The following is a 57671-nucleotide window of genomic DNA, read 5'->3' as shown; positions in this document are numbered from 1 at the left end:
GCGGTACGCCCTGGGCCTGAGTCTGCTCGGGTACGCCGTGCACATCACCATCGGCATGTCGCTGACCGGCATGGCCGCCGGCCCGCTCGGCGGATGGTGGGGACAACGGTCCGGCCTGCGCGCCCCGCTCGTCGCCGCCATGGCCGTCCTGACCCTGTCGATGGCGTTGCTGGCCGGCTTCCACGGCACCTGGATCGCGGTGATGCTCGTGATGAGCCTCTACGGCGTCGGTATGGGCCTGTACTACGCGGCCGCCAACAACCTCATCGTCGAGGCCGTGCCGAAGGAGTCGTCGGGTATCGGGGCCGGGATGCTCGCCGTCGCGCAGTCGTTCGGCGCGGCCCTGGGCACCGCCGTCGCGACGGCGGTGCTGTCCGCGCACGCCTTCCGCATGACGTCGCCCTCCCCCACCGGGCAGGGCACGGTCGCCACCGAGATACCCCAGGTGTACACCGACTCCGGATGGACCACCGCCCTGTGGGTGTTGGCCGCGGCGGCGCTCGTCGGCACCGTGCTGGCCGTGGTCATGCGCACGGGTCGCACCCCCGCCACCGGGGGCGCGGAAGCCGAGGTTCACTGATCGAGGATCCGCCCACGCCACGACGGCCCGGCTCCGACGACCATACGGCCGCAGTTCGCCGAAACGCCGACGCAGGCACGCCCGCGTCGGCGTTTCGGCGATTCCGCCGGGTCGACCGGTGAATTTCGAGAGACCAGTACACAAATTTGTGACCTCGGACGGTCCGATGTTCGGCGGCGGCTCTGGACAGTTGTCACCCGGGTGGGCATCATTTGCTCGCTGGACAGAGTGTCTATTCAACAACCTCCTTGGTCAGCCGGCGGGATGTATCCCGGCCTCGGCCGACCGCGATCGAGGCACAACACTCCCGGAGGCCCCGCATGCCCACGCCCACCGTCGAAGCCGCGTATCCGCGCCCTCGCGCCGCGGCTCTGCCCCTGCCGCGAACCGCTCGACCCGAGATCCGGCGGCAGTTGGAACAGGCCGACCCGCGCATCGTGTTGATGTCGTTGATCCACCTCACCCGCGACGCACCGCTCCTGGAGGAACTCGCCCCGGCCCTCGCGCCGACGGCACCCAAGACCCAGCGGGCGGACCTTGCCGCCCGCGCCCGCGACCTGCTCACCGAGGCGCTGACCCGCCCCGCCCCGCCGGAGGCCGATCGGCCGCTGCCCGACGAGTTGTTCCAACGCATGGCCTCCGTCTGCGTCGGCGAGGCGGTCGACTTCGAGTTCCTGCCGCTGCTGCGCGAACAGGGCGGTTTCAGCGCTCGCGAGGCCGTACCCGTCCAGGTCCGCGCGAGCCCGCCGAACGGCTTTCACGCGGTGATAATCGGCGCGGGGCTCAGCGGCATGTGCGCGGCCATCAAGCTCGCCGAGGCCGGCTACAGCTACCGCGTCTACGACCGCAACGCGGACGTCGGCGGAACGTGGCTGGCCAACCGCTATCCGGGGATCGGGGTGGACACCCCCAGCCACTTCTACTCCTTCTCCTTCGAGATCAACCCCGACTGGCCGGAGTACTACTCGAACGGCCAGGTGGTGTGGGACTACCTGCGCACCTGCGCCGACGCGTACGGCCTGCGCGAGAACACCAGCTTCGACACCGAGGTCACCGGCGCCCGCTACGACGAGACCACCCGCCGCTGGACCGTCACCAGCCGCGGACCGGACGGTGTCGAACACACGGAGCGGGCCGACGCCGTCATCAGCGCCATCGGGTTCTTCCAGGCCCCGATGCACCCCGACATCCCCGGCCTGGACAAGTTCGCGGGTCCGGTGATCCACACCGCCGCCTGGGACCCCGACGTCGACCTCGCCGGCAAGCGCGTCGCCCTGATCGGCACCGGCGCCAGCGCCATGCAGCTCGGCCCCGCCGTCGTGGACCAAGTCCGTGAACTGACCGTCTTCCAGCGTCAGCCCTCGTGGATCATGCCGCGCCGCGCGGACAGCCTCGTCGTCCCCGACGGCGCCCGCTGGGCCATGCGGCACGTGCCGTTCTACGCCGAGTGGTTCCGCACCCTCACCTACTGGATCACCGCCGACGGCAACTACCCCCGCGTGGTCGTGGACCCCGACTGGACCATGACCGAATCGGTGTCCCAGGCCAACGAGGACGCCCGCCAGTGGCTCCTCTCCTACGCCCGTGAGGAACTCGACGGCCGGCCCGACCTCCTCGCGAAGGCCGTCCCGGCCTATCCGCCGTTCGGCAAGCGGATCCTGCGCGACTGCGACTGGTACCGCATGCTGCGCCGCGACCACGTCCGCCTGGAGACCTCCGCGATCACCCACGCCACCGCCGAGGGCCTGGCCACCGCCGACGGCGAGGTCGTCGAGGCCGACGTCGTCGTCCTGGCCACCGGGTACCACCTCCTGCCCATGCTCGACGGCATCGACATCACCGGCCGCGACAACGTCGCCCTGCGCGACGTCTGGGGCGAGGAGGACCCGCGCGCCCTGCGCGGGGTCACCGTGCCCGGGTTCCCGAACTTCTTCGTCATCGGCGGCCCCAACTCCGCCCCGAACCACGGCGCCGGCGTCAACATCATCAGCGAGACACAGGTCAACTACATCCTCGGCTGCCTGGGCCTCATGCACGCCCGCGGCGCAACCGCCATCGAACCCACCGAACAGGCCCACGACGCCTACAACGAAACCGTCGACCGGGCCCTGGACGGTCTCGTCTGGAGCCACTCCTCCGTCCGCGGCTACTACCGCAACAGTTCCGGCCGCGTGGTCGTCTCCAATCCCTGGCGCCTGGTCGACTACTGGTGGATGACCCGCGCGCCACAGGAGAACGAATACCTCCTCACCTGACCCCGCCCGGCCCGCCCGATGCGTCCCTCCCCCTCCCGGGGCGGACGCAGTCCGGTCTCCCACCGTCACCTCGCGGCGGCGGCGAACCGCGAGGTGACGACGCGGCCTCCGAAACCACAAGAATCCCGACCCGACGTCGGCGGCCGGCTTACGGATTGACCGGGTCGATCACCTTCACCAGTCGCGCTGTTGCCTGCCCCGCGCGGTGGCGCGCGTTCGTCCGCATCTCCCCCGAGGTAGGTCATGACTTTCGATCCGAACGACTATCCCCTGCTTCCCCCCGAGTTGGCGGCCGCCATGGTCGGCGTTCCCATGATGCCGCCCATCACCGCGAACAGCGTCCGCGCCGTCCGCGAGCACGCGAGGGCCGCATCCGCGCGCCGGCCCGGGTCCGAGGTCCATCGGGTCGAGGACCGCACCCTGCCCGGCCCGGGCGGGACGATCCCCGTGCGCGTCTACGCGCCCTCCCCCGCGGCGTCGTTGCCCGTGCTCGTGTTCGGCCACGGCGGCGGATGGTCCGTGTGCGACCTCGACACCCACGACGCGCTGTGCCGGGAGATCGCCAACCGGGCCGGCGTGCTCGTCGTCTCCGTCGACTACCGTCTGGCTCCGGAGAACCCGTACCCCGCCGGGCTGGAGGATTTCTACACGGCGGCGTCGTGGGTCGTCGAGCATGCGGCCGACATCGGCGCGGACCCGGCACGCGTGGCCGTGGGCGGCGACAGCGCCGGCGCGAACCTGGCCACCGTCACCTGCCTGATGGCCCGTGACCGCGGCGGCCCGACATTCCGCTGCCAGATGCTTGCCTACCCCGGACTGGACGCGGTGTCGCAGCGCCCCAGTTGGACCGAGATGGCCCACGCGCCCATGGTGAGCGCGGCGACCGGCCGTTCGATGTGGGCCGCGTACACGGCCGGGCACGACCCGCGCGACCCGTACCTGTCTCCCGTGCACGCGAGCGACCTGTCCGGCCTGCCCCCGGCGATCATCGTCGCACCCGGCTACGACCACGGACGCGACGACTTCGCGGCCTACGCCGTCGCCTTGACGAAAGCCGGCGTCGAGGTGGAGTTCCGCCCCTACCCCGGCATGTTGCACGGCTTCCTGTCGTACTTCGCCGCCGTCCCGGCCTGCTCGCGGGCACTCGACGAGGTGTGCGCGGCCCTGCACAAGGCGCTGACCACCGATTGACGTCGACCCGTCCCCGGTCGCGCGAAACCGCGTGGTTTCGTGCGACCGGGGCGACCTGGGGGACCCGGGCGACCCGGGCGACCCGGGCGACCCGGGCGATCGGAGCGGTCGCGACGGTCACGTCGCGGGGGGCAGGTGCCATTGGAGTTCGATGTGTTGCCCGAGGCTGACCAGGCCGCATGCCACGACGTCGGTGCGGACGAAGGCCTGGACCATCGTGTCGGTCGCGGCGCCGGGATCACCGGGGCGAAACACCGCCACCACCTCGACGCGGCCCGCGAGTTCGCCGCCCTCGCGACCGGCCGCCTCGATACCCGCCAGGCCCGCCTCCAGCGCCTCCTCGGACGGCAGCCGCAGCCCGAAGTGGTACGTGTACTGGGGATGCGCCCGCATGTGCGTGCTCCAGGCCGACCGTGCTCGGGCGAGCGGCCCGTCGGCGGCCTCGGTGTCCAGTTGCTGTTCGAAGGCCCACTGCTGGGGGGTCACCTCGGACGCGTACAGGACGTTGCTCCGGTAGTCGGTCACCCCGGGTTCGACGAAGGCGCTGAAGAAGTGACCTCCCCGGTCCAGGACACGACACCCCAGCAGTTCGAGCAGCCGCCGGGCGTGCGTGCGCTCGCCGGGACGGTGCAGCAGTTCCACGTGGGTGATTCGCCGCGAGACGGGATCGTCCTCGGGTGCGGCCATACCGAAACTCCTCGTCCGAAGGGGGGCCGACCCGGTCGAGACCTGATGCAGCCATTCACATCATGGCTATCATGGTTATGATGAGCTTCACAAGCTGACGATCCCGCTCGCCGTCTGATTTCGCGTATACGTTACACATAAATTGACGGGCGTCCGTCGTCTCGGGTCTTCATCCCAAGGAGCCTTCATGCACTACGCAACCATCGGTCGGACCGGCCTCAAGGTGTCCACCCTCGGGCTCGGCTGCAACAACTTCGGCATGCGCATCGACCAGGCGGCGGCCTCACGCGTCGTCGACGCCGCCCTGGACCGCGGCATCACGCTGTTCGACACCGCCGACATCTACGCGGGCGGACGCTCCGAGGAGATCCTCGGAAAAGCCCTCGGCACCCGCCGCGACGACGTGGTGCTCGCCACGAAGTTCGGCGGGGCGGTCGCCCCCGGCCCGTACGGTGGCGGGTCGTCCCGGCGACACGTGATCCGCGCCTGCGAGGGCAGCCTGCGCCGGTTGGGCACCGACCACATCGACCTGTACTACCAGCACTACCCCGACCCGCAGACGCCGATCGAGGAGACCCTGACGGCTCTGGACGACCTGGTGCGCGCCGGCAAGATCCGTTACGCCGCCGCCTCCAACCTCGCCGCCTGGCAACTGGCCGACGCCGTGCACACCTCGCGCGCCCGCGGCACGGTCGGCTTCGCCGCGGTCCAGTTGGAGTGGAACCTGCTCTCGCGTGCCGCGGAACACGAATCGGTACCCGCGGCCGCGCACTTCGGGGTCGGGGTCATCCCGTACTTTCCCCTGGCCTCGGGGCTGCTCACCGGCAAGTACCGGCAGGACGAGGACTTTCCCGAGGGATCGCGGTTGGCGACCCTGCCCTACTTCGCCTCCATGGCCACCGACGCCAACTTCGCCGTCGTCGAGCGACTGCGGGCGCTGGCGAACACCGGGCGCACCATGACCGGCCTGGCCCTGTCCTGGCTCGCCGCCCAGCCGACCGTCGCCTCGGTGCTGGTCGGCGCCACCTCGGCCGAGCAGGTCGCCGCCAACGTCGCCGCGCTGGAGGATCTGCCCACCGAACTGCTCGCGGACATCACGAAGGCAGCCGGCGGACACCCGGGGTAGGTCGGGAGCCGGACCCACGAACGAGCCAGGCGCTCGGCGTCGGTCACCCGCGCGCGGTCGGAGGATCGACGTCCGCGCGGGGATCGTTGTGCTCGGCCTCGAGGGTGTTGCGCCAGATGGTGGTCAGCGTGTCGAGGATGGCGGAGCGTTCCCGGCTCCAGCGGCCCGCCATCCACGAGGGCATGAACGTCTCCAACTGCGTGATCAGCAGGTAGGCGCGCCGCTTGGCCTCCGGCTTGGAGAAGTGTGCCCAGCGCTCGGGCGGCCGGGTGAGCAGGGCGACGAACTCCTTGACGTGCTCCTGGTGCTGGTCGCGCAATGCGTGCGGCAGTTGCTCGGCGAAGATCCGCAGCGCCTGCCGGTTCTCCTCGCCCCGCGTGACGTAAGTGCCCAACCACGCCCGGATGCTCGCGTGCGACCAGTCGGGCAGTTCGCCGAACGCGGCGAACATCGCGGCCGTGTCCGCCCAGATGCGGTCGGCCAGCTCGGCGACGATGTCGCCCTTCCCGGTGAAGTGCAGGTAGAACGTGGCCCGGGCGGCTCCCGCCTCGGCAACGATGTCGTCGACGGTCGTGGCCTCGTAGCCCTTCGCCTCGAACAGACCGGCCGCGGCCGCGATCAGTCGCTGCCGTGTGTACCGCTTCTGCTGGGCACGAAGGTCCGGGGCCGAGGGGCGGCCCGCGGAATCGGAGGATCGGCGCGCGGGGACGGGCATGTCGCCAGCCTACCGATCCGACGAAGACGTCCGACATCGGTGACCCGGGAACGATCGGGTGGGCCGAGCAGTCCCTCTCCGCGGAGCCGGAACTCGCGGGCTGAGCACGGCGCCCGCAGCTTTTGACCCAGCCACCGGGCCCGGCGGCTCGACGGGATGACGGCGTCGAGGTCGGCGAAGACCGCGACGCGAGAGGACCATCCGTCTACGCCGACGAAGCGCTGCTGAATATCGGGTTTGTCGGCGCCTTGCGGACCCGCTTCGCCGTGGGGCCCATCCCGGAGGTGTCCTCGGCGAGGGACTCGACCGCCGCGATGGTGATGTCGATGACAACGTCGTAAAGGCGGTCGAAAGCACCGGGCAGCGCGTCGACCACCGGGCCCACCTCGGCCTTCTCCGCCGGATCCGCCTCGTCGAGCGCCTCCCGCAGGACGGCGGACATCTCGGCCGCGGGGACGCGCGAGGCGGCCAAGGTCGCCTGGCCCATGATGGTCGTGCCGATGAGAGCGATGGCCATGGCCAGATCCTCATCGCCCAGTTTCAACGGCCGCAGCATCTCGGTCAGCAGTGCGAAGGACGGCAGCCAACTCGGTTGACGGGTGGAGGCGATGTACGGCAGCAACTGTGGATAGGGCCGCAGGTGGTCCATGCTCAGCAGCATCCAGCCGCGCAACTGCTCCTGCCAGGTCGCGCCCGTCGGCTTGTCGAACCGCATGTCGGACGCCACCCGGTCGGCCACCGCGTGGAGCAGGTCGTCGCGGTCGGGGAAGTACCGGTACAGCGCCATCGGCGCCGAGTCGGCGGCTTCCGCCACCCGCTTGATCGTCAGCGGCGTGCCCGGATTCTCGTAGACCAGTGCCACGGCGGCATCGACGATCTTCTCGCGGGACAGTCGCGGCGGACGGCCACGACCGCGCGTGGCCGCGGCCTTTGCCGGCTGAGTCATCGATGTCCCTTTCACCGCGCATTTCACCGGTGCCGAGCGTACGCTCCGCAAGCTACGCGCGGCCCGGCCGTGTACGCCGAACGCACCGGCGCGAACCCGTGTGCCGATTACACGCACTGGCCACCACCAATTAGCGTACGGCATTACCGATGCCGCTCGGGAACCACCCGAAGCGACCCGCGAACCGGACTCCGAGGCCGCCGTGACTCCGGGCTCCCCCGAAGCATCCGGGACGCGCCGGCCCGGTGCGCGCGTACACCGTCGAGGGCGGGCCGAAAGCGATGCCCGGGCGCCATGTCGTCGCCGAATCAAAATAACGTACTCACTACACTAAATGCCTGCGGCAAGCAACGACGACCACCTCCGCTACGCTCCGGCGCTCGAGGCGGTCGACGTCGCCGTCCACTGACCCGCTCCAGGGCGCCGGACCGTCGATCGGACGAACGCGCGGGGAGTGCCGAGCCCGCGCGCCACTTCGGTCATTCTTCGCGGGCTGCCGACCTCGCAGCCCCCAACTCCTTGGTAGGCACCGTGCTCCGCTTCTCCCCCGGGTGTCGCTTCACTCACTTCCGCCGCCGTCGTCGGCGGGCTCTCGCCGTCGCGGCGGCGACCGTGCTGGTGGCAACCGCCTGCGGGTCACCGGGGCAGCCAAGCCCCGACCCGTGGTCGACGCCCGGACCAGGCGGGGTGCTGCGTGTGGCGGTGCCGACGGATCCACCATCCTTGGACCCGTTCACCACTCCCTCCTACGCGGTCGCCTACGGACACCTGCTCGCCGCGATCTACGACCCCCTGGTGTGGGCGGACCCCGCCACCGGCACCATCCGGCCGCACATCGCCGAGTCGCTCAGCCCCTCCCTCGACGCACGCACCTGGACCCTCGTCATCCGCCCCGGAGTGACCTTCTCCGACGGCCTGCCGTTCGATGCCGCCGCGGTCAAGGCGAACTGGCGGGTTCACGCCGATCCCACCATCGGGTCCGCCGGCGCGATCGCCGCCACCGGCCTCAAACTCACCGTCGCCGACCCTCTCCGCCTCACCATCGAACTCCCCGGCCCCAACGCGCACTTCGACCGTGCGGTCGCGAACAACCTCGCCTACATCGCCTCTCCGCGCACCCTGACCGACCTGGTGTCCCTGCGCACCAAACCCGTCGGCGCGGGCCCCTTCGTCCTCGCCGAACGCGTTCCCGGCCGGCGGTTGACGCTGCGCAGGAACCCCCACTATTGGCAGCCCGGCCGCCCCTACCTCGACCAGGTCGAGGTCACCGTCCCCTCGGCGGGGAAAACCCCGGCCGAAGCGATAGCGGCCAAGAACTTCGACCTGACCACCGTCAGCGACCCGGCGCAGGCGACGGAGGCGACAACCAAGAAGCTCGGCGTCGTCCCCCTACAACTCGGCGGCGGCCGCATGCTCGTCTTCAACACCCGCAGGCCGCCGTTCAACGACCTGGCCGCCCGCAAGGCCGTCGTGAACAGCCTCAGCGCGGGCGACATCGACCGCCGCTTCTTCCAGGGCGTCGGCACCCCCGCACAGGGGATCTTCGACACCACCTCACAACTCGCCAACGGCCGGCTCACGGCGCGCGACGACGACCCCGAAGCCGCCCGCGCGGGTTTCGACAAACTCACCAGCGGCGGGACCCGACCCTTCCGCTTCACCTTCGTCGCCGTGGGCGGCGGGAACCCCGACTCCCAAGCCTCCTACATCCAGCGGCAGGTCGAGCGCTTCCCCGGCGTCCACCTGCAGATCGACGACGTCGATACCGCCACCCTCATCCGCCGGAACGTCTCCGGGGACTTCGACATGGCCGTGACCGGTCTGTGGATGAGCGACCCCGAACCGGTGTTGTACGACTTCCTGCGCCCCGGCAGCCTCACCAACATCAGCGGGTACTCCAACGCCGCGGTCACCGAGGCGATGAACGCGGGCCGGCTTGCGATCAACCCCGCCACGCGCCGCGACGCCTACACGCGCGTCCAGGTCCGACTCAATGAAGACCTCCCCTTCTGGGTCTACCAAGAGGCCGCCAACACCGTCGTCTTCGCACCCTCCATCACCGGAATCCAGCCTCACAGCGACGGCCTCGTCCTCTTCGACCGCATAGGCCTGCGACGCTGATCTCCGCCGCCCGCGAAGGCACCGTCGACGCAGCAGGTGGGGGCAGGAGCCGCCACGTGCGGCGTGACCCGGTCTGCCGCGATCGCAGTAGGCGCAAACGACTGCGTTCGGGCGACGACGAGCGGGACCCGCGCCGGGCATCGTGGTGGCCGGCGCCGACCTTTGGTTGGTCGACGGGCAGCCGAGACTCCCCGGCACGCCCGCCGCATCAGGGCTCGCGCGTACCCCGTCACCCGCAAGATTCCCCGGAGGCTCCATGTCCCCGCTCGCCCGTTGGTGCCACAAGCACCGACTGCTCGTCGTTCTCGTGTGGGCGGGGGTACTTTTCGCCCTCGGGGTTTCGGCGCTGTCCGCCGGGGCCCGGTTCGGCAACGACTCCAAGATGCCGAACACCGAGTCGGCGACGGCAATCGAGCTGATGCGGGCACACGCGCCGGCCGCGGCGGGTGCGAGCGGGATCGTGGTCTGGCAGACCGTCGACGGCTCCGACGCGACCGCGCCCGGCGTGCGCGAACACATGAGCGCCGTGCTCGACACCATCGCCCACGCGCCCGGCGTGGTGGCCGTGGAGAGTCCCTACACGGCCGGGGGCACCGGTCAGGTCAGCGAAGACCGGGACACGGCCTACGCCACGGTGAAATTCGCCGGGGACGGCGACGGCCTCGACAAGGCGGACGTCCACAGGGTCGAGCAGATCGCCGGCGACGCCCGCACCGACAACGTGCGGGTGGAACTCGGCGGCAAGACCTTCACCGAGGCCCCGAAGGCGTCGAAGTCGAGCGAGATCATCGGCGTCGCGCTCGCCGCGATGGTGCTGTTCCTGGTGTTTCGCTCCGCGTGGGCGGCGGCTCTGCCGATCGTGACGGCCGTGGCGGGTGTGCTCACCGCGATGCCGGCCACCATGCTGCTGAGTCACGTGATGACACTGTCGGACGTCACTCCGACGTTGGGGGCGTTGATCGGGCTCGGGGTGGGCATCGACTACGCCTTGTTCATCGTCAACCGGCACCGCCGCAACCTCATGGCCGGCGCCGACGTGGGCGCGTCCGTGGCGCGGGCCCTGGACACCTCCGGGCGGGCCGTGGTGTTCGCCGGACTGACGGTGGTGATCGCCCTCCTGGGCATGCTCACCCTGGGCATCGGCGTCCTCAGCGGCATGGCGCTGGGCGCGGCGCTGACCGTGACGCTGACGGTGCTCGCCGCCGTCACACTGCTGCCGGCCCTGTTGGGCATGCTCGGTCCGCGGGTACTCGGCCGCCGTCAACGACGGGACCTCGCGGCGAACGGGCCCCGGCGACAGCACGACGCGGCCGGGATCTGGGGGCGTTGGTCCGCGAAGGTCCGGCGCCACCCCAAGCGGCTGGGTGCGGTCGCCCTGCTGATCGTGACCGTGTGCGCGATCCCGGCCCTGTCCTTGCGGCTCGGCGCGGCCGACGCGGGCAACAACCCGACGTCGTCCTCGAGCCGGAAGGCGTACGACATGCTGGCGGACGGGTTCGGCCCCGGCTTCAACGGCCCGCTCGTGCTGGCCGTCCAGACACCCGACGACGCGGCTCGCCAGGGGTTGACCCGGTTGATGGACCGCCTCGCGCACACCGACGGCGTCGCCGCGGTGAATGCCCCTGCGGCCTCGCCCGGACGGACGTTCTCGGTCGTCTCGGTGGTGTCGGACGGCTCCCCGCAGTCCAAGCAGACCACCGACCTGATCGAGCGGCTGCGCGACGACGTCATCCCGGCCGCGGAGCAACACAGCGACCTACGCGTATATGTGGGTGGCGCCACCGCGTCGAGCAACGACTTCGCCGCGGCCGTGGTGGCCGAACTCCCGCTGTTCATCGGCATCATCGCGGCGCTCGGCTTCATCCTGCTGACCATCGCCTTCCGCAGCGTGCTGGTGCCGCTGATCGGCGCGCTGACCAACATCCTGACCCTGGGAGCCGCGCTCGGGACGATCGTGCTGGTGTTCCAGCACGGCTTCGGCAGCGAACTCCTGGGAGTCGGCTCGGCCGGGCCGATCGAGGCGTTCGTACCCATCCTGGTCATCGGCGTGATGTTCGGACTGTCCATGGACTACCAGGTCTTCCTGGTCAGTCGCATGCACGAGGAATGGACCCGTACCCGTGACAACCACCACGCGGTGCGGGTCGGCCAGGCCGAGACCGGCCAGGTCATCGCGGTCGCGGCGGCCATCATGTTCACCGTGTTCGCCGCGTTCGCCGGCGGCGGCATGCGGGTGATCGCGACGTTCGGCGTCGGCCTCGCGGCCGCCATCGCCCTGGACGCGCTGGTGGTACGCATGGTCCTGGTACCCGCGTTGATGCACCTGCTCGGCCGGGCCAACTGGTGGCTGCCCCGATGGCTGGACAAGGCGTTGCCTCGGATCTCCGTCGAAGGCGCGCCCGAGCCCGACGAACCCGTCCGGCCCGTCCAGCCCGTCGACCACCCGGTGTCCGCCGGGCGCTGAGCGGCCACATCCGTCTCCGGGATCGGCGCGTTCCACCGCGTGCCGGTCCCGGCTGCGTACCGTGCAGGAGTGCAGATGATCAAGTCGGCGCGGAACCACCTCGCCCGGCACCCCCGGGCGCGTGACGCGCTCCCGGCCGTGCTGCTGGTGGTACTGGCGGTCTTCGCCTCCATGGCCGGCCCGTCCGGGTGGCACGGTCCACGCGCCGCCCCGGTGCTGTGGACCGCCGCCGCGTGTGTGCCGCTGGTGTGGCGCACCCGCGCGCCCGTGGTTGCCCTGGCCGCCGTAGTGGCGGTCGAAGGCCTGCAACTCGCCGTCGTCGCGGACCCGGTCCTGGTGCCGGGTGCGAGCCTCGTCGCCCTCTACACCGTGGCCTCGCGGCTGCCCCGGGCTCGAGCCTGGGCCATCGGCCTGGCCGCCTGCGTGGGCATGACCGCGGCGCTGGCCGCGTCCCGATCCGAAGGCATCCTCGATACGGGCACGCTCGCGTGGTTCGACGTACTCGTACTCGCCGTCGCCGTCGGGGACACCACCCGTTCACGGCGCGCCTACCTGGCCACGCTGCACGACCGCGCCGAGCACGCCGAACGCACCCGCGAGGACGAAGCCGCCCGGCGGGTCGCCGCCGAGCGCGTACGCATCGCCCGTGACCTGCACGATGTCGTCGCCCACCACATCACCCTGGTCAACGCCCAGGCCGGCGTCGCCCGGCATCTGGTGCTGACCGACCCCGAGGCCGCCTACCGGGCGCTGGGACAACTGACCGACAACAGCCGGGCCGCCCTGGACGAACTACGGGCCACCGTAGGCCTGTTGCGCCAAGACGGGGACGCCCACCCACGCACCCCCTCGCCGACGCCGGCCGACCTCGACGAACTCGCCGAGGCGTTTCGCCGCACCGGCCTGCCGATCGAGATCACCGTCACCGGCACGCCGCGGCCGGCGACGCCGTCCGTCGAACTCGCCGCGTTCCGCATCATCCAGGAAGCGCTCACCAACACGGCCAAGCACGCCGGACCCGCCACCGCCCACGTCCACCTGGACTACGGCGAGCGCACCCTTCGCGTCGACATCACCGACACGGGCCGGGGAAGCCGGGCCGGCGCCACCGACCACGACGGACACGGCCTGATCGGCATGCGCGAACGCGCGCACGCCTTCGGCGGCACCCTCGACACAGGCACGGGTGACCGGGGTGGATACCGCGTCACGGCCGAACTCCCCCTACCCATCGCCCCCGGAAGCGCCGGAGCCCCCCGATGACCATCCGCGTCCTCCTCGCCGACGACCAGGCACTCCTGCGCGGCACCTTCAAACTCCTCATCGACAGCGACCCGGACATGGAAGTCGTCGGTGAGGCCTCCAACGGCGCCGAGGCAGTCGAACTCGCGCGCACCGAACGCGCCGATGTGGTCCTGATGGACATCCGCATGCCCGTCCTCGACGGGATCGAGGCCACCGCTCGCATCGGTGCCGACGAGGACCTCGCCGGCGTCAAGATCCTCATCCTCACCACCTTCGAGGTCGACGAACACGTCGTCGACGCCCTGCGCGCCGGTGCCGCCGGCTTCCTGGGCAAAGGCGTCGACCCGCCCGACCTCCTCGACGCCATCCGCACCGTCGCCGCCGGCGACGCCCTGCTCTCGCCCACCGCCACCCGCCAACTCATCGCCCGGGTCGTCGCCCAACCCACCGCCGCCGACCCGCGCACCACCCGCCGACTCGACCTCCTGACCCCGCGCGAACGCGAGGTCACGACCCTCACCGCGCTGGGCCTGTCCAACAGCGACATCGCCGAACGCCTGCACGTCACCGCGGTCACCGCGAAGACCCACGTCAACCGGGCCATGACCAAGCTCGGCGCCCGCGACCGCGCCCAACTCGTCGTCATCGCCTACCAAACCGGCCTCGTGAAACCCGGAGCCTGAACCTGCGATCCCGGCAGCCGACCTCGTCATTGCCGGACAACGGGTCACGGCGCCACCCGCACACCGACTCGGCGGTACAAGGTCACCGCCTTGAGGGGCCCACGAAGGCCGGCCCGTCAGTGCCGTGTGTACCGGTTGACGGCTCGCGGAAGGCCGAGGCGGGCCCGCAGGGTGGTCGTGGTGTAGCCGGTACGGAAGGCCTTGCGTTGCCGAAGCTCGGGGACCAGGGCGGTGGTGATCGCCGTCAGGTCGTGGGGCAGGGCCGCGGGGCGTAGGCGGAAGCCGTCGAGGCCCGCCGCGCTCCAGTCGAGAAGCAGGTCGGCCAATTCGCCCGGGGTGCCGGTGAAAATGTCCGCGTCGGAGGCCAGGGCGGCGCCGTCCAGGCCGTCGAGGCGGCGCTTGCGCCGGGCTGCGGCGCCGGGTTGGTCGTCCAGGAAGACCACCAGGTCGGCGAATCTCCGCAGCGGTTGGTCAACCGGTCGTCCGACCTTGGCTTTGGCCTTGTCGACCTCGCCGAGGATGGTCGCGATGTCCGCGCGGGAGTGCGGCGTGAGGTAGACGACGTCGGCGGCCGCCGCGGCCAGTTCGTACGGTACGGAGGCATGGGCGAGGACGGTGACCGGTGGTTGGCCCTGGGGCGGGCGCGGGGTGATCGAAGGGCCGCGGATGCTGAAGTGTTCGCCGACGAAGTCGATGTGGTGCAGTTTGTCGCGGTCGATGAAGCGTCCGGTCGCCGCGTCGCGGATCTCCGCGTCGTCCTCCCGGCTGTCCCACAGCCGGCGGGCGACCTCGACCACGTCGGCGGCCTCGCCGAACAAGGCGCGCAGGCGCTTGGCGATCAGTTCCGTCTCGCGGATGTCGTCCGGGGTCAGGGCGGGTGTCGTACGCCTGCCGAAGTGGGTGGCGTCGGCGGCTCGCGAGGAGATTTGCGGACGCCGGCCCGCGCGGCCGCGGCTCGCGTGGTCGAGCGTGGCGATCCCGGTCGCGACGTGGAACGGTTCGGTGTGGGTGACGTTCGTGGTCGCGACGAGTCCGATGTGGGAGGTCAGCGGGGCGAGGGTGGCCGCGAGCAGGACCGCGTCCAGTCGGCCACGCACCTGGTCGGTGCGGTCGTCGGACCGCTCGAACGAGGCGGATTGCATGGCGAGCGCGTCCTCGAAGGTGACGAAGTCGAGCAGCCCGCGTTCGGCCTCGGCGACCAGGTCGGCCCAGTAGCGGGCGGTGAACAGGTCGGCGGGCCGGGCGTCCGGCTCACGCCAGGCCGCGGGGTGCCAGCCGGCACCGTCCAGCGCGACGGCGAGGTGCAGCGGGGTCACGATGTCTCCTTCGCGCGTGGCGCTTTCAGGCCGAGGTGGTCGCGGAGTGTGGCGCCGGTGCAGTCCGTGCGGAAGACACCCTTCTCCCGGAGCGGTGGGATCACCCGGTCGACCGGTTCGTCCGGTCCGGTGGGTGTGGGGTGGGGGACGAAGACGAAGCCGTCCGCGGCGTCGCTCTGGACGAACTCGTCGATGGCTCGGGCGATTTCATCTGCGGTGCCGACGAACGTCGGTTGTCCGGTGACCTCGATGACCAGTTCGCGCATGTTCAGCCCCCGCGCGTCGGCGAGTTCCCGCCATCGGCGGGCAGTCGCGTCGCGAGATGGATCTGCTTCACCGGCACGACGCGACCGCCCGCCTGCCGCGGTGGCGGCGCGCCGGCTCGGCTCGGCCATGACCCGGGGCCGGCGCCCCGGGCCGCGTAATGTGAATGCGCATGGCCCGCATGATCGAACCTTCACACTTATGCGAAGGTCAATCCGACCCGACATGGCGTCGATCACATCGACTCGCGCGCCACCAGGGGAGCGATGACCGGGCCCCGGCCGGGTCCGTCGCTCCGCCTGGCCGGCCGGCCCGGGCCGCCGTCGACGCCGATGTCCGCGGAACCCGCGGCCGCCCGGGGGCTCCCCCGGTGAGGCCACGGTCAAAACGGCGGTTGCGCCGCCCACGCGGCGCCGGCGCGACCGGAATCGCCGGCTCGTGACCTATGTCCCCTGGGTGTTCATGGCGTTGATCAGGCTTTGCGGGCGCATGTCGGTCCAGGTGCGTTCGATGTGGTCGAGGCAGGACTGGCGGCTGTCCTCGGGATGCGCCACGGTCCATCCGGCGGGGACGTCGAGGGTGGCGGGCCACAGTGAGTGCTGGTTCTCGTCGTTGACCAGGACGAGGTAGGTGGCGTCGTTGTCCTCGAAGGGGTTGGTGGTGTGGGTCATGTCGGCTCTTTCCGGTTGTGCGCTGCCGGTGCCGGTGCACCGGCGGGAGCGAGGTCGGGGTCGGGAGCGGGGTCGGCGTCGGCGTCGGCGTCGGGGTCGGGCGTGCCGGCCGGGACGGTCGCGGCGATCCGGTCGAGGCGAGCCGCGAGGGCGGGGCCGATCCGGGCGAGCGCGTCCGGCTGCATCAGCCCGTTGTGGCGGGCGGCGATCTCGAGCACCTCGATCCGCCCGCTGACGTGCGGGCGCCACGCCGCGGGCTCGGGGGCGAGCGGATCGCGGTCGGTGGTGGCCTTGAACACCAGCATGTCCCCGTCGAACACGCCGGGGGTGAACGCGTGCGCGGCCAGGGCGTTGTGGTCCAACACGGCCGCGACGGCCGCGAGTTGGTGCGGCTGCAGACCGGCCAGGACATGCTCTCGTTCGCGCAGCGCCCGGGCGAGCCCGTCGTAGGTCGCCGGAAGCGGGGTGGAGGCGTCCGGGTCACCGTCGAGAACGAGAGCCAGGTGTTCCGCTCCGCGCTGAAGGGTCGATGCGTGAGGGGAGATCCCGTACAGGGGGTAGGCGTCGAGCACGGCCAGCAACGCCGTGTGCTCGCCGCGCGTGGCCAGTTCGGTGGCGATGGCGTGCGCGATCAGTCCGCCGGCGGACCAGCCGAGCAACTGGTACGGCCCCTGCGGCTGCACCTCGCGGATCTGTTCCAGGTAGTCGGCGGCCATCTGCTCGACCGACGCGGGGGCCGGTTCCGGGTGGGTCAAGCCACGGGCCTGAAGCGCGTACACGGGTTGCTGCGGGTGCAGGTGGCGCAACAGCCCGCCGTACGCCCAGCCGACGCCGCCGGCGGGATGGACGCACCACAGCGGCAGCCGGCTTCCGTGCGGGCGCAGCGGCAGTACCACCTCCATGACGTCACCGGGGCGTCCCGTTCCCGCGCGCTCGGCCAGGCCGGCCGGGGTGGGTGTCTCGAAGAGGGTGCCGAGTGTGATGTCGACGCCGAGGACGGCGCGGATGCGGGAGATGAGGCGGGTGGCAAGAAGGGAATGGCCACCGAGGTCGAAGAAGGAGTCGTCGGTCCCGACGGCCGGCACATCCAGAATCTCGGCGAACAGTTCGGCGAGGACCTGTTCGTGGGGGGTTCGTGGAGCGGTGCGGGTGTCGTCCTCGGCGTTCGACCGGTGTTCGGGGGCGGACAGTGCCGTGCGGTCCGGTTTGCCGTTGGGGGTCAGCGGCATGGCGTCGAGGAAGACGAACGCCGAGGGGACCATGTACTCGGGCAGGTGCTCGCGCGTGTACGCGCGCAGTTGTGCGACCGTCGGGCTCTCGCCCGGCGTGGGTACCAGGTGGGCGGTGAGGCGTTTGTCGCCGTGTCGGTCCTCGGGGGCGGTGACGACGGCCTGGGCCACGCCGGGGTGCGCGGTGACAACGGCTTCGATCTCGCCGGGTTCGATGCGGAACCCGCGGATCTTGATCTGCTGGTCGCCTCGTCCGCGAAATTCCAGGCCCGCGCCGTCGCCACGCCATCGGGCGAGGTCGCCCGTGCGGTACATCCGTTCCCCGGCCGCGCCGAACGGGCACGCCACGAACCGCTCCGCGGTCGGGCCCGGACGGTTCAGGTAGCCGCGGGCGACGCCCGAGCCGGCGAGGTACAGCTCGCCGGTCACTCCCGGCGGCAGCGGATCGAGGGCGGCGCCGAGGACCCAGGCGTGCATTCCGGGCATGGGGTGGCCCAGCGGCAGCGGCCGATCGGTGGCGACCACGGGTCCGAGCCGGTGGTGGGTGGCGAACGTCGTCGTCTCGGTGGGGCCGTAGACGTGGACCACCACCGTGCCGGGACAGGCTTGCCGGATCCGGGCGACGGCGGAAGGGGAGACCACGTCGCCGCCGGTCAACACCTCGCGCACGCCGGCGAGGCAATGCGGTTGCTGTTCGGCGATCAGGTGGAACAGTCCGCAGGTGAGGAACACGGCGGTGACCGCGTGGCGGGTGAGGACGCGGTGGAGGGTGTCGACGTCGAGGGGGTCGGGTGGGGCGAGGACGACGGTGCCGCCGTTGAGCAGGGGTGTCCACAGTTCGTAGGTGGAGGCGTCGAACGCGGTGGGCGAGTGCGCCAGGACCCGCTCGTGCGCGCCGCCGCGCCAGGTGGGGATCAGTGCCAGCGCGGCCACGTCGTGGTGGGTGACGGCGATGCCCTTGGGTTCGCCGGTCGACCCGGAGGTGAACATCACGTACGCGAGTCGGCGCGGATGGCAGGCGATGCCCGGGTCGGCGTCGCTGTGGTCGCCCTGTTCGAGCGTGCTCAGCGTGTCGGGTGTCAGTAGCAGCACCGCGTCGGTCCGGCGCATGATCAGGTCGATGCGCGAGGGCGGGAACCGCGGGTCCAGCGGCACGTACACCGCTCCGGCCTTGACGACCGCCAACAGGACCGCGACCAGGTCGAGGGAGCGTTCCAGCATGATCGCCACCGTGTTCTCGGGTCGTACCCCACGGTCGATCAGGGCGTGCGCGAGGCGGTTCGCGCGCTCGTCCAGTTCCCGGTAGGTCACCGTCGTGTCGCCGGCGATCACGGCCGGCGCGTCCGGCGTGGCCCGCGCCCGCCGGGCGAACAGCTCGGGCAGTGCGGCCCACGGCACGCCCTCGTCCTGTGCCTCGGGCCGCCCGGTGCCGGACCGCAGCGTGTGTCGCTCGTCCTGGGAGAGCAGGTCGATGCGGCCGATGGGTGTGTCGGGATCGGCTGCGGCGGCCCGCAGCAGTCGGGTCCATCGTGCGGTCAGCGTCTCGATCGTGGACCGGTCGAACAGGTCGGTGGCGTACTCGAGCGTGCCGTCCACACCGGCGGGATCGCCGCCGGGGCCGAACCGTTCCTCCAGGCCGAACGCGAGGTCGACCCGGGCGGTTCCGGTGTCCAGGGGTACCGCGCCCGTGCGCAGTCCCGGCAGGACGAGGTCTTGTGCCGGTGCGGGATGGAGGCCGAGCATCACCTGGAAGAGGGGGTGTCGGGACAGCGACCGGGTGGGGTTGAGTTCTTCCACCAGTTGCTCGAACGGCAGGTCTTGGTGGGCGTAGGCGGTCAGGGCGTTGTCGCGGACGCGGGCGAGGAGTTCGGCGAACGTGGGGTCGCCGGAGGTGTCGGCGCGCAGGACGAGCGTGTTGACGAAGAATCCGACGAGGTCGTCGAGGGCTTGGTCGGTGCGTCCGGCGATGGGGCTGCCGATCGGGATGTCGGTGCCCGCGCCCAGGCGGGTGAACAGGGCGGCGAGCCCGGCCTGCAGGACCATGAACAGGCTCGCGCCGTGGCATCTGCCCAGATCGGTCAGGGCGGCGTGCACCGCGGCGTCGAGTTCGAAGGCTAGGTGCTCGCCGCGGTGGGTGGCGGCCGCGGGGCGGGGGCGGTCGAAGGGGAGTGCGAGCTGGTCGGGCAGACCGTCCAGGGCGCCTTTCCAGTAGGCGAGTTGGCGGGCGGCGAGACTGTCGGGGTGGGCCGGGTCGCCGAGCAGATCGTGCTGCCACAGGGTGTAGTCGGCGTATTGCACCGGCAGCGGTTCCCATCCGGGTTCCTCGCCGCGGGCCCGGGCGGCGTAGGCGCGGGCCAGGTCGCGCGAGAGCGGGCCCCTCGACCAGCCGTCCCCGGCGATGTGGTGCACCAGGAGCAGCAGCACGTGCTCGTCCGGTCCGGTGGCGAAGAGCTCCGCGCGCAGGGGCGGTTCGACGGCGAGATCGAAGGAGTACCGGGCGGCGGCGGCGAGCCGCTCCCCGAGGTCGCTCTCGTCGAGCGAGGTGACGGGCAGACGCAGGTGCCTGCGGGTCTGCGTCGCGTCCAGCACCCGCTGGTGGGGCACTGCGTCTTCCGACTGGGGAAATACCGTGCGCAGGCTCTCGTGTCGGTCTGCCACGTCGGCGAGGGCGGCGTGCAGGGCTTGTCGGTTCAGCCGGCCGGTCAGGCGCAGCGCGAGGGGAATGTTGTAGGTGGGGCTGGGGCCTTCGAGGCGGTGCAGGAACCACAGGCGGCGCTGGGCGAAGGACAGCGGCACGTTCGGGGGGCGTTGCCCGCGGCCCAGGGCGGGCCGCCGGACGGCGCTCCCCCGGTCGAGTCGCCCGGCCAGGTCGGCTGGGGTGGGGGCTTCGAAGAGGGTGCGCAGTTCCACGTCGGTGTCGAGGACGGCGCGGATGCGGGAGGTGAGGCGGGTGGCGAGGAGGGAGTGGCCGCCGAGGTCGAAGAAGTTGTCGTCGGCGAACACGTGCGGAAGGTCGAGGATTTCGGCGAACAGTTCGCACAGCAGACGTTCCTGCGGGGTGCGTGGGGCTCGCTGGTGTTCGGCCGCGCGGTGTTCGGGTGCGGGGAGCGCGGAGCGGTCGAGTTCGCCGTCGGTGGTCAGCGGCAGGGCGTCCAGGGTCGTGAACGTCGAGGGGATCATGGATTCGGCCAGATGCCCGCGTGCGTGCGTCCTCAGGTCCGAGGGGTGCGCGATGCGGCCGGCGGTGGGAACCAGGTAGGCGACCAGGCGTTTGTCGCCGTTCCGGTCCTCGCGGACGACGACGGCGGCCCGGTCCACGTCCGGGTGGTCCGCCAGGACGGCTTCGATCTCGCCGGGATGGAAGCGGACACCGCGGATCTCGACCCGGTCGTCGGTGCGTCCGCGGAAATCCAGTCCGTTGTCGTGCGGGCGCCGTTTCGCGAGGTCGCCGGTGCGGTACATGCGTTCGCCGGGCCGCCCCCATGGGCAGGCGACGAACCGCTCGGCGGTTCGGCCGGGCCGACCCAGGTAGCCGCGGGCCAAGCCCGCCCCGGCGAGGTACAGCTCCCCGATCACTCCCGGCGGCACCGGCCGCAGGGCGGCGTCCAGCACGTAGGCGCGCATGCCTGCGCCGGGCCGGCCGATCGCCGGGGCGGAGCCGGTGGGGGCGAACGCGGCACTCGTCGCCGCTACGGCGGCGTGCGCCGGCCCCGACGGCGGGTCGGCGAGCGCGGACATCGGGTCGGCCGGCGGGGCGAGCACCACAGTGGCGCCGGACAGCAGGGCGGCGCACAGGTCCCGGACGAAGACGTCGAAGGCGGGAGCGGCCGGCACCCGGCTGCCGGCGCCGAGTCCGAGCTGCTCGGCCCGGGTGGCGGCCAGGTGGGGGATGCCGGCGTGGGTGACGGTCACGCCCTCGGGGCGACCGGTGGCGTCGAAATCGTAGATGACACAGGCACTGTGCCGGGGATCGACCGCGATGCCCGGGTCCGTGGCCGGGCGTTCCTCGCCCAAGGCGGTGACGGTGTCCGGGTGGTCGACGACGAGCGCGGGGCGGGCGTCGTCGAGCATCGACCGGATGCGAGCGGCCGAGGAGCCCGGGTCGACGAGCAGGTAGGCGGCCCCGGCCTTGAGCGTGCCCAGGATCGCGACGACGAGGTCGACCGAGCGGGGCAGCACGAGGGCGACGATGTCCTCGGGGCCGATGCCGCGGGCGATCAGGGCGTGGGCGAGCCGGTTGGCACGGGCGTTCAGCTCCCGATAGGTCGACTCGCCGTCGCCGGCGATCAATGCCGGGGCGTCCGGTGTCTCCTCCACTTGTGCGGCGAACAGTGCCGGCATCGACCGTTGCGGCGTCGCGGTGGCGGTCCGGTCGAACTCCGGAAGCACTCGCCGGCGTTCTTGTACCGACATGATCTCCACGTCGCCGATCGCCCGGTCGGGGTCGGCCGCCACCGACACCAGCAGGCGCCTCCACCGGTCCGTCAGCGCGTCGACGGTGGCGGGGTCGAAACTGTCGGTGGCGTATTCGACGATGCCGGCGATCCCGTTCGGGGCGCCGTCGGGGGTGTGCTGTTCGGTGAGGCTGAGCGTGAGGTCCATGCGCGCCGTGCCGGTGGGTGTCGGCCGGCCGCTCACCCGCAGGCCGGGAAGCTCGAATGTCCCGGCGGGGGTGTTCTGCAGGACGAGCATGACCTGGAACAGCGGGTGGTGCGCGAGTGAACGCGCCGGAGCCAGCTCTTCCACCAGGCGTTCGAAGGGCAGGTCCTGGTGTGCGTAGGCGGCCAGGTTGGTGTCGCGAACACGGGTGAGGACTTCGCCGAACGAGGGATCGCCGCTGGTGTCCGTGCGCAGGACCAGGGTGTTGACGAAGAACCCCACCAGGTCGTCGAGGGCCTCGTCGGTGCGCCCGGCGATCGGGGTGCCGATGGGGATGTCGTGCCCGGCACCGAGCCGGCTGAGCAGGACGGCGAGACCCGCTTGGAGGACCATGTGCAGACTCACCCCGCGTTCGCGGGCGAGGCCGAGCAGCGCGGCATGGAGGTCGGCGCCCAGCGTGACGTCGGCGGTGGCGCCGTGGTGGGTGGCCGCCGCGGGCCGGGGCCGGTCCGCGGGCAGCGCGAGTTGCTCGGGCAGGCCGGCCAGCGCCCGGCGCCAGTAGGCCAGTTGGCGGGCGACCAGGCTTTCCGGATCCGCCGATTCCCCGAGAAGGTCCCGCTGCCACAGGGTGTAGTCCGCGTACTGCACCGGCAGCGGCTTCCAGCCGGGTGCCTCACCGCCGCGCCGCGCGGTGTACGCCGCCGCCAGATCCCGTGCCAGTGGGCCCATCGACCAGCCGTCCCCGGCGATGTGGTGCACCACCAACGACAGCACGTGCTCGTCCGGGGCCAGGGCGAACAGTTCGGCGCGAATCGGCGGTTCGGTCACCAGGTCGATGCCGCGGCGCGCCGCCGACGCGAGCCGGGCCTCCAGCTCCGCCTCGCCCACGGACGTCACCGCCAGGGACAGGTGCCGACGCATTCGCCTCTCGTCCAGCACCCGCTGACAGGGCAGCCCGTCCTCGGACGGGGGGAAGACGGTGCGCAGGCTCTCCTGTCGCACGGCGACGTCCGCCAGGGCCTGCTCCAGCGCCGCCGGGTCGAGGTCCCCGAACAGGCGCAGCGCGAGGGCGATGTTGTAGGTGGGTGTGGGGCCGTGCATGCGGTGCAGGAACCACAGGCGGCGCTGAGCGAACGACAACGGCAGCGGCGCCGGACGCGGCTGCGGGCGCAGCCCGGGCCGGGCCCGCCCCGCCGCGTCGAGCCGGGCGGCCAGGCCGGCCGGCGTGGGTGCCTCGAACAGGGTACGGATCCCCACCTCGACGTCCAGCACCGCGCGCAGGCGGGAAATGAGGCGGGTGGCGAGCAGGGAGTGGCCGCCGAGGTCGAAGAAGGAATCGTCGGCACCGACCCGGGGCACGCCGAGGACCTCGGCGAACAACTCGCCCAGCACCTGTTCGTGTGGGGTGCGCACGGCCCGGCCGCCCGCGCCGGGACGGTGCTCGGGAGCCGGTAGCGCGGCGGTGTCCAGCTTGCCGTTCACCGTCAGGGGAAGTGCGTCCAGGGTGGTGAACTCCGACGGAACCATGTAGTCGGGCAGGTGCCCTCGCGCGTGCTCACGCAGTTCCAGGGCCCGCGCACCGCTCGGGGCCGGGACGATGTAGGCGACCAGGCGCTTGTCGCCGGGCCGGTCCTCGCGGGCGATCACGGCGGCCTGGACCACGTCCGGATGCGCCACGAGGACGGTTTCGACCTCGCCGGGTTCGATCCGGAAACCGCGGATCTTGACCTGCCGATCGGCGCGGCCGAGGTAGACCAGAGCGCCGTCCGCGCGCCGGCTCACCATGTCCCCGGTGCGATACATCCGCTCGCCCGCCGTCGCGTACGGGCAGGCGACGAAGCGTTCGGCCGTGAGGCCGGGCCGGTTGAGGTAGCCGCGGGCGAGACCTTCGCCGGTGAGGTACAACTCGCCGGGCACGCCGGGCGGTACCGGCTGCAGGGCGGCGTCGAGGACGTGGACGCGCAGGTCGGGCAGGGCGGTGCCGATCACGCTGGCGCCGGCCGCGGCGGCGGTCTCCCGGTCGAACGCGGCGTGGGTGGCGTACACCGTGGTCTCGGTGGGGCCGTACATGTTGACCAGCACGGGCGCGGCGTCGCCGTGGCGGCTGTACCAGTCGTCCAGGCGGGCGGGGTCCAGGGCCTCGCCGCCGAGGAGCACCGTGCGCAGCGACAGCGCCTGCCCGATCTGTGGGGCTTCGCGGTCGGCGTGCATCAGGGGATGGAACGCGGACGGAGTCTGGCAGAGCACCGTCACGCGCTCGTCGGCCAGCAGGCGCAGGAACTTCCCCGGGGAGCGGGTGGTGTCGTGGGGGACGACGACCAGGCGCCCGCCGTGCAGCAGCGCGCCGAAGATCTCCCAGACGGAGGCGTCGAAGGTATAGGAGTGGAACAGCGCCCACACGTCGTCCGGGCCGCACGCGAAGAGGTCTCGGGTCGTGGAGAGCAGCCGCACCACGTTGCGGTGCGGGATCACCACACCTTTGGGTCGGCCCGTCGACCCCGAGGTGTGGATGACGTAGGCCGGATGCCGGGGATCGATGGCGACGACGGGATCGGAATCGGGGCAGTTCTTCAGCAGCGCCGCCGTCGAAGGGTCGTCCAGCAGCAGCGAATCCGTGCCCGGGGCGGGATCGATCGCGGCCCGGATCGCGGCATGGGTGAGCAGCAGGGCCGCGCCGGTGTCGGCGAGCGTGGCCGCGATCCGCGCGGCGGGGCAGCCGGGTTCGATGGGCAGGTACGCGGCACCGGCCTTGAGCACGCCGAAGATCGCGGTCATCATCTCGACGCCGCGGGGCAGCACGAGGGCGACGATGTCCTCGGCACCGACTCCGCGGGCGATCAGGGCGTGCGCGAGCCGGTTCGCACGGGCGTTCAACTCCCCGTAGGTCACGGCGTCGTCCCCGCACACGACGGCGACGGCCTCCGGGGTGGCGCGAGCACGGACCTCGAACAGCCCGGGCACGCTGGTGTCCGCGACGTCGGCCGGCACCTCGTCGCGGCGGCCCGCCGGCTCGCGGCGCTCACCGTCGGAGAGCAGGTCGAACGCGCCGACACGCCGATCGGGGTCGGCCGTGGCCACGGCGTCCAGAAGGCGCAGCAACCGCGTTTGGTGGTCGACCAGGTCCGCGTCGCCGTATCGGTCCGCGTCGGCGTGCAGTTCCAGCCGCATCCCGGATCCGTCCCGCTGCTCCAGGGCCACGAGCGTGGGGGCGGCGACGGCTCCGCGGGAGAGGTTGTGCATCGTGGAGCGGTGGCCGGCGAACGTGAGGGAGGCGCCGAACGTCATGACGTTGACGATCATGAAGAACCGGGAGCCGATCCGGTCGGGCAGGCCGAGGTCGCGAGTCATGTCCTCGCCGCGGTAGCGCTCGTGCACCACCGCCTGCTCCACCGCCTGGTCGACCCGGGAGAGCAACTCGGCCAGCGGCATGGCCGAATGCACCTTCAGGCGCAGCGGCACGACGTTGGCCAGTACTCCCGGGATGTTGAGCAGGTCACGCCGCGAACGGCCGGAGACGACCAGGCCGAGCAGCACGTCCCGCGCGCCGGTGAGCCGGTGCGCGTACGCCGCCGCGGCGGCGACGACGTAGCGCGACCGCTGTGTCCCGCTCTGCTCGGTCGCCTTGCGCAGCGCCTCCGGAGATGCCATCGGGCGCGCTTGGGTCCTCCGGGCGGCACCGGGAAACCACAGGCCGTCGCCTGCGCCGACTTCCGTGTGCGCGAGGTCCGGCCGGGCGGGCAGCGGGGCCGGGTCGGGCAGGTCGGCGAGCACTGTCGTCCAGTGCGCGCGGTCGGCGTCGTACTGCCCCGAGGTCCGGTAGTCCAGGTCGGCCCGCACCAGATACGCCGGCGACCCGAACGGGGAGGCTCCCGTCGCCCTTCCGGCGACCATGGCCGTGTACACCCGTGCGACCCGGCGCGCGACGAGGGCGAAACCGAAGCCGTCCATCACCAGGTGGTGGCTGCTGCCGTACCACCACCAGCGATCCGTCCCCAGTCGAAGCAGCGCGAACCGGAACAACGGGCCGCGAGACACATCCATGGGGGTGTCCATGTCCGCTGTCATCCACTCCCGCGCCGCCGCCTCCGGGCAGGCGTCACGGCTGAGGTCGACACACGGAAGCGACAAGTCCGGGCCCGCGTCCACGACTTGCACCGGGCCATCCTCGCCCTCGATGACGCGCGCCCCCACCGCCTCGGTCTCCGACACGGTCTGCCGCAGCGCGGCCTCGAACAGCGCGGCGTCGACCGGGCCGTGGATCTCCACGCACTCCGCGACCCGGTACGCCGCTCCCCCACCGGGCGAACGCTGCTCGGCGAGCCAGAACTCCCGCTGCGCGGAGGTCAGCGGCAGCGTACGGGAGACGGCTCCCTCGCGCCCCTGCACGGGGTTCGAACCGGGCTCCGGGTCGGGATCGGACACGATCGTGGCACCAGGGCTGGACAACGCAAGACCTCCGGGAGGCTCGGACAACGGACAGGGGACCACGGCTGCGGGGTCGGCCGGGTGCGCCACCCGGGCGAACACTGCCGAGGAACGAAAGCCACGAGAGCGGCGACCGCCATATCCGCATCGTGCGTGGCGACTTCCGGCGCGGGCCGTCCGTGCGTGCCCGTGCACCGATCGCCGACCGCGCCTTGTCGTCCGCGCGGCATTTCTCCGAACATACGAAAAGCCAACCAGAGGGTTATTCGAGTGGGCAACGAGCCACTGCGCAGCGCACCACGAACGAGTGAACAACCCTGGGCCGCCTGGCGGGCCCGAGACGACACCTGGCGAACGTCGGCTCGACACACGACCAGGCCGAGGCGGCCGGGCGGGCACACGGGCCGATCGGCCACGCAACCGCGGTCGCCTTCCGGCCGGGCGTGGCGCGGCAAGTCGTCCCGTGAGGGGTCGCCGCGCTCGACGCGGTCGGCATCCGGTGGAGTGATGTCGGTGTCCGGCGGAACCCTCGGACACTCGGACACTCGGACACTCGGACGCCGGCGCCTACGACCGGGTCCAGGTCACCGCCGGGGTGCGTCGCATCGCCCGGGGCCGGATCGAGCAGGCGGGCTCGGGCGCGGTGATGGTCATGCCCTGGGGCGCCGACTACGGGACCGGGGTACTGTGCCCCGCGCCTGGTCGTCGCCCGAGCGGGCGCTGCACGAGCGGGCGCTGCACGAGCGGGTGTTCACCATGGCCACCGTATTCATGAAGCTCCGCCTGCAACGCCCCGATCGCCACCACTACGCGGCCGCGTCGATCCCCGCGACTGGGCCGAGGCCGCCGCCCCCCCCGGCATCTCGTCCCGATCGGCGGTACGGCCGCGGTGCGCTCGGCAACGGGGCGACGGCGTCGATGACCCGGCGGATTCGAGGCGCGGCCCTGTGCGCGCGGGTGATCTCGACGACGCCGGCGAACGGCGCTCGTCCCGGTGGCGGATCGCTTCGCCCGTGATCACCGCGTGGGAGCCACCGCCGTCAGGAAGTCGCGGATGATGGGGCCGGCAGCACCGGAGCCCGACGCACCGCCCTCGACGTAGACGGCTACCGCGATGTTGCCGCGGAAGGCGACCATCCAACCGTTGGTGGCGTCACCGACTTCGGCGGTTCCGGTTTTGGCGCCGACGCCGGGCATGCCGCGGAAAACGTCCTTGGCGGCGCCGGTGGTGGCGCAGTCGATCATCATGGTCCTGATGGAGCTGCTGACGCTGTTCGGAAGCTTGGCCTTGACGGTATGGACATCCATACCGCGTTCGAGAATCGGTTGATGGAATTCGCCCGTGACGGCAGTGGCTACGACGGAGGCCATGGTCAGGGGGTTCATCTTCAACGCGCCCTGCCCAATCATCTGGGCGGCCTTGTCGTTCTCACCGGCTGCGGGGGGAACCACGCCGTCCACGGTGCCCTGTCCGGCGGCAACCTTCCAGGCGTTGCTGTTGAGCCCGAAGTACTTGGTGGAGAAGTCGGCGAGCTCGCGGTCGCCGATCTTCCCGCGCAGGTCGATGAGCGCGGTGTTGCACGAGCGGGAGAAGACTTCGCGAAACGTTGCCTTCGGTATGGACATGCCGCCGACGTTATGGAATTCCTGACCGTTGACCATGGAGTTCACCGGACACGGAGCACTCGCGTTCGGCGACACCGCTCCCTTGCTCAGCAACAACGACGACGTCACGATCTTGAACGTCGAACCGGGAGCGACCGCGCCCGACATGCCCGCCTGTCGATGCACGGTCGATACGATCTCCCCATTGCGCATATCGAGCGCGACCAGGGAAGCGGCCGAATTCTGCCCGACAGCCCGCACGGCGGAGTCCTGGAGCGCGGGAACGAGCGTGGACGATCCCGGTCCCGAGGTGGGTGGGGCCGACGACAACCGTATCGTGGGCGCCGACGAGGGCACGGTCGGGGGCGGTGCCGAGGAAACGGCCGCCGATGCGCGCCTGTCGGGGGTCTCCGAGGCCGCCACCGTTCCTTTGTCGTCGGACAGCAAGCCACAACCGGCAGCCGGCGTGGCCAGCACGACGCCCACGACCGCCACGCCGCACTGGCGAAATCTGCGGGTCCATCCGTGGCGACGCTGGTCAGTGATGATCATGGCGCTCAGTACAGCGGAGAAAGCCTCGCGGGTCCAAGACAAATATCGACCTGCAAGCGATAAGAAATTGGCTATCACCCCTGGTCGTGGACCCGATCGCGCACCTGAACTCCAGTGTCGCGGACGGAAGAAGAAATCGGACCGGCGGGTGGTGGTCCCGGCGACCCCGTCGACAGGTGGCCACACGGTCACGGGGCTGTCGCGCACCCACCAAGCCGATCACCGCGTCGCGCGACGACCCGTCGCCACGCGCGCAGGCACCTCCTCCCGCGACATCGGTACCGACCCGCACGGCGCGAACACCACGGGGGTGTCGGGAGCCGGCGGATGCCGCAGACGACAGCTCCCGCAGACGGCGAACGACGAGACGGGCCAAGGTGGTTCACGACCGGCCGCCACCCACTCCGCGACCAGGCCCGCGTAGATCGGAGTCCAAGTCTCCGACACGAAACCACCATCGCCCACCGACACCCCCGCCGACGACCGGCGCCGATCGGCCCGTCCCGCCCCGAACGGCGACGCACCGCCGCATGTCCCATCCACACCCCATCGATAACGGCCCGGACACACGCACCACCGGGGAATGCCCTCACGTCACCCGTTCGCACCACATGCGGCCCGCACGGCCGGCGTGCGGCCACGCCGACACGCGCCCAGCACACGCCGGTTCGCCCGACCGGCGGTCGGATGCCGAACTTCCGCGCCGGATCCACGAATTCGCGACCGGTGGATCGGGTGGATTCCATCGGAGTCGTCACACCTCGACATCGGAGGCGTTGAGGGGCAGGCCGGCGGGGTGAATCCGGGAGCGTGGCGGTATGCGGGTCGGGAACGCAGGTCGGTGAGGCCGCCGTTGCTCTTCGCCTCTCGGGGGTGCGGACAGGTCTCGACGAACGCCGGTCGGGCGGCGCCTGGCAGGCGCCGCCCGACTGCGGTTCTTCCCGCTCTCGTGGGGTCGGGAGCGACGTGGCGGTGAGGGGATCCGTGGTTCGTGCGGACGCGCGTGGTTCAGGGTGGAGGGTTGCGCACTTGGCCGGGAGCGGATCGTCGGGGTGGTCGGGTGAGGGTGATCTGGCGTACGAGTTGGTGCAGGCAGGCCGTGGTCGCCACCGCGGGCAGGACGGCGACCACGACGCCCTGGAGGGTCATCGGGGCGTGGGTGAGGGACAGCGTCATGGACAGGCCGGCGAAGGTGACGACCACGATCCACGAGTGCAGTGCCCGGCGGCGGTGCAGGCTGGAACGCAGGATCGACAGTGAGGCCACCACCCACGGTCCCTGGACCAGGACGGGCCACCAGCGGGCCGGGCCGGTGGTGGGGCCGGCGGTGTGCCGCAGCGGGGCGAGGGTGATCAGCGCGGCGAGCACGCTGATCGTGGCGACCAACAGGACGCTGACCGCCACCATGGAGCGGCTGAGCCGGTCCAGTCGCCGTGCGCCGGTGACCGGGCGGGCCGCCGTCGGGGGCTGCCGGCGATGACTGCCCGGTGCCCGGATCGGGGCCGGGAGTTCGACGGTGGCGGGAACCTCCTGATCCGAGTTCCCCAGGAGCCGGGCGAGGTCGGCTTCGAACCCCGAATCGCCCACCACCGCGAACGACGAGGAGAGCCCGTCGAACGACGTGGTCGCGTTCGGTGTCGGCCACTCCGCCACACTGGGGGAGGACGCGACGCCCGGAGGGAATTGCCTGCCGGACGAGGGGTAGGGGTCGTATACATAGCCTTCGTACATGGGCCTGATTCGTTCAAGGGATCGGGCGCTGCAGGGCACCGATACGAATTTTCAATGCCGAATACAAACATCGTGATCGTCGGGCGGTCGGTGCCGGAATTCACGGTCGCGGATCGTCCAGGACGTCGTCGAGGCGGCGCGCGTACTCGGCGGCGATCAACACCATCGTCAGGGCGAACTGCTCCATGTCGGCGGAGCAATGACGAAGCGGGACGCGCTGTCCCGCACGTTCGATGTACGCGTGCGGAGACTTTTTGCGGAACGTCGCCGCGCGAGGGGTGAGTACCCAATCCCCCATGGGGAAGGCACGTTGGGCAAGCGTGGGAGGAGCTGCGGCGGAGGCGGATGCTCGGGGGGTCACGCCGGGGTAACGATGACTTCTCCCGGTGGTATCTGCTCCGAATCGGTGAACGACGCCCCGGGATCGCGTCCTTTCCGATCACGCATCGGACATTTCCGAGCGCCGGCAGCGCAGGGCCCACGCCGCCGAGGACGCGAATTCCTTGGGGACACGGGGAAGCGCGACCACTCACCGGAGAGTTCTTTACCTCCGTAATGGACAACTCACGAGTTGGTAAAAATTCGGGACATCCCCGGAACGGCAGTCCTATCTTCCGCCGTGCACATATTCGGCTGGAAACCTTTTCACCCCGACCCCGCCCTCGCCGGCTCCACGCCGACCTCGGACGCCCCCGGATCCGTCGACCCGGCAGATACCGGGTGCCGCCTCGGGGCCGCGGGAGCCGGTGGCGCTCATCGCCGTTCGGCGAACCCGACCGGTGGGGCGCGCAAGAGTCGTCTTCCTCGCGAGGGCTGACGGCGAACGCCACCCGGATGGCCGGACCGGGCTGCCGGACGAGAGCACGGCGTCGGGTACCCGCGCCTGGCGTACATGCGGTCTCGCGGCTCGGTATGCTTCGCGCCACACCGCGTGCGGCGGATCGGGAGGCCGGGTGGATTCTGCGCGTTCGTCGGTGCCCCGTTCGGCGGACGGTGCCGATATCGGCGAGGACGACGAGTTCGTCGTCAGCGGCCTGCACAACCGCGCCGAAGGCGGCTTCAACCAGGTCGACGTCACGGTCGAACGCTCGCCCGGTCCGGGCGGGGAGACGGCCTCGATCCTCCATGTCGAGCGGGTGCAGAAAACCGCCGGAGACGCCTACGACTTCGTCGTCCTGCCGTCCGGGGCGGTGCATCAGGCCGTCACCGGCCACCCGGCGATGAGCTGGGTGGACCCGCTGGTGTACCAGTGGACCGATGGCGATGGCCGGGTGCACCAAGAGCTCCTGCACGCCGGGGACACCGAGGCGGCGCCGGCCCATCAGGGCGACGGCGAGTCCGCGCAGGCCGAGTGCTACGCGGACATGGCCGACGTGGAGACAGCCCGGCTCGAACGGGCCCAGACCGCGGTGATCGACGCCATGCGCGACCCCGCCCGCCAGGAGCACCCGCTGGTATTCGACGGCCCGTCGACGTGGGACGCCGCCCGGGTACCGGCGTTCTGGCGGTTGTTCGGCGAACTCGAGCGGCGGATCCCGGGCCTGCTCAGGTCCTGGGGCGTCCCCCCGATCGGGGAACTCCGCGCCGTGTTGGGACCGCACATGCCCGCCACAACGTCCAATGGTCCGCCACGGATCGTGCACAACGACCCCAAACCGGGCAACCGCCTGCACAAGGGCGTCCTGCAGGCCGTCATCGACTGGGACATGGCCGCCGTCACCCGAGCCGCCCCCTCGCACGCCGCGGTCATGGACCTCGCGCAGGAACTCAACCTCACCGGGCGAAACGCCCTCGCCCCGACCACCGCGCCGCAGCAGTGGCGCCCCACCGCGGATCGCTGGATCCACGCCAACCCCCAAGCGGGCGCGGGATCCGCCGCCAGCCGCGCCACGCACCCACAGCGGGGGCACATCCCCTCGGACCATTTCGCGCGGGAGAGCGTCTACCGGTTGGCCTACTCCTTCGCCTGTGACCTCCTGCGCGGCACCGAGGGTCGCCTGTCACCGGACATAGGCGCGCAGGCCACCCGCTCCCTCCTGACGATCCTGGGCCTGCCCGCCGCTCCCGTGGAACGCATCGCGGCCGACCTCGGCCACACCGCCGGGCGGTTCCCCGTGATGCGGGCCTGGGAACTGCGCGGGGCCCTGCCCGCCCCCGGCCCGTGGAACGCCGCGAACCGTGCCGCCGCGCACATCACGATGAACACCGGGATGTTCACCGCCCTGCAGAAGATCAGCAGCTCGCAGGTCCAGGCCGCGGCGGAGATATCCCGCCTCAGCGGCCCGAACGCCCGGAAGGTACTCGACGGCGCCCGACTGTCGACGTCCGTCGCACCGCGCCTTGCCGCGGACACCAGCGCCGCGTTCGGCCTCGACATCGCTCTGCGCCGGGCCAATCTCGACCGCCGCGCCGCCCAGGCTCTGGCGCGCGGTGCCCAGTCCGGCCAGGTGTCGCTCAACGACCCGACCACCTGGGGGCGCGCGCCTGGCATGCCCCACCAACATCAGGCCCGATTCACCCCGGACCGCCACCACCGCCCGCCCTCGCCAGGCACCCCCACGACACGACCGGCCCCGTCGATCGCCCTCGTGAACACGGCGGCCGCCAAAGGCTTCTCGCCGGTGCGCGCCTTCGAAGCCAAGCCGGCACTTCGCCCGGGAACCGCCCCCAACGCCGCACGGGCCGGGATCGGCACCGGGCACGCCCCGGGTCGAACTGCCCAACGCGACAAGGGACTCGGGCACAAGCTGACCCGTCCGTCGTACGAGCGATGAACCACCGGTCGTCCGACCGGTCCGCCGCCGCCAAGGACTGACCCCGCCGGCGAGACCCACGCGGGCACCGACGACGTCACCGCGGGAATGACGTCGTCGTTCGCACGACATACCGGAGGGCGACGCCGGGGAGCCGGCCACGAAAACGACGAAACGCCGTACCCCGCCTGCCCGCGATAGTTTTCCCGCGTCTTCGGGCCCGGCGCGTTGTGTCGGCGTCCCACCGAAGCACTGCCCCGACTCGCGGCACTCTTCGCCGTTCCCCGGGAAGTCGCCCAGCGGTGGGGCTGGGCGTGGTGCACCGCGTGGCCGACCGGGCATGGTGGCGCCGCAGCGACTCCCCCGCAGCCGTCAGGGGTTGCCGCGTGCGGTCACCAGGCCGGATTCGTAGGCGAGGACGACGAGTTGGGCGCGGTCGCGGGCGTGGAGTTTGGTCATGGCCCGGTTGATGTGGGTTTTCGCGGTCGTCGGGCTGATCACCATGCGGGCGGCGATCTCGTCGTTGGACAGGCCCTGCGCGACCAGGGCGACGGCCTCGCGTTCGCGGTTGGTCAGCTCGTCCAGGCCCGTGGCGGTGCCCGGGTGCGGGGGTTGGGTGATGTAGCGGTCGATCAGCTTGCGGGTGATGGAGGGGGCGAGGAGGGCGTCGCCACGTGCGGCGACGCGTACGGCGTGCAGGAAGTCCTCCGGCACGACGTCCTTGACGAGGAACCCGGCGGCGCCGGCGCGCAGCGCGTCGAGGACGTATTCGTCGAGTCCGTAGTTGGTCAGGATGACCACGTGCACCCCGGCCAGGGCCGGGTCCGCCGCGATGCGCCGGGTCGTGGCGATGCCGTCGAGGACGGGCATCCGGATGTCGACGAGCGCGACGTCGGGCAGGTGTTCCCGGGCGAGTTCCAGGCCCGCCTGCCCGTCGGCGGCCTCGGCCACCACCTCGATGTCGTCCTCGATGTCCAAGAGCGCGCGGAATCCGCTGCGCAGCAGCGGCTGGTCGTCGACCAGCAGGACACGGATCACGGCGTGCGCTCCAGCGGGAGTTCGGCGTGGACGGTGAAGCCGCCCTCTCGGCGCGGCTCGGCGCGCAGCAGGCCGCCCAGGGCGGCGACGCGTTCGCGCATCCCGGTCATCCCCACACCGGGAACCGGGGCACGGTCAGGGGTGGCCGTGCCGTCGTCCACGACGTGTATGGAGATCGCGTCGGGGCGGTAGTGGATACGGACCGACGCGGTGGCGGCGCCGGCGTGGCGGGCGATGTTCGTCAACGACTCCTGGACGATGCGGTACACGGCCCGGCCCACCGGGGCCGGCACGTCCCGGCGTGGTCCGTCGATCGCCAGGGTCGCGTCCAGGCCGGACGTGCGAGCCCGGTCCACCAGGTCCGGGACGTGGTCGAGTCCCGGCGGCGGGGTCTTGCCGTCGTCGCGCAGCGCCTCCAGGGTGGACCGCAGGTCCCGACTCGCCTCACGGCCGGCCTCCCGGATCGCCAGCAGGGCCTGCGGGACCTCCTCGCCGCGCCTTTGGGCCAGATGGACGGCGACCTCCGCCTGCACCTTGATGACCGAGATCTGATGGGTGAGCGAGTCGTGCAACTCCCGCGCGATGTGCAGCCGCTCCTCGTCCGCCCGGCGCCGCGCGGTCTCCTCCCGGGTACGTTCGGCCTCCTCCGCGCGCCGCTCCGCCTGCCGCAGCGCCTCACCCGCGGCGCCGGCGGCGATCAGCCAGGCGATCTCCAGGGCCCCACGGGCCTGCGCGTAGGCCGCGCCCACCTCGTGCAGGTCCACCAGCGCCGCGAGCGGAAGCACAGCCAGCAGGACCACCGAGGCCGCCACCGCGACCGTGCGGTGTCCGGCGCGGACGGCGGCGTACACCGCGAACAGGTAGGCGACGACCGGCACATCGAACCCGGCCGCCTGATAGCCCAACGCGCACAACCCCGTGACGGCCAACACCGCCACCGGCGCCCGCCGCCCGGCGGCCAGCGCCAGACCGCCCGCCACCAGCAGCGCGTAGCCGAGCAGGTCGAGCGGCGCGGCGGAGCGCTCCGCGGCCAACCCGGTGGCCAACAGCGCCCCCGCCACCCCGACGGCGACCGCCCCGTCCCTGATCCCGGCCGTGACAGCGAACCGCCCTGTACTCATGCGCGCACCCTAGCCCGGCGCCACGAGCGGGCGGATCCCGCCCGGGGACGAGCAACCCGCTACCACCACCGCGGTAGCGCCACGGATCCTGCGGCGTGCGCGGTAGTCGGATGCGGCCTCGGCGGCAGCGCGAAGTGACCGCGCCCGGCGGACTACCGCCGACGGGGAAGCGGACAAACTCGGGGCGGTACCCACCGGAAGAAGGAGCGCCCCATGTCCGTCCGAACCGCGCTTGCCGCACCGGCAGTTGCCTACGTCTCCGCCCAACCGGTGGCCGCCGGCATCACCGACATGAGCGCGGGGCGCGTGGGGGCGATCACCGCCGCGCTGCTGGGACTGACCGCCGTCGTCGTCGGCGGGTCGGCACTGGCCCGCGCCGCCGGCCGTATCCGCACCGGCCCCGGCCGAGGCGGTGCCGGCGCGGCCGTGGCGACCGGACTGGCCGCCATCGCCCTCGGCGGGCTGATCGCGGCCACCGCAGACGGCGGCCTCGGCAGCGGCAACGGACTGGGCGGCGCCTACGTCGCGCTGATCGTCGGGCTCGCCGGCAGCGCCCTGGGCGCACTCGCCCTCGCCCGATCCCGCCGCACCGCCCCGGTGAACAACTGAACACGACGCAAGCCGATCGGGGTGAATCGCGCCGGATCGGGCGCGCCCGGCAACGGGAGCGGCACGCTCTACCACCCCCGACGAGGCCATCGCCATCACGGGACCGACCGGTTTCCCACCGACGCCCCCGATCTCAACCCGGCCGAGGGCGTGTGGGCCCACCTCAAGCACAGCCTTGGAAACCTGGCGGCGTGCACCACCGTCGAACTCGCCGCCCTGGCCCGCACCCCACTGAAGAGGATGCAAAACCGACCCGCCCTCCTCGACGGTTTCATCGCCGAAACCGGACTGATCCCGGCCCCGCCGTAGTCACCCCAAACCGAAACCTCAGCAGTGATTGCGTGGGCCTGCGTTGGGAGCGGATTCTCCGCCGTTGCCGGTGAACGCCTCTGGGCCCGGCAGGTGTTCGGTGGAACGCCGGCCGGGCCCGCACGACGGCCGCGCCTACGCCCCGGATGAGGTCGCCGACGTCTGGGGTGTACTGCTCAGTCCGTGAGGAAGGCGCCTTCGCGGCAGGCGCGGCAGACGAAGACATAGCCCAGCCGGCCACCGAGGTTCATCGCGGTCTGCGCGGAGATTCCCTCCTCCAGATGTGCCGCGAATTCCATCGTGCCGGTGCAGGAGGGGCATGCGGGCAGTCGGTCGTCCTCGAGGTAGGAGGGGCTGCCTCCGAGTGACCCGAGCACTTCGCGTTGCTTCCCGAATCGTTCTTCGGGCTCCCGCTTCCACCCCGAGCGGGCGAGGTCGTATGCGTCGGGCGCGACTTCGTCGTCATCGCCGTCCTCCGCGGGGTCGAGCGTCACGACGTGGGTGCGGATGGCCGAGGTGGCGGGCAGCAGCGTCACGCCCGTCGCGGGCACCTCGACCGGCCGCAGCTCCTCCCGGGGGAACAGATAGACCCGGTTCGCGCCGGACGTCGCGTCCCAGAACTCACACGCACCGGGATCGTTCTGGCACACGAACACCGACAGGACGCCGCCCTCGACGGGAAGATGGGCGAAGAACTGCAGCGGCCCTCCGCAAAAGGAGCCGCATATGGGCCAGGTGAATCCCGCAGGAGCCAGCGGCACTCCCCCGGTCCGCAGGACGCCGGAGTCGGTCGGTGCGGTGCCGTCGTAGATCATCAGAGTTGACTGCATGGTGAGAGGCTACGGCCGAAAACGTCTTGCACCACGGCCGAGAACCCATCGTGATCTCCACACCACCGCACCTGGTGGACAAACCGCTCTCGGCTGCTCCCGCACAGGCCTTCCTCGGACCAGGAGTGTGTCCCTCGTGCGGGCTTCGGCGGCCGGCCGGCGATATCGCGGCGGAGCCTCGCTGGGGAACGGGGGGTCTTCTCGCCGACGCGCCGGGGGGGCGATGGTGCGCGGGTCGACCGCCTCGCCGGGCGCGCCCGCCTGGTAAGGGCCTCGGGCCCGCTGTCCCGGTCGTGCGGGGCGTGGGCGTCGACGTCGACAACGACGAGTCCGGCCGGGCCGCAGGAGACCCCCACACCGAGTCGGGGGTTCTCGCCCCACCAGGTCTCGATGCGGGCGGGGTCGAGGGTCGCGGCGGGAAACCGTGGCACCAGCGGCCCGCCCGGCGGCAGGGGCAGTCGTGTGGAGGGGTGGGGGTGCCGCCGGCAGGTGTCGCAGTTCGCCCTGCCCGCGGTCACGCTTGTCCTGTCGGCGTTCGGTGGCGTGTACGTCGGACTGCCGTTCGCGGTGATCGCATTCGGGTCCTGGGGCTGGACGCGGTCGCGCGCGAACGGCCGAGGCGGTCGCGTACCGCCGCCCGGCGACGAGTTCCGATGCAATCGCTGCGTGCACAGGCTCGTCACACGCGAGCCATCCAACTGACCATCGCGGCGCCGACCCGCAGCGAGTCAGGAACTTGAATCGCGCGGCCCGCAGCCGCGCATCACCCACTTCGGCCTCGACGACCGGCTGGGACGGCAACAGTTCTGCCGATCTCATCCGACGAAGGCTCGGTGGATCGGGTGGTCCGAGGCGACCCACCCGGATGCGAGGACACTGCTCTCGTGGCCATGACAATTTTGAGGTGGCCTCCGAGGCACGGGCCGGTGTCGCCTCATTACGGGCGTGGGCACGATTCGACGGGGAGATCACCGGGATCGCTATCGACCGTACGGCCACGGCTCGACCGCGATCCACGAGCGCGACTACCGCCAGGCCGTCGTCGGCGGCGGCTGCATCACCGTCCACTTCGACGGAGGTGAAGGTCATCCACGGCACCCGCGTTCAGGAAACGCCGTACGCACCGCGCCGAATATCGTCACACCCTCCCGCGCCACACATCGACCGACCGAACGAGGCCCGCCGGAGATGCTCCGGCGGGCCTCGCGTCGATTTCCCCCGGGAACGGGTTCGAGCCTGTGTCACGTCGTGTCGTCTCGATTGCGCGACGTGTTCCGATACTCGCTTGGGCCGAAACCCTGCCCGGACGCATCACCGCAGTCGTGCTCTTTCTCGCACTGCGGGCTGCAGTTGGTATGCCTTCCTCACCCTGTGATTCGCCGCGCTGCCGTCCTCGGGAGACGACACGAGAGGTGCCCCGATGGGCCTGTCGAAGGTTCGCCGTCACCGCGCACCGCCACTGCGGTCGCGGTGCGCGGCGAAGGCGGAGCGCAGGGCGATCCGGACCAGGTCCTGCGGACGGACGTCGGGCGCCCGCCCCGGTCAGGCGTACGGTGGTCGTCGTCGCCAAGCGCAGTGCGAGGTCGACCAAGTCGTGCCCGTGCAGGGGCTGGTCTCGCCGGTTCGACCGGTTGGAAGAGGCGGCGGGCGGTGGCGTTCGACACCTGCGGACGGGGCGACGTCACGCAGGGGTGCCGAGCGGCGGGTGCTCGAGTACGCGTGGCTTGTACTCGACCAGCTCGATGCGGCCGTCGAAGGTCCGATGCTCGATCATCTCGAGGGCGACGTCCGGGTAGCCGTCGTAGATGCGTTCCGCGCCCGTGGCCCCGGTGATCACCGGGAAGATCCCGACCCGGAAGCGGTCGACGAGTCCGGCCCGTAGCAGGGACCGGCACAGGCTGAGGCTGCCGATCGTGCTGAGGAGCCCCGAGCCGTTCTCCTTCATGGCGCGGACCGTCTCGACGGCGTCGTCGCGGACGAGTGTGGAGTTGGCCCACGTCAGTGGCTCCTCGAGCGAGGAGGAGAACACCACCTTGGACGCTTGCGTGAGCCCGTCGACGGACGCCTCTTCCTCGGCCCTGAACTCGTCTTGGCCATTCGGGACCTCGCCGACGGCGAAGCCTGACATCAGGCGGTAGGTGTTGGCTCCCATGAGGTAGGTGACCTCGGGCTGCTCGCCGAGCCAAGCGAGGTACTCCGGGCCCTCGAGACCCCAGAACCCGGGCCAGCCCTCTCCCGATGCGTGGCCGTCGAGGGAAGTGATGAAGTCGACGAGAAGCTCTGGCATGGCGGTGTCCTCCCTTTCAAGGGTGTCACGAGCTTGGACCGGCCGTGGGCCACGAACTCATCGGTCCGTTCGGTTGTTTCGATGACAGACTCGAAGTCGTCACAGTCAGTAATCGAACATACCCACTTTTGGGGCTGTTCGCGCGGACCCGAGCGGAGGACTTCCGTGCGGTCTGGAGACGACCCCCGTCCCACCCGGGACGCCCGCGCGGCCCTGACCACCCGGTTCGCCGACATCAATGCCCAGGACCCCGACTGGACCGCCTGACGCGCACCCGGCCGGTCGGCGATTCCGGGCGCGCCGGGAAGCCGACATCCCGACCCCGAACCGACCGGTCCGATCAAGGGAAACAGGACTTGGCCCGAGAGCGGTGCGTCGAGCGACGCCGACACGCCTGTCGAAAACGTAAAAATAGATAGTTTTCTGCAACTTGTTCGGTAACGTCCGTTGAGGTGGCATCCCGACCGTCCGGCAGGTGCAGTCGGGACGCCGCCCGGTTCCGCGGGCCGTCGTGGGCTTCCCGACCGCGCGACGGCGCGCGAACCGAACCCCCGCGCATCCCGGTGAACCCCGACCGCGCACGGCGGCTGCTTGCGTCACCGGACGCTTGCCTCGTGTACGCACCGACCCGGTCGCCGGCGGGAATCGCGGCTCAGTCGAGGCCTGCCACGGAGCGCAGTTCGGCGATCTCGCGGTGCGCGGCGGCGAGATCGGCGGCCATCCGTCGCGTGCCCCCGGCGACACCCGCCTCCCACACCTGACGCACGAGCTGCTCGGCGGCGGTCTTGTTCCAGGCCGGTCGCCACCATCACGCGGTGGGTCAGGGTCACGATCGCATGCTCGTCCATGCCTTCAGGACATCCCACCGGTCCGTACCCCGCACGGCGAGGACGCTCCTCCCGCCCGCAGCCTGTGACGAAAACCGGAGCGCCGCACACGCCATGCCGCCCCCGGGCCGGTCGGGTTGTGAGACTTGTAGGACCACGCCTCGCGCGCGTACACGCGCGCGAGGCCTCGAACCCCGTCCCGAGCAGCCCGGACGCCCGATCGCCCCGTCGCCCCGTCGCCCCGTCGCCCCGTCGCCTGGAGCCTGTCTCTTCGATCACAACAGTTGGGCCGGGCTGGGGCCGGCCGGCTGGCCCCAGCCGTGCTCAACCGACCGGCGGCATCGGGCGGGTTCGTCTCCTGCGCCGGCGAACAGCGCGGTCAGCATGGGTGCGCCGTGCGCAAGGGTCTGGTGCGGCAGGGGGCCTGTGGCGACGAGGGATGCGAGTCCGTGGCCGATGGCCCAGCTCTGTGTTGCCAGTTCCAGCGGATCGACCTCGTCGCGGAAGCGGCCACTCGCCTTGGCCCGCTCGATGGCGTGGACGAGACGGTGCAGGGTCTCGTCCGCGGCACCGGCGTCTTCGAGGTCGAAGCCCGCGTCGAACATGACGCGGTAGAGGTCGGGGTTTTCCAGGGCGTTGGCCAGGTAGGCACCACCCAGGGCGGCTAGATCTCTCACTGGGTCCGCTGACGTCTCGACGGCTGCAAGTCGGGTGGCCAGGCGGGTGAAGCCTTCTTGTCGCAGTGCCTTCCACAGGCCGTCCATACCGCCGAAGTAGGTGTAGACGGCCATCGTTGATACGCCGGTTCCGGCGACCAGGGTGCGCAGTGTGACCGGTTGCCTCGTCCGCAGCATCTGTGCGGCCCGTTTAAGGAGCAGGGAGCGGACCGCTGGATCTTTCGTCCTTGCCATGGCCCCACAATACATAGCATCGCTATGCTTTGATGGATGCCGATCTTGCCGCTCCACCTGCCACGAGGAAGAGGCCGTTCATGTCTGTGACGCTGCTCAATCCCGAAGGATTGCCGAAGCCCGAGGTCTACCGACAACTGTCGGTCGCCACCGGATCGAAGCTGGTGTTCCTCGCGGGACAGGTCGCCCGCGACGCTGACGGCCGGCCCGTGGGTCAGGGGGACTTCGCCGCTCAGGTCGAGCAGTGCTACCTCAACATCGGCACCGCTCTGGCCGCGGTCGGCGGCTCCTTCGACGACGTGGCGAAGTTGACCGTCTACGTCGTGGACTGGAGTCCCGAGAAGATGCCGTTGCTGGGTGAGGGCGTGGGCCGGGCGGCAGCGAAACTGGGCATCGATCCGGTCAAGCCGATCACCCTGCTGGGCGTCGCGGCGCTGGGGGAACCGGACCTCCTGGTCGAGGTCGAAGCCACCGCGGTCATCGAATAGCCGTAGCACTGCGAACAGGGAGGCTCTGAGGCTGACCAGAATCCGCCCGCAAACATGGCAAGACCATCGGCGGGGCCACCGTCGCCGGCGACCGCATGATCTCCATGGCCCTGCACCCGCGCGACCAGGAGATGCGGTGAACACGCCGGGGCCAACGGCCGTGTCCCGACAGCCGGCGTCGCGCGGTGCGTTCGTCGCGGACGACGTTCATGCCCAGACGCTGTGCCTGATGGTCCAGGTGCTCGGCGAGGTCTCCGGCGGAGGACCACCCACGCGCCCGGGCCCGCTCGCGCCAGCGCATGTTGGGTGTGCGATCGATGGTGGCGCTGCCCATCCGGTCCCCGGGAACAACAGCGGTGACCCGAAACCCCACCGTAGAACTCGGTAGCATCCCCGCGTCCGCGGGGCCGACGAACCGCCACGCGGCCACTGCGTGATCTTGGCGAGGTACACGGACTCAACGGGCCCGGCGTCGTGTACGCTCGGTGCGCGCAGGACCGTCGCGCGGGGGGCATCTGTTATCCGGGCGGTCGAGGAGTCCTTGTGAACATAGCGCCTCTGCGCCATCTGCCGCGCAAGATCAAACCGGAGTACACCGAGGCGATGTGCGGCGCGATCATCACCGACAACAGCGCGATCTGTCACGATCCGACCAGGGCCACCTGCGCACGGTGCGTCGACGACCACAACTCCGAGGCATTTCGCGAACAGGACGACTTCTACAACTATGGCTGATCCAGCCGTTGTCGCACCGCATGGGAGTTTTGACGGCTCCGGTATCAAGCCGAGGTCATCGAGCGAACAGCACGGCAGCAAACCCCGCGTTCGCGGGGCCGACAACGGTTCGCCCTGATGCCGGGGCCAGTCGGCTTCACCACGTTCGTCGGAATCCGTGCGCATCGAGAGTGAACTCGCCACCGATCTCTCGGTCGTTGGAGTACTTCGGTCGGAGAAGTCAGTAGGGAGTTTCGAAGCCCGCCGACTGGTCGAGATGGAACGGCGAGCCGGGACTCTCGGGAGCCCAGCCGCCGGAGCGGGCCAGGCGGATGTTGGCGGCGACGTCGGAAGGCAGGACGGAGCCGGGGGACTCACGGCCCCAGACGCTGCTGGGGTGGCGCAGGTTGGTGGTGACCAGCAGCGTCGTGCCGGGAGTGGCCGCACACTCGACCGCATACGTGGCGGGCGAGTGGCACATGTCCTGCTCCCAGGTGGGGCGTCGCCGCAGACACCATCGGTACTCGACGCCGTCGACGGTGATTCGCCGCGAGCCCTTCTTGGCCAGTGCCATGATCTCCTCCTTCTGTCGGATGGTCGGATGGAGAGTACTGAAAGGCCGGGAGGTCGTCTTCGGGTTTGTTGGGGGGCGAGGACGCCGTCCTCAACGCGGGGGCGTGGCTTCAGTGCAGGCGCCGTACGCCTGTGGAACACCAACAGATCGATGGGTGCGCGGGTTGCCCGTGGTGGAGTTCCCGCGGAGGGCTTCGAGTGCCGGCGCCGACCGGCAACTCGCCCGGGCCGACGGGCCGTTGTCGGGCGTGTGCGGGGCCGTTGACGTCGGTGGATGGATGATGCGGCGGGATCGACACCCCTGTGGGACCCCGAGCGGGACCTGGCCGCCGTGCCCGGCGCGCCGGGGTGGTCGGGATCGCGGGCGGGGCTGGTGCGTGCGGCGTTCGCGGGGGTGGATGCGCGGGTGGTGGCCGAACGGGCTCTGCTGCCGGGCGCGTTGCTGCCGGTGGTGTCGATGCTGGACCGGGCGGCGGAGCCGGTGTTGCGACGCCGGGTGTCGGCGGTGGTGGGGTGCCTGGAGCGGGTGGTCGAGTGCTATCCGAACGACGACGGGTTGCGGGACTACCTGGAGGTTCCCCACGTGTTGCGGCGGTGGGTCCTGCGCGGCGGGCGTCGGGAGCGGCTCCGGGTGGACTTTTGTCGATTGGACCTGCTCGGCACGGACCTGGACTCGGTGCGCGTATCGGAATTCAACCCGAGCAGTCCCGGGGGTGCGGTGGTCGCGGGCATCGTCAACCGGGAGTGGCGGCGGTCGCCGGTGGGCGCGTTGTTGGCCGAGTGGGGCACGCCTTGCGCTCCCGTGGAGGGTCCGACGTGGTTCGCCGACTGGCTGTTCGCGTACGGCCGCGAACGGGGGGTCTCGGACGCGGACGCGCGACGTGTCGCCCTCGTGCGGGGCGTGCGACGGTCCCGGTTCGAGGTCGACGCGCTCACGGCGCAATTCACCGCGAGCGGTGGCGAGTTGATACCCGTGGACGCCGCCGACGCCGCCGCCTCGGCGGGGTTCGCGCCGGCCTATCCCAAGTACGTCCCCACCGTCGCCGCCGCCGAGGTCGAGCGGTGGGCGGCGTTGTGCGAACGGTTGTCCGCGGGCGACCTGGTGGCGCCCAACCCCCTGGGCGCCCGGTGGGTGGCGGAGAACAAACTGTCTCTGGCCGTCCTGTCGGACCCGCGGTTTCGGTACCTGTTCACGCCCGCGCAGCACGCGGCCTGCGACGCGCTCGTGCCCCGGAGCCGCAAGCTGGGCGGCGTCTCCCCCGCCGAGGCCGTCGCCGGGCGCCGCGATCTGGTACTCAAGGCCCCTTACGGATACCGCGGGCAGGCCGTCCACCTGGGCATCGACACCGACGCACGGACCTGGTCCGACCCCCTCCGGGACCCGGCCCGACGCGGATGGCTCGTCCAGGAACGCGTCGTCCCCGCACACGTGGACACCCACGAAGGCCGATACTTCCGTGACCTGAAGGTGCCGGTCCTGCGCGGACGCGTCATCGGCTACGCCTCACGCATGGGCCGCGCCCACCTCCTCAACGGAGCACTCGGCAACGCGGTCGCCGCCGTATACGCGCCCCACGACCTCGACACCGACTGAACGCCCCGCACCCACGAGGACCGGGGCGGGCACTCGGAATCGCCCGTTGGAGAGCAGGTCGGTGGGCGGTCGGCGGCCGGCTCGAAGCGGTCCGGACGCGGGCGAGTCGGCTGCATGGTGGGAGTCGGGCAGCGACCCGGGCGTCCCTGCGTCACCTCGTCCAGCCAAGAACCACCACGCGGTTCCGCCGGACGGGAGCCACCGATGCGACGGGCCCGTCCGTCAGCTTGACGTGCAACCGCGCATGATCCCTACTGTGGGCATGGTGGGATGGGGAGATTGGCAGCAGCGGGCGTATGACAGGGTCGCGACCGAACTGTCCCGCACCGACCCGGATATCGAGGTCGTCCGCGTCAGCGAATGTGACCTGCCCGCGCTACCGGACGAGCTGTGGCGCTTGCGGCGGCTGCGCGGCCTTGCCGTCCATGCCGACTACCTCCACGAGATTCCCGCCGAGATCGCGCGGCTGACCCGGCTGGAGAGTTTGGAGATCTCCGCACCGATCACCGCCCTGCCGCCGGAGATCGGCCTGCTTGCACGGCTGCGCGAGCTGACCATCACCAGCGACGAACTCGCTGAACTACCCGTCGCGATCGGCGGGCTCCGCCGACTGGAAGTCCTGCAGGCCCAATCCGCGCCGCTCGAGGCCATCCCGGCGGAGCTCGGCCGACTCGTGTCCCTGCGCCGCCTGGTACTGAACGGCAATTCACTGGAAACCGGCGGAATCCCGGCAGCACTGTGGGAACTCGGTGAGCTGCGCGAACTGGTCATACCGCACTGCCAGGTCGACGAACTACCGCAGGGCATCGGGAACCTCCGCGCGCTACGCCACCTCGACCTCGGCGACGGCATCCTCAGCGACGACGACGGGCTGTGGTCCGCCCCACCCGCCGACCTGTGGGACCTGACCGCGCTCGAAACACTGATCCTCCCCTTGAGCGGCCTCACCGACATTCCGCCTTCCATCGGGCGCATGACCCGGCTCCGGTACCTGGATCTCAGCACATGCGATGTGCGAGAACTCCCGCCGGAGACGACCCGCCTCGCCGGCTTGGAGCACCTCGACCTCAGCTGGAGCCTGGTACGCACCGTGGACCCGGCCGTGCGCGGCCTGCCACGCCTGCGAGAGCTCCGCTTGAGTCGGCGCGACATCGACGACCCCGGCCTACCCCTTCGGGCCACCACGACACTGAACGTCCCTCCGCCGCACGAGTGACGCGGCCGGCGCGGGGGTGTCGGGCGCGCGCGCCGCAGCCGGCGTGGGGGTGTCGGGCGCCCGCGCGCCGCAGCCGAACGCACCGCTCAAGATGCCGGTGCCGGCCACTCGCCCCCGGCCCGGCGCACGCGGCAACGACGCGGGCAACTCGATCCGTTCGCTCCGTCGCCGAAGTTCCCGCCGCCCCAGTTGCGTGCCGTGCGGGGCGCCCCGCAACCCCGGATGACCGTAGCCGAATTCCCGACCGGGCGATCGTGCGGTGCCCCGGTCGTGGCCACACGCCGTCCGGCCTATGCCTGTGGGGGCCCGGCGGGCGGGGTGTCGGCGCTCCTCGCGGCGAATTCCGACAGCAGTTCCGCGGTCGCCTCGGGCGCCTCGCACGGAGGTAGGTGCCCGATGCCCGGCAGCAGTTCGACCCGCGCGTTCGCGACCGCGGCGTACCGGTGCGCCGACGACGGGTCCCAGCGAGGGTCGGCGGTGCCGAACACCACCAGCACGGCAACCTCGAGGGCGGCGAGGCGCTCGGGCACGCTCCGCTCGGCGATGTACGCGCGATTCCGGCGCATCACCGCCCTGAACGCGCGGTACGTGGTGCCGCGCAGCTCGGCGACCATGTCGTCCGGGATGTCCACGGGGCGCGCGGCCGTCGCGTTGACGCCTTTGCGGATCATCGCGTCCGAACGACGCGACCACAGGAGCGGGCCGAAGGGCGGGGCCAGCATGACCCTGAGGATGGCCGGTTGCGGAAGGAGCGCGTCGAGACTCGGGCCGGTGCTGATCAGCGCGAGCGACCCCACCAGGTCGGGGCGTTGCTCCGCGAGCGCGGTGGCGACGTAGCCGCCGCTGGAGTGCCCGACCACGGTGACCGAACCGAGACCGAGGTCGTCGAGCAGCGCCGCCACCCGGCCGGCCTGCACGGGCACGTCGTAGGACGCCGCGGGCGGGGACTGGCCGCACCCGGGAAGGTCGACCCGGACGACGTGGTGCAGGCGGGCGAGTGCCGGAACCAGCGGACCCCATGAGGCTCCCGCGGCCCCCGATCCATGGATGAGCAGCAGCGGCGGCGACTGCCGCGGGCCGTCGTGGACCACATGCATCCCATGCGCGTCGTACTCAACGCCGTTGTTCTCCCTCATGCGGGGATGATGCGTGGCGGCCCGGCAGGCGGTCTTGTACAAAAGTCGTCGCGAAGCCCGCTCTCGACCCGGAGCGTCACGCGGCGGCGCGGCGCGTGCCACCGAGGCGGCGCGGGGCGTCGTCGAGGTCGGCGACGCCACCCGGCTCATCTGCTCGTGGAGCGACCCACGCGCAGATGAGGCGGTTCACCGCGCCCGACGGCTTCGCCTTCTCCGTGAACCATGGCGATCGACACGGGCGACATCGCGCGGGTCGGCATCTGTGCCCTGAAGCTGCCGGCCGGGCGATTCCCGGCCTTGAGGCCACGACTGGCCACGAATCGGCGCCGGAGGCCCCTGGAGGGTGCGGGTCGAGGCGGTGATCACAGCTTGAACGCCTTGCGCGGGTTGACCGTGACCAGATCCACGGCCGTCTCCATCGCCTCGTCCTCGTCGAGCCGGTGCTCGGCGACCAGTTCGGCGAGATAGCCGCAGTCCAGCCGCCGCGACATGTCGTGTCGGGCGGGGATGGAGCAGAAGGCCCGGGTGTCGTCGACGAAGCCGGACGTCCGGGAGAATCCCGCCGTCTCGGTGACCGCGCGACGGAACCGGCGGATGGCGTCGGGGGCGTCGAGGAACCACCACGGGGCGCCCGCGTAGACCGAGGGGTAGAACCCGGCCAGCGGAGCGATCTCCCTGGTGAAGACGGTCTCGTCGAGGGTGAACAGGATCAGGTGGAATCCTTCGGCGGTTCCGTACCTTTGCAGGAGCGGACGCAGGGCGTCGGTGAACTCGGCGCGCAGCGGGATGTCGTGGCCGGTGTCGGGGCCGTACCGGTGGTGGGTGGGCGCGTGATGGTTGCGGCGCACGGACGGGTGCAGCGTCATCACGAGGCCGTCGTCGCAGGACATGCGGGCCATCTCGAGCAGCATGTGTCGACGGAAGGCGACGCCCTCGGCTTCGCTCGCCGTCCCGCGCAAGGCGGCCCGGTGGATGCGGGCGGCCTCGCGGTGGGTCAGCGGTTCGGTGCCCACGTCCGGGTGGCTGTGGTCGGCGGAGGTGGCGCCGTGCGCGATGAAGTGGCGTCGTCGGTCTTCCAACGCCCGGATGTAGCCGTCGTAGTCCGAGGTGTCGATATCCGCGGCCTCGCCCAGGCGCGTCACGGCCTCCCCCCACCCCTGACCGGGTTCCAGGTAGCGGTCGGGTCGGAAGGTGGGCAGGACCCGCGCGGTCCACTCGGGGTCGGCGGCCAGTGCCCGGTGAGCGGCCAGATCGTCCGCGGGGTCGTCGGTGGTGGCCAGCACCTCGATGCCGAAGCGGCGGAACAGTGCCCGCGGGTGGAAGGCCGGATCGGCCAGCCGCGCGGCGATCCGATCGTAGATCCGGTCGGCCGTGGCCGCGGCGGGCCGCTCGCTCACGCCGAAGATCTCGACGAGTTCCGCCTCCATCCAGTAGCGGACAGGGGTCCCTCGGAAGGCGGTCCAGTGCTCACACATCGCGCGCCACGCCCGGCGGCCCTGCTGTTCGGTCAGTGGTCCCCGCCCCACTCCGAGTTCGTCCAGCGGGACACCGCAGGCGTGCAGCAGGCGGGTGACGTAGTGGTCGGAGGAGATCAGCAGGCTCGCCGGATCGCTGAACGGCTGGTCGTCGACCAGCAATTGAGGGTCCACATGACCGTGCGGCGACAGGATCGGCAGGTCGCGGACCGCTTCGTAGAGACGGCGGGCGACGGCGCGTGCTTGTGCGTCGACGGGCAGGAGCCGGTCGGGATGGAGTGAGGAGGGCATACTTCGCATGGTTGTCCGCAGCCGCGGGCCACGGCAATCGGTTGTCATGTGTTGCCGCGAGAGCTTGCGTGCGGGTGTTGTGGAGCGCCGCCCGTCCCCCACGACGAAGCGCCGGCCGCCGGCGTGAGGGGCGCCGCGATCTGCGCGGCGAGGTGCCCGGCCCCGAAGCCGTTGTCGATGTTGACGACCGCGACCCCGGGGCTGCACGCGTTGAGCATCGACAGCAGCGGGGCCAGGCCGCCGAAGGCCGCGCCGTAGCCGACGGAGGTCGGCACCGCGACGACGGGCGCGGCGACCAGCCCCGCCACCACGCTGGGCAGCGCGCCGTCCATGCCCGCGGCGACGACCACGACCCGGGCGGAACGCAGCAGGTCGAGCATGCCGATCACGCGGTGGAGTCCGGCGACGCCCACGTCCACGGCCAGCTCGCAGCGCCGGCCCAGATAGCGGGCGGTCAGTTCGGCCTCGAGCGCCACCGGGAGGTCGGAGGTGCCCGCGGCCAACACGACCACGAGACCTCCCTCCGGAGCGGGCGGTTCGGGCGGCCACACCAGCAACCGGGCGTCCGACTCGTGACGGGCGTCGGGCAGTTCGGCGAGGACGGCGCGCGCGTGTTCGGGACCGGCGCGGGTGAACAAGGCCACCGCCCGGCCGCGCTCGCGCAGCTCGACCGCGATCGCGCCCACCTGGTCCGGGGTCTTCCCCTCGCAGAAGATCGCCTCCGGATATCCTCTGCGGTCGATCCGTTCGTGGTCGAGACGGGCGAACGATTCAGCCATGGCGGACTCCGATCAGGGAAAGCGTGAAGGCACCCGATTGCATGCCGGCGAGATCGACGGCGACCATCCGGAACCCGGCGGCACGAACCACCGCCAGAGCCGCCTCGCGCAGGTCGCCCGCGAGCGCCGCGATCTCGGCGACGGGCACCTCGATCCGTGCGACATCGCCGTGGTGGCGGACCCGGCAGTCGCTGAAGCCCAGTCCCCGCAGGCCCCGTTCCGCCGCCTCCACCTGTCCCAGCTTTTGCGGTGTGACCTCGCTGAAGTGCGGGATCCGCGAGGCAAGACACGGCGCGGCCGGTTTGTCCGCGCAGGGCAGGCCCAGCGCGGCGGCGATCCGGCGGACCGCCGCCTTGTCCAGGCCCGCGTCGGCGAGCGGGCGCGACACGCGGTGGCGCGTGGCCGCCTTCCGGCCGGGACGGTCCGCGCGCAGCACGTCGTCGGCGTTCTCCCCGTAGGCGACGGCCGTCAGACCGTGCGCCCGGACCACCTCCGCGGAAATGCGGGCGAACAACTCGTCCTTGCAGTGGAAGCACCGGTCGGGGCCGTTGGCCCGGTAGGCCGGCAGGTCGCCCTCATGGGTGGCGACCTCGACCACGCGCGCACCGATCTGCTCGGCCACTCGCAAAGCTGCCGTCCGCTCGTCGGCGGCGAGGCTGGGCGAGATGCCGAGCACCGCGACCACGCGGTCGGCGCCCAGCGCTCGGACGGCCAGGGCCAACAGCACGGAGGAGTCCACTCCCCCGGAGAAGGCCACACCGAGCCGCCCGGGCGTGTGGAGCAGTGTTCCGACGCGGTCGGCGGCCTCGCTGTCGGTGTCGGACAGTCCCGGGAGCATGACGTGCTTCTCCTCCTGCTGATACGTGTCGGTCCGGGGGGGTGTCCCGGGTTCCCGACGTCCACGCCGATGACGACGTCTTCGGTCAGGCGAGTTCCCACGCGCGGGCGGTGAGCGCCTCGACCAGTTCGGTGTCGCGGGCGAGGGCGGGATCGAGGAATGCCAGCACGGCGTGCGCGGCGTCGGACGGTGATCCGGTCAGGACCGGGGCGGCGGCGTCTCGGACGGGGATCCCGTTGCTTCCGAGCAGGTGCAGCAGCCACGCGGCGATGACGCGGAGCGCGCCGGGCGGCATCGCCCCGGACGTGCGCTCGGCGTAGAGCGTCGGAAGCACGCGTACCGGGATCTTCTGGGCTCCGTCCTCGGCGATCTTGGCGAGGGTGTGCCGGATGCGCGGGTTCGCGAAGCGGGCCGTCAGCGCGTCCCGGTAGGCGGTCAGCGCGGTTTCCGGGAAGTCCAGGTGGGCCGAGGCCTCGCCCCACCATTCGCGCACCCAGACCCGGCAGACCGGATCGGCCACGGCCTCGGCGACGGTGGCGTGCCCGCGGAACGGCGCCGCGTACGCCAACAACGAGTGGGCGCCGTTGAGCAGCGACAGTTTGCGTTCCTCGTACGGCGTGACGTCGGCGACGAAGCGGGCGCCGGCGTCCTCCCAGCGGGGGCGCCCGGCCGGAAACTCGCCGCTGAGCACCCACTCGGTGAACGGCTCGGTGACGACCGGGACTTCGTCGCGGCGCCCGGTCGCGTCCCGGACGGCGGCCACGTCGTCCGCGGTGGTCCACGGGGTGATCCGGTCGACCATGGTGCCCACGTACGAGGCGTGCGCGGCCGCCTCGCGCCATCCGGGGTGCCCGATCGTGTCCGCCAGTTCGCCGATCACCCGTGCGGTGACCTCGCCGTTTCCCGGCAGGTTGTCGCACGGCACGACTGCCACGGGGCCGCCGCCCGCGAGCCGCCTGGCGGCCAGCCCGGCCAGCAGCCGCGCGGCGACGGTGGTTACCGGGGCGTTCGGGTCGGCGCGGAGCGCGGCGATATCGGCACTCACATCGGCCCGTCGGGTATCCAGGCCGCCTCCGGGGGTGCGGGTGTACGCCGCCTCGGTGACCGTGAGGGTGACCACCGCGAGTTCCGGCCGCCGCCAGTGGTCCAGCCACGCGGCGTGGTCGCCGCCGGAGTGCGCCGAGGTGAGCGAACCGACCACCTCGCAGCGGTCGCGGTCGGGAGCACGGGTGACCAAGGTGTAGAGCCCGTCCTGGGCGGTCAGCCGCTCGGCGATCGCGGTGCTGCGCCCGGTGAACGCCGCAATCCCCCACCGGTCGGCGTCGCCGGCGTGCTCGGTGTACCAGGCCTGATGGGCTCGGAAGAAGCCGCCCAGGCCGAGGTGGAGCATGCGCACCGGCGCGGCGGGGCGTCCGTCGACCGCGCGGGACAAGGGCCGGGTCGCGGGTGGGGCGGTCACAGTGCGGAGACCTTTCGCGGGTTGACGCTCGTCGAATCCGCCGCCGCCCCGCACGCCTCGTCCCGGTCGAGCCGGTGCGGTGACAGGGTCGGCAGGTCGCGCGCCGTCTCGTGGCGGCGCCGGGCGAGAGCCCGCACACCGGGGTCGACGGGCAGGAGTCGGTCGGAGTGGAGGCTTGGCATGACGGCATGTTCGTTGCCGTCGGCTCGGCGCGGCAACCGGTTGCCATGTGTTGCCCTGGGCACTTGCACCGCGTCGGACGCCATGGTCCTCTGGCCGCCATGACAGCACAGATCGGTGGGCCGGACGCCGTCCTCCCCGAGGCCCGGGTGCGAGCCTTCGTCGCCGAGCAACTGGCCGACGAGGATCTCGACGGCCGGAGCGTATGCCTGGTGGTACCCGACGGCACCCGCAGTTGCCCGCTTCCGCTGCTGCTCGCCGCGGTGCACGAGGCGCTGTACGGCCGGGTCTCCCGGTTGACGGTGCTGGTCGCGTTGGGTACGCACGCGCCGATGGGCGAGGCCGAATTGGCCGCCCATGTCCCGCCGCTGCCGGGCATGACCGTCCTCAACCACGAGTGGTGGAAGCCGTCCACGTTCGTTTCGGTCGGCACGATCGGCGCCGAGCGCGTGGCCGAGTTGTCCGGTGGACTGCTGCGCCAAGAGGTCGACGTGCGCCTCAACCGGGCCGTCGTGGAGCACGACGTGGCCTTGGTCGTGGGCCCGGTCTTCCCACACGAAGTGGTCGGCTTCTCCGGCGGTGACAAGTACTTCTTCCCCGGCGTCGCGGGCGCCGACATCATCGACCTGTCGCACTGGCTCGGGGCACTGATCACCAGCGCGGAGATCATCGGGACGCGCGGCATCACCCCGGTCCGCGCGCTGATCCACGAGGCCGCCGCGCTGATCCCCAGCCGCAGGCGCGCGTTGTGCGTGGTGGTCGAATCCGGCACCGGGGCGCTGCACTCGATGGCCTACGGGACCCCAAAGGCGGCCTGGTCGGCGGCGGCCGACGTGTCCGCGCAGGTCCACGTCCGCTACCTGGACGCCCCCGTGCGGCGTGTGGTGTCCGTGATCCCGGAGAAGTACGAGGACATCTGGACCGCGGCGAAAGGCTTCTACAAGCTCGAACCGGTCGTCGCGGACGGCGGCGAGGTCGTCCTGTACGCGCCGCACGTGCGGACGATCTCCGCGATGCACCCGGAGATCGAGGAGATCGGCTACCACTGCCGCGACTACTTCACCAGGCAGTGGGACCGCTTCAAGCACCTGCACTGGGGTGTCCTGGCGCACTCCACACACCTGCGCGGCGCGGGTACGTACGACGAAGAGCACGGCGAGCGCTGCCGGTTGACCGTCACCCTCGCGACCGGCATTCCCGAAGGCGTCGTCCGCGGGGCGAACCTCGGCCATCTGGACCCCTCCGCGGTGGACTTCGCGGCGCTCGCCACCGACCCGGACACACTCGTCGTGCCGCAAGCCGGCGAGGTCCTGCATCGGCTGCGCCCATGAGGGCCGCGTGGGTCGACGCGTCCGCCGGCATCGCCGGGGACATGCTGCTCGCCGCCCTCGTCGACGGCGGCGCCGCGTTGAGCACCGTGCGTGCCGCGGTGGAGGCCGTGGTCCCCGGCGAGGTACGCCTCGTGCGGACACAGGTCACCCGCGCCGGGATGCGGGCGACGCGGATCCATGTGACGCCGAGCGACGACGACCACGCCCACCGAACGTGGCGTGACGTACGCCGCCTCATCGAGCAGGCGCCCCTGGCCGATCCGGTCCGCGCGTCGGCACTCGCCGCCTTCGCCCGCCTCGCCGTCGCCGAGGCACACGTACACGGCACCACAACGGAAGAGGTGCACTTCCACGAGGTGGGTGCCTGGGACTCCATCGCCGACGTCGTCGGCGTCTGTGCCGCGCTTCACGACCTCGCCGTGACCGATCTGACCGCAGGCCCCGTGGCGTTGGGCGCCGGCAGCGTCTCCACCGCCCACGGCGAACTTCCCGTCCCCGCCCCCGCGGTGGCCGAACTCGCCGCCGAGTGGCAGGTGTTCGCGGGCGGCGAAGGCGAACTCGCCACCCCCACCGGCATGGCGCTGCTCACCACCCTGGCCCGCGAGTGCTCCCCCCTGCCACACCTGCGTCTGGAGCGAACCGGCGTCGGGGCCGGCAGCCGCGACACCCCCGGACGCCCCAACGTCACCCGCGTCTTCCTCGGCACCCCGTCCCCCGCCACGACCCTCGACTCCCCCGTCGACGCCTTCGACGCCTTCGACGCCTCCAACGCCTCGGAAGCCGTCGTCCTGGAAACCAACATCGACGACCTGGACCCGCGCGCATGGCCCAGCGTCCTCGCCTCCCTGATGGCGGCCGGCGCCTCGGACGCCTGGCTGACCCCCATCCTCATGAAGAAGGGCCGCCCCGCGCACACGCTCTCCGTCCTGTGCCCACCGCAAGGCGCCCAGCCCCTGCGTGACGCCGTCTTCCGCCTCACCACCACCCTGGGTGTACGCGAACGGCCGGTCCGCAAGACCGAACTCCACCGAGGCTGGGCCCACGTGGACGTCCTCGGCAGCCGCCTCCCCGTCAAGGTGGGCCACCGTGGCGGCACAATCCTCCAGGCCACCCCCGAGTTCGCCCCCGCCGCCGCCCTCGCCGCCCGTCTCGGCCTCCCCGTCCACACCGTCCTCGCCGCCACCACCACCGCCGCCCACCAGGCAGGCCTGACCTCCGGCGGCCCCACCCCGCAAACGCTCGCGCCGAACCCGCCCGAACCCGCGGCGCCGCAGACACCTGTCCCACCCGTCGGCGAAGCAACCGCTGTTCGGACAGCCGGGTAGCCGGCGGCGTAGCCGTGCGACGACGGCCGCTCCGGGGCTACGGTCATCGTCGTCGACCCGGACGGCCGCGCGGTGGGGAAGGCGTCCGACGGAGTACAGTGCGCTCCCTCCCACCATTCATGGGCAGCCGTGGCGTCGTCCGATACCGGGTGCCGCCGCCCCGGACCTGCGGCTTTCCCAGAGCACGGAAGTGAGATCGGGTGAGCGAGCGTGACGGCGCACCGACCGCCGCAACCGGCGGGAGCAAGGCGCCGACGATCTACGACGTCGCCCGGGCCGCGGGGGTGGCCGCGTCCACCGTGTCCCGGGCGTTCGCCAGGCCGGGCCGGGTCAACGCGGCGACCGCGGAACGCATCCGACGGGTGGCCGCGGAGCTCGGCTACCGCGTCAATCCGTTGGCGTCGGGATTGCCCACCGGCCGCACCTCGATGCTCGCGCTGGTGGTTTCCGACGTGACCAACCCGTTCTACGCCGAGATCATCCGGGGAGCCGAGTCCGCCGCCGCCGAGGCCGGCTTCGTCCTCCTGCTGATCGACGCCCAGGAGTCCGACCGGGTGGAACGCACCAGTCTGGAACGGGCGTTGCCCGCCGTCGAGGGACTCGTACTGGCGGGTACCCGACTGTCGGACTCGGCCATCCGGATGACCGCCAAGCAGCGACCGGTGGTCGTCCTCAACCGCGACGTCGCCGACGTCCCCAGCATCACCCTCGACAACCCGCACGGCATGCTCGTGACCGCGGAGCATCTGGCGCGGTTGGGTCATCACACGGTGACCTACCTGGCCGGTCCGGAGGCCTCGTGGGCGGACGGAATGCGCTTGCGGAGCCTGCGCGAGGCGGCGACCGGGCTGGACCTGCGGGTGCAGCGCGTGGGCCCGTTCGCGCCGACGGTCGCGGGCGGTCGCGAAGCCGCCGACGCGCTCCCCCGGGACCTGCCGACCGCCCTTGTGGCCTACAACGACCAACTGGCGATCGGGGCCATGCTCGCTCTCCAGGCACGCGGCGTCCGAGTTCCCGAGGACGTCAGCGTGGTCGGCTTCGACGACATCTTCCCGACGCGCATCGTCAGGCCCGGGCTGACCACCGTCGCGGCCCCGCTGCGCGCCCAGGGACGGGCCGCCGTCGAGGCGCTGCTGTCCTCGCGCGGCAACCCGGCACCGCGCACCGGCAAGCCCATGACCTTGCCGGTGAAGCTCATCGTCCGTGACTCGACGGCACAGGCTCGGCGCACCCGGCGTCCGAGCCCGTAGAGCGCTACGGGGTCGCGGACTTCGCCGGCCACCGCTTCCTCCGGCTACCGCCGCGCGTCCGGGGCCGCGGCTGCGACCTCGGCGAGCCACGCGTCGGCGATCAGCCGATGCCCCGGAGGGCTCGGATGGACGCCGTCGGGGGCCAGCTCCCGCGGCTCCCGGTCCCGCGCCGCGCGGGGCAGCACCAGGTCCGCGCGAACCACCTGGGCTCCGTTGTGCGCGGCGGCCCGCAGGACGGCCTCGGTACGCGGCGACAGGTCCTCGAACCAGCGTTCCTGGTCCGGGCCGACCGGAAGCAGGAACGGGGTGATGACGACCAGCCGTGCGGACAGCTTCCGCGCGGTGGCCGCGAGCAGCCGGTCCAGGCACGCCTCGAACTCGTCGACCGGACTGGGGAGGTTTCGGTCGTAGCGTCGCCAGGTGTCGTTGATGCCGATCTTGACCGTGACGACAGTGGGCCGGTGGTCCATGACGTCGGTGCTCCAGCGGGATTCCAGGTCGTACACGCGGTGGCCGTTGATCCCCCTGTTGATGACGTTGGGGCCGGGTCCGTCGTGCGCCCGCTCGCGCAGAGTCCGCGCGATCTCGTGGACGTATCCCCGACCGAGCGATGCGGGGTCCGCACGGTCGCGGCCCGCGTCGGTGATCGAGTCGCCGATGAACACGAGCGTGTCGTCGTCCCCGAGATGCATGCCTGCCGTCCTGGCGTCTTGGTGGGTGGGCGGGCGACGGGACGTCTCACGCGTGACCCGCCGGATCACAGTCGACCACGTCGGATCGAGGAGGTCGGTTCCGCGGTGCGCCCGAGGGTCTCGGCCTCGCGCGCCAGCACCGCGGGGTCGTCGCCGGGGACGAACTCCAGGAGCGCCTCGACACCCCGGCCCGCGAGCAGGCCGAGGACCGCGGTCCACAGGCCCCGGCGGTCCGCCAGCGGCAGCCGGTTGTTGCCCGGCCACCACGAGAAGACATGCACGGCGGTGACCCGGTCGCCGAGTTCGACGAGCCCTGCCAGCGCCTGCTCGTCGGGGGTGTCCTGCGGCGGCTGCCAGTACGTGCGGACGTTGTCCGCGCCCACCTCGTCCAGCAGCCGGACGGTCGAGGCGACGGTGTCGGTGAGCGTGTGGCCGTGGAACTCCGGCGCGAGCTCCAGGCCGTGGTCCGCGGCGATCCGGGCCGCCTCCCGCAGGCAGCGCACGGTTTCGTGCCGCTCGTCCGGCAGGGCGGACCGCGATCCGGTCGCGCCCGCCCAGACCCGTACCCGAGGTGCCCCGAGCAGCACGGCGGCCCGGGCGACGGCGGGGAACGCGGCCAACTCGGCGGGGGTGGCGCGAAAGTACGAACCGTACGAGCAACAGACCAGCCCGTAACGGTCGGAGACCTCCCGGACCGCGCGGACCGTGCCGGGCTCCCCCGCGGGCGCGTGCACGTCCGCTCCCCACTCGATCACCTCCAGGCCCGCGTCGGCCGCGCGTCGCGCGACCTCGGCGGCGGCCAGCCGGCGGAAGGTGACCGAGCACAGGCCCAGCCGGGTCCGCCCGCCCCCCGCTGTGTCCGTCGACCCGGCCGGCGGGCGGAGCGGGGGGCGGTCCGCCGCGCCCCGTGTGCTCTCCTCGGTCATGGCCCTGCCTTCCTGCGGTCGGCCTGCGGATGGTCTGCGATCGCCCCGTGGGGGTCCGACGCGGTCCGCCCGGACGGGGTCGGGCGGACCGGGTCGAAGGAACCGGCGGGGTCGGGTGCATGGATCGGTCGGACGTGCGGTGCCCCGTCACCGGCGGTCGCTCAGGGGGCGTTCGGGCCCACGTCCGCGGCGGTGAGGGGGTGCCGGAGTGCGGGCGTGGTCGCGTACTCGTCGGCACCGATGTCCCGTACGCTGCCGCGCGGGTCCCCGTCGATGTCGTCGGCCAGGACCAGGCCGCCCAGCGTGGCCGCGCC

At 71.6% G+C, this 57671-nt stretch carries 42 protein-coding genes and 2 pseudogenes (2 of these 44 cut by a window edge); 18 read left to right on the top strand and 26 right to left on the bottom strand.

Annotated features, from left to right (window positions below; translation table 11 throughout):
* From ACWCPW_RS17645 to ACWCPW_RS17635, 3 genes are all read left to right on the top strand, one after another.
* Positions 1–580: the end of an MFS transporter gene (locus ACWCPW_RS17645; protein WP_449762464.1), read on the top strand. The gene continues 1046 nt to the left of window position 1, outside the view; 580 of the gene's 1626 nt are visible here — the last part of the coding sequence; its start codon lies off the left edge, out of view; the stop codon is at positions 578–580.
* Between the two features lie 320 nt (positions 581–900).
* Positions 901–2835 carry a flavin-containing monooxygenase gene (locus ACWCPW_RS17640; protein ID WP_449762463.1) on the top strand — a complete coding sequence of 645 codons (1935 nt, stop codon included), beginning with the start codon at positions 901–903 and terminating at the stop codon, positions 2833–2835.
* 243 nt (positions 2836–3078) lie between these two features.
* Positions 3079–4026 (top strand): alpha/beta hydrolase, encoded by a 948-nt coding sequence (locus ACWCPW_RS17635; RefSeq protein WP_449762462.1) that lies wholly within the window; start codon positions 3079–3081, stop codon positions 4024–4026.
* A gap of 117 nt (positions 4027–4143) precedes the next feature.
* On the opposite strand, the gene ACWCPW_RS17630 is transcribed toward ACWCPW_RS17635, so the two are convergent.
* Positions 4144–4713 carry a hypothetical protein gene (locus tag ACWCPW_RS17630; RefSeq protein WP_449762461.1) on the bottom strand — a complete coding sequence of 190 codons (570 nt, stop codon included), beginning with the start codon at positions 4711–4713 and terminating at the stop codon, positions 4144–4146.
* A gap of 187 nt (positions 4714–4900) precedes the next feature.
* On the opposite strand from ACWCPW_RS17630, the gene ACWCPW_RS17625 reads away from it, so the two are divergent.
* The gene (locus ACWCPW_RS17625; RefSeq protein WP_449762460.1) at positions 4901–5839 is read left to right on the top strand and encodes an aldo/keto reductase; all 939 of its coding nucleotides are present in this window, start codon (positions 4901–4903) and stop codon (positions 5837–5839) included.
* Positions 5840–5882: 43 nt separating this feature from the next.
* Here ACWCPW_RS17625 and ACWCPW_RS17620 read toward each other — a convergent pair whose 3' ends face one another.
* Together ACWCPW_RS17620 and ACWCPW_RS17615 are read right to left on the bottom strand one after the other, a co-directional pair.
* The gene (locus ACWCPW_RS17620; RefSeq protein WP_449762459.1) at positions 5883–6554 is read right to left on the bottom strand and encodes a TetR/AcrR family transcriptional regulator; all 672 of its coding nucleotides are present in this window, start codon (positions 6552–6554) and stop codon (positions 5883–5885) included.
* A 205-nt stretch (positions 6555–6759) separates the two neighbouring features.
* Positions 6760–7500, bottom strand: a complete 741-nt coding sequence (locus ACWCPW_RS17615) for a TetR/AcrR family transcriptional regulator (protein WP_449762458.1) — start codon at positions 7498–7500, stop codon at positions 6760–6762.
* Between the two features lie 723 nt (positions 7501–8223).
* Here ACWCPW_RS17615 and ACWCPW_RS17610 point away from each other — a divergent pair.
* The 4 genes from ACWCPW_RS17610 (at position 8224) to ACWCPW_RS17595 (ending at position 14013) form a co-directional block, all read left to right on the top strand.
* Positions 8224–9621 (top strand): ABC transporter substrate-binding protein, encoded by a 1398-nt coding sequence (locus ACWCPW_RS17610; protein ID WP_449762457.1) that lies wholly within the window; start codon positions 8224–8226, stop codon positions 9619–9621.
* Between the two features lie 256 nt (positions 9622–9877).
* Positions 9878–12085 (top strand): MMPL family transporter, encoded by a 2208-nt coding sequence (locus ACWCPW_RS17605; protein WP_449762456.1) that lies wholly within the window; start codon positions 9878–9880, stop codon positions 12083–12085.
* 75 nt (positions 12086–12160) lie between these two features.
* A complete protein-coding gene (locus ACWCPW_RS17600; protein WP_449762455.1) occupies positions 12161–13348 on the top strand; it encodes a sensor histidine kinase in 1188 nt (395 codons plus the stop codon).
* Positions 13345–14013, top strand: a complete 669-nt coding sequence (locus ACWCPW_RS17595; protein ID WP_449762454.1) for a response regulator — start codon at positions 13345–13347, stop codon at positions 14011–14013. Before ACWCPW_RS17600 ends, ACWCPW_RS17595 begins: the two co-directional genes overlap by 4 nt.
* A gap of 116 nt (positions 14014–14129) precedes the next feature.
* On the opposite strand, the gene ACWCPW_RS17590 is transcribed toward ACWCPW_RS17595, so the two are convergent.
* The 7 genes from ACWCPW_RS17590 to ACWCPW_RS17560 form a co-directional block, all read right to left on the bottom strand.
* Positions 14130–15329, bottom strand: a complete 1200-nt coding sequence (locus ACWCPW_RS17590; RefSeq protein WP_449762453.1) for an LLM class flavin-dependent oxidoreductase — start codon at positions 15327–15329, stop codon at positions 14130–14132.
* Complete coding sequence (locus ACWCPW_RS17585) at positions 15326–15595, bottom strand: hypothetical protein (protein ID WP_449762452.1); 270 nt, start codon at positions 15593–15595, stop codon at positions 15326–15328. Before ACWCPW_RS17585 ends, ACWCPW_RS17590 begins: the two co-directional genes overlap by 4 nt.
* Before the next feature lie 441 nt (positions 15596–16036).
* Positions 16037–16264: an MbtH family protein gene (locus ACWCPW_RS17580; protein WP_449762451.1), complete on the bottom strand. Its 228-nt coding sequence runs from the start codon at positions 16262–16264 to the stop codon at positions 16037–16039.
* Positions 16261–26514 (bottom strand): amino acid adenylation domain-containing protein, encoded by a 10254-nt coding sequence (locus ACWCPW_RS17575; RefSeq protein WP_449762450.1) that lies wholly within the window; start codon positions 26512–26514, stop codon positions 16261–16263. Before ACWCPW_RS17575 ends, ACWCPW_RS17580 begins: the two co-directional genes overlap by 4 nt.
* A gap of 1020 nt (positions 26515–27534) precedes the next feature.
* Complete coding sequence (locus ACWCPW_RS17570; protein ID WP_449762449.1) at positions 27535–28674, bottom strand: penicillin-binding transpeptidase domain-containing protein; 1140 nt, start codon at positions 28672–28674, stop codon at positions 27535–27537.
* 1008 nt (positions 28675–29682) lie between these two features.
* Positions 29683–30405, bottom strand: a complete 723-nt coding sequence (locus ACWCPW_RS17565) for a DUF2637 domain-containing protein (protein WP_449762448.1) — start codon at positions 30403–30405, stop codon at positions 29683–29685.
* Positions 30406–30505: 100 nt separating this feature from the next.
* Positions 30506–30703, bottom strand: coding sequence for a hypothetical protein (locus tag ACWCPW_RS17560; RefSeq protein WP_449762447.1), 198 nt, complete (start codon positions 30701–30703; stop codon positions 30506–30508).
* A gap of 655 nt (positions 30704–31358) precedes the next feature.
* Here ACWCPW_RS17560 and ACWCPW_RS17555 point away from each other — a divergent pair.
* Positions 31359–33179, top strand: coding sequence for a hypothetical protein (locus tag ACWCPW_RS17555; protein WP_449762446.1), 1821 nt, complete (start codon positions 31359–31361; stop codon positions 33177–33179).
* A gap of 351 nt (positions 33180–33530) precedes the next feature.
* Here the strand turns inward: ACWCPW_RS17555 and ACWCPW_RS17550 are convergent, their stop codons facing one another.
* Positions 33531–34196: a response regulator gene (locus ACWCPW_RS17550; RefSeq protein WP_449762445.1), complete on the bottom strand. Its 666-nt coding sequence runs from the start codon at positions 34194–34196 to the stop codon at positions 33531–33533.
* The gene (locus ACWCPW_RS17545; RefSeq protein ID WP_449762444.1) at positions 34193–35317 is read right to left on the bottom strand and encodes a sensor histidine kinase; all 1125 of its coding nucleotides are present in this window, start codon (positions 35315–35317) and stop codon (positions 34193–34195) included. Before ACWCPW_RS17545 ends, ACWCPW_RS17550 begins: the two co-directional genes overlap by 4 nt.
* Positions 35318–35530: 213 nt before the next feature.
* Here ACWCPW_RS17545 and ACWCPW_RS17540 point away from each other — a divergent pair, with 213 nt between their 5' ends.
* Both ACWCPW_RS17540 and ACWCPW_RS17535 read left to right on the top strand, forming a co-directional pair.
* A complete protein-coding gene (locus tag ACWCPW_RS17540; RefSeq protein ID WP_449762443.1) occupies positions 35531–35926 on the top strand; it encodes a DUF6223 family protein in 396 nt (131 codons plus the stop codon).
* A gap of 108 nt (positions 35927–36034) precedes the next feature.
* A pseudogene (locus ACWCPW_RS17535) lies at positions 36035–36235 on the top strand (IS630 family transposase); the annotation flags it as partial.
* A 176-nt stretch (positions 36236–36411) separates the two neighbouring features.
* Here the strand turns inward: ACWCPW_RS17535 and ACWCPW_RS17530 are convergent.
* From ACWCPW_RS17530 to ACWCPW_RS17515, 4 genes and pseudogenes are all read right to left on the bottom strand, one after another.
* Positions 36412–37050, bottom strand: a complete 639-nt coding sequence (locus ACWCPW_RS17530) for a hypothetical protein (RefSeq protein ID WP_449762442.1) — start codon at positions 37048–37050, stop codon at positions 36412–36414.
* A gap of 308 nt (positions 37051–37358) precedes the next feature.
* Positions 37359–37583 (bottom strand): annotated as a pseudogene (locus tag ACWCPW_RS17525) (bifunctional DNA primase/polymerase); the annotation flags it as partial.
* Between the two features lie 1163 nt (positions 37584–38746).
* Positions 38747–39352, bottom strand: a complete 606-nt coding sequence (locus ACWCPW_RS17520) for a dihydrofolate reductase family protein (protein ID WP_449762441.1) — start codon at positions 39350–39352, stop codon at positions 38747–38749.
* 1102 nt (positions 39353–40454) lie between these two features.
* The gene (locus ACWCPW_RS17515) at positions 40455–41090 is read right to left on the bottom strand and encodes a TetR/AcrR family transcriptional regulator (protein WP_449762440.1); all 636 of its coding nucleotides are present in this window, start codon (positions 41088–41090) and stop codon (positions 40455–40457) included.
* An 80-nt stretch (positions 41091–41170) separates the two neighbouring features.
* On the opposite strand from ACWCPW_RS17515, the gene ACWCPW_RS17510 reads away from it, so the two are divergent.
* Positions 41171–41578, top strand: coding sequence for a RidA family protein (locus tag ACWCPW_RS17510; protein WP_449762439.1), 408 nt, complete (start codon positions 41171–41173; stop codon positions 41576–41578).
* A gap of 543 nt (positions 41579–42121) precedes the next feature.
* Positions 42122–42313 (top strand): hypothetical protein, encoded by a 192-nt coding sequence (locus tag ACWCPW_RS17505; protein WP_449762438.1) that lies wholly within the window; start codon positions 42122–42124, stop codon positions 42311–42313.
* 220 nt (positions 42314–42533) lie between these two features.
* Here the strand turns inward: ACWCPW_RS17505 and ACWCPW_RS17500 are convergent, their stop codons facing one another.
* Positions 42534–42866 carry a hypothetical protein gene (locus tag ACWCPW_RS17500; RefSeq protein WP_449762437.1) on the bottom strand — a complete coding sequence of 111 codons (333 nt, stop codon included), beginning with the start codon at positions 42864–42866 and terminating at the stop codon, positions 42534–42536.
* A gap of 273 nt (positions 42867–43139) precedes the next feature.
* On the opposite strand from ACWCPW_RS17500, the gene ACWCPW_RS17495 reads away from it, so the two are divergent.
* Together ACWCPW_RS17495 and ACWCPW_RS17490 are read left to right on the top strand one after the other, a co-directional pair.
* The gene (locus ACWCPW_RS17495) at positions 43140–44459 is read left to right on the top strand and encodes a hypothetical protein (protein WP_449762436.1); all 1320 of its coding nucleotides are present in this window, start codon (positions 43140–43142) and stop codon (positions 44457–44459) included.
* A gap of 262 nt (positions 44460–44721) precedes the next feature.
* Positions 44722–45675 carry a leucine-rich repeat domain-containing protein gene (locus tag ACWCPW_RS17490; RefSeq protein ID WP_449762548.1) on the top strand — a complete coding sequence of 318 codons (954 nt, stop codon included), beginning with the start codon at positions 44722–44724 and terminating at the stop codon, positions 45673–45675.
* A gap of 290 nt (positions 45676–45965) precedes the next feature.
* On the opposite strand, the gene ACWCPW_RS17485 is transcribed toward ACWCPW_RS17490, so the two are convergent.
* The 6 genes from ACWCPW_RS17485 to ACWCPW_RS17460 all read right to left on the bottom strand — a co-directional run bounded on the left by ACWCPW_RS17485 (position 45966) and on the right by ACWCPW_RS17460 (position 51835).
* Complete coding sequence (locus tag ACWCPW_RS17485; RefSeq protein ID WP_449762435.1) at positions 45966–46811, bottom strand: alpha/beta fold hydrolase; 846 nt, start codon at positions 46809–46811, stop codon at positions 45966–45968.
* Positions 46812–47173: 362 nt separating this feature from the next.
* Positions 47174–48577, bottom strand: coding sequence for a glucuronate isomerase (gene uxaC, locus ACWCPW_RS17480; RefSeq protein WP_449762434.1), 1404 nt, complete (start codon positions 48575–48577; stop codon positions 47174–47176).
* A 44-nt stretch (positions 48578–48621) separates the two neighbouring features.
* Positions 48622–49356 (bottom strand): nickel pincer cofactor biosynthesis protein LarB, encoded by a 735-nt coding sequence (gene larB, locus ACWCPW_RS17475; protein ID WP_449762433.1) that lies wholly within the window; start codon positions 49354–49356, stop codon positions 48622–48624.
* Entirely contained in the window at positions 49349–50194 is an 846-nt protein-coding gene (larE, locus tag ACWCPW_RS17470; RefSeq protein WP_449762432.1) for an ATP-dependent sacrificial sulfur transferase LarE, read from the bottom strand. The genes larB and larE overlap by 8 nt, the downstream gene beginning before the upstream one ends.
* 85 nt (positions 50195–50279) lie before the next feature.
* Positions 50280–51653 carry a mannitol dehydrogenase family protein gene (locus ACWCPW_RS17465; protein ID WP_449762431.1) on the bottom strand — a complete coding sequence of 458 codons (1374 nt, stop codon included), beginning with the start codon at positions 51651–51653 and terminating at the stop codon, positions 50280–50282.
* The gene (locus tag ACWCPW_RS17460) at positions 51650–51835 is read right to left on the bottom strand and encodes a hypothetical protein (protein WP_449762430.1); all 186 of its coding nucleotides are present in this window, start codon (positions 51833–51835) and stop codon (positions 51650–51652) included. The genes ACWCPW_RS17465 and ACWCPW_RS17460 overlap by 4 nt, the downstream gene beginning before the upstream one ends.
* A gap of 99 nt (positions 51836–51934) precedes the next feature.
* Between ACWCPW_RS17460 and ACWCPW_RS17455 the strand changes: the two genes are divergently transcribed.
* From ACWCPW_RS17455 to ACWCPW_RS17445, 3 genes are all read left to right on the top strand, one after another.
* Entirely contained in the window at positions 51935–53164 is a 1230-nt protein-coding gene (locus tag ACWCPW_RS17455; RefSeq protein ID WP_449762429.1) for a lactate racemase domain-containing protein, read from the top strand.
* A complete protein-coding gene (gene larC / locus ACWCPW_RS17450; protein ID WP_449762428.1) occupies positions 53161–54489 on the top strand; it encodes a nickel pincer cofactor biosynthesis protein LarC in 1329 nt (442 codons plus the stop codon). The genes ACWCPW_RS17455 and larC overlap by 4 nt, the downstream gene beginning before the upstream one ends.
* A gap of 200 nt (positions 54490–54689) precedes the next feature.
* Positions 54690–55739, top strand: coding sequence for a LacI family DNA-binding transcriptional regulator (locus ACWCPW_RS17445; RefSeq protein WP_449762427.1), 1050 nt, complete (start codon positions 54690–54692; stop codon positions 55737–55739).
* A 44-nt stretch (positions 55740–55783) separates the two neighbouring features.
* Here the strand turns inward: ACWCPW_RS17445 and ACWCPW_RS17440 are convergent, their stop codons facing one another.
* The 3 genes from ACWCPW_RS17440 to ACWCPW_RS17430 all read right to left on the bottom strand — a co-directional run.
* On the bottom strand, positions 55784–56431 hold the full coding sequence (locus ACWCPW_RS17440) for an SGNH/GDSL hydrolase family protein (protein WP_449762426.1): 648 nt from the start codon (positions 56429–56431) through the stop codon (positions 55784–55786).
* A 65-nt stretch (positions 56432–56496) separates the two neighbouring features.
* Positions 56497–57357, bottom strand: a complete 861-nt coding sequence (locus ACWCPW_RS17435; protein WP_449762425.1) for a sugar phosphate isomerase/epimerase family protein — start codon at positions 57355–57357, stop codon at positions 56497–56499.
* 161 nt (positions 57358–57518) lie between these two features.
* On the bottom strand, positions 57519–57671 hold the end of the coding sequence (locus ACWCPW_RS17430; protein ID WP_449762424.1) for a chondroitinase-B domain-containing protein. It continues 1275 nt past the right edge of the window; only the last 153 of its 1428 coding nucleotides appear in the window; its start codon lies off the right edge, out of view; its stop codon occupies positions 57519–57521.

This window comes from Embleya sp. NPDC001921 (assembly GCF_053594475.1).
The sequence above is the reverse complement of the archived record's forward strand: the minus strand, read 5'-3'. Positions and strand labels throughout refer to the sequence as shown.

Coding starts and splice junctions, on each gene's coding strand:
- ACWCPW_RS17640 (WP_449762463.1), top strand. CDS start 901: ATGCCCACGCCCACCGTCGAAGCCGCGTATCCGCGCCCTCGCGCCGCG.
- ACWCPW_RS17635 (WP_449762462.1), top strand. CDS start 3,079: ATGACTTTCGATCCGAACGACTATCCCCTGCTTCCCCCCGAGTTGGCG.
- ACWCPW_RS17630 (WP_449762461.1), bottom strand. CDS start 4,713: ATGGCCGCACCCGAGGACGATCCCGTCTCGCGGCGAATCACCCACGTG.
- ACWCPW_RS17625 (WP_449762460.1), top strand. CDS start 4,901: ATGCACTACGCAACCATCGGTCGGACCGGCCTCAAGGTGTCCACCCTC.
- ACWCPW_RS17620 (WP_449762459.1), bottom strand. CDS start 6,554: ATGCCCGTCCCCGCGCGCCGATCCTCCGATTCCGCGGGCCGCCCCTCG.
- ACWCPW_RS17615 (WP_449762458.1), bottom strand. CDS start 7,500: ATGACTCAGCCGGCAAAGGCCGCGGCCACGCGCGGTCGTGGCCGTCCG.
- ACWCPW_RS17605 (WP_449762456.1), top strand. CDS start 9,878: ATGTCCCCGCTCGCCCGTTGGTGCCACAAGCACCGACTGCTCGTCGTT.
- ACWCPW_RS17600 (WP_449762455.1), top strand. CDS start 12,161: ATGATCAAGTCGGCGCGGAACCACCTCGCCCGGCACCCCCGGGCGCGT.
- ACWCPW_RS17595 (WP_449762454.1), top strand. CDS start 13,345: ATGACCATCCGCGTCCTCCTCGCCGACGACCAGGCACTCCTGCGCGGC.
- ACWCPW_RS17585 (WP_449762452.1), bottom strand. CDS start 15,595: ATGCGCGAACTGGTCATCGAGGTCACCGGACAACCGACGTTCGTCGGC.
- ACWCPW_RS17580 (WP_449762451.1), bottom strand. CDS start 16,264: ATGACCCACACCACCAACCCCTTCGAGGACAACGACGCCACCTACCTC.
- ACWCPW_RS17570 (WP_449762449.1), bottom strand. CDS start 28,674: ATGATCATCACTGACCAGCGTCGCCACGGATGGACCCGCAGATTTCGC.
- ACWCPW_RS17565 (WP_449762448.1), bottom strand. CDS start 30,405: ATGTACGAAGGCTATGTATACGACCCCTACCCCTCGTCCGGCAGGCAA.
- ACWCPW_RS17560 (WP_449762447.1), bottom strand. CDS start 30,703: ATGGGGGATTGGGTACTCACCCCTCGCGCGGCGACGTTCCGCAAAAAG.
- ACWCPW_RS17545 (WP_449762444.1), bottom strand. CDS start 35,317: ATGAGTACAGGGCGGTTCGCTGTCACGGCCGGGATCAGGGACGGGGCG.
- ACWCPW_RS17540 (WP_449762443.1), top strand. CDS start 35,531: ATGTCCGTCCGAACCGCGCTTGCCGCACCGGCAGTTGCCTACGTCTCC.
- ACWCPW_RS17530 (WP_449762442.1), bottom strand. CDS start 37,050: ATGATCTACGACGGCACCGCACCGACCGACTCCGGCGTCCTGCGGACC.
- ACWCPW_RS17520 (WP_449762441.1), bottom strand. CDS start 39,352: ATGCCAGAGCTTCTCGTCGACTTCATCACTTCCCTCGACGGCCACGCA.
- ACWCPW_RS17515 (WP_449762440.1), bottom strand. CDS start 41,090: ATGGCAAGGACGAAAGATCCAGCGGTCCGCTCCCTGCTCCTTAAACGG.
- ACWCPW_RS17510 (WP_449762439.1), top strand. CDS start 41,171: ATGTCTGTGACGCTGCTCAATCCCGAAGGATTGCCGAAGCCCGAGGTC.
- ACWCPW_RS17500 (WP_449762437.1), bottom strand. CDS start 42,866: ATGGCACTGGCCAAGAAGGGCTCGCGGCGAATCACCGTCGACGGCGTC.
- ACWCPW_RS17495 (WP_449762436.1), top strand. CDS start 43,140: ATGGATGATGCGGCGGGATCGACACCCCTGTGGGACCCCGAGCGGGAC.
- ACWCPW_RS17490 (WP_449762548.1), top strand. CDS start 44,722: ATGGTGGGATGGGGAGATTGGCAGCAGCGGGCGTATGACAGGGTCGCG.
- ACWCPW_RS17485 (WP_449762435.1), bottom strand. CDS start 46,811: ATGAGGGAGAACAACGGCGTTGAGTACGACGCGCATGGGATGCATGTG.
- uxaC (WP_449762434.1), bottom strand. CDS start 48,577: ATGCCCTCCTCACTCCATCCCGACCGGCTCCTGCCCGTCGACGCACAA.
- larB (WP_449762433.1), bottom strand. CDS start 49,356: ATGGCTGAATCGTTCGCCCGTCTCGACCACGAACGGATCGACCGCAGA.
- larE (WP_449762432.1), bottom strand. CDS start 50,194: ATGCTCCCGGGACTGTCCGACACCGACAGCGAGGCCGCCGACCGCGTC.
- ACWCPW_RS17460 (WP_449762430.1), bottom strand. CDS start 51,835: ATGCCAAGCCTCCACTCCGACCGACTCCTGCCCGTCGACCCCGGTGTG.
- ACWCPW_RS17455 (WP_449762429.1), top strand. CDS start 51,935: ATGACAGCACAGATCGGTGGGCCGGACGCCGTCCTCCCCGAGGCCCGG.
- larC (WP_449762428.1), top strand. CDS start 53,161: ATGAGGGCCGCGTGGGTCGACGCGTCCGCCGGCATCGCCGGGGACATG.
- ACWCPW_RS17440 (WP_449762426.1), bottom strand. CDS start 56,431: ATGCATCTCGGGGACGACGACACGCTCGTGTTCATCGGCGACTCGATC.
- ACWCPW_RS17435 (WP_449762425.1), bottom strand. CDS start 57,357: ATGACCGAGGAGAGCACACGGGGCGCGGCGGACCGCCCCCCGCTCCGC.